This is a genomic window from Fictibacillus sp. 23RED33 (genome assembly GCF_015903925.1).
GTDB lineage: Bacteria > Bacillota > Bacilli > Bacillales > Fictibacillaceae > Fictibacillus > Fictibacillus phosphorivorans.
In genome coordinates, this window is sequence record NZ_JACZDX010000004.1 from 172,464 (window position 1) to 227,978 (window position 55,515).

Consider the following 55,515-nt stretch of genomic DNA (forward strand, 5'->3'; position numbering starts at 1 on the left):
TTATCAGGAAACCTTCCTGGATGACCTTGTTTTTTATGTTCAAACGATTTTCCGCGTGCCATATTTTTCACTCCTCATCTCTTTAGAGAATATTTTGCCCATGAAGAGGTGTGTTTATGAATGAAATAAAGCACGCGAAGATATTACATTTAGCACCAAGTCATAAGAATTTGTTACAAAAACAAGCATATCTTAGTTTTAAGTTGAATATATCTGAATCACAACTAAATATTTCACCTGTGACTAAAGCATAAACACACTAATGACTCGCTTACTTTTATTAAAGCTTGTCATTTTTTGTTTGAGGAGGTGGCTGCTAAAAATATCCTGCTCGTAATCCCTACTTGACAGATAGGTTTTATTGTATTAATTTAATTTAGTTAACTAAAGGGGGGCTTGTAGGTGACTACTGGTTTAGTTTTATCGAATATTGCAATTATGCTTATACTATTGGGTGTTTTGTATTACATGCAAAAAAAGCACGTTTCTTTCTCTAAGCGTGTTTTTACGGGGCTAGGTCTAGGGATTTTGTTCGGACTCGGACTTCAGTACGGATATGGAGCAGACTCTGAGGTTGCTGCTAAATCGACTGACTGGTTCAATCTAGTCGGTGGCGGTTATGTAACGTTCTTAAAAATGATCGTTGTACCACTTGTATTTATTTCAATCCTTTCAGCGTTTACGCGTCTGAACTTAAAAGGAAATATCGGAAAACTTAGTGGATTGATCATAGGAATCTTGATAGGTACGACTGCAATTGCCGCTGTTGTCGGAATTGCAACTTCGACGGTTTTTGATCTTGAAGCTGTGCAGATCGAGCAAGGAGATGCAGAAACGGCTCGTGGTGAGCAGATGGAAGGTACGTTTGCAGAGGTAAAAGATCTGACGCTTCCGCAACAAGTTCTATCATTATTACCAGCTAATCCATTCTTAGATTTCACAGGAGCTCGTCCGACTTCGACCATCGCTGTAGTTATCTTTGCTGCATTCCTGGGCGTTGCTTATTTAGGGGTAAAACGTAAGCAAGAGGAGCATGCAGAGCTTTTTGCTAAGATTGTTGATGCGTTTTATGCGGTTATCATGAGAGTAGTAACGTTGATTCTGCGTCTAACTCCGTATGGGGTTCTCGCGCTCATGACGAAAACAGTTGCACTGAGTGATATGGATGCAATCGCAAAGCTAGGTAAGTTCGTTATTGCTTCATATGTAGCTTTGTTGATCATGTTCGGCATTCACTTATTGCTTATAACGTTTGCAGGATTAAACCCGATTACTTATATGAAAAAATCTTTCCCGGTACTATCCTTTGCTTTCACTTCTCGTACGAGTGCAGGAGCACTTCCGTTAAATATTCGTACGCAAAAGAGCATGGGTGTGCCTGACGGAATCGCAAACTTCTCAGGTTCATTCGGTCTTTCTATCGGACAAAACGGATGTGCTGGAATTTATCCAGCGATGCTAGCCGTTATGATCGCTCCGACAGTTGGAATCGATCCGTTGTCTCCATCGTTCTTGTTGACGCTTGTAGTAGTCGTAGCACTAAGTTCGTTCGGTGTAGCAGGTGTTGGTGGTGGAGCAACGTTCGCGGCCATACTTGTACTTTCCGCAATGGATCTTCCTATCGCTTTAGCAGGTCTATTGATCTCAGTTGAGCCATTAATCGACATGGGCCGTACCGCTGTTAACGTAAGTGGTTCGATGACATCAGGATTATTAACAAGTAAGGTGCAAAATCAGCTTGATACAAATGTTTACAATGACACCGAAAATCAAGTTGAAGTAAGTGCATAAGATATAAAAAAATGAGCGATCTTGTCTATATAGGCAAGGTCGTTTTTTAATTGAAAAATTTACATAGGCAGGTGTACGTTGGTGGAATTTAGGGTAAAAAGTAAAAACTGAACTTTTAAAAAGCTCATGAGTCTTTACCAATGAAAGAAGTCTCTTCCAAAATCGTGAACATTCTATGTCGAAACTGTGATAAAGTTGTGAGCTTTATTTGAAGTAATCGTGACATTTGTTGTGGATAGAGTCACTTTTATTAGGATTCTGGTACTATGAAAGCAAAGGTTTTTGTCATTTAAATTTTTGCCTATGTTTTACATTGTGATTTAATTCACAATGCTCTATAATCACTCTTGGTTCGTTTTTTATTAGGCAAAAGTAAATGCTTGTAAATAGAGAAAGGAAGGTGGACCTGGTGATGCGACGGTTGAAGCCGTTTTTTACATTCGGGTTATTGATGGCCGTATTTATGCTTAGCGGCTGCAGCGATATGATTGTTTTAGATCCAAAAGGACCTGTAGGAGCAGAACAGAGGGATCTGATCATGTATTCCATCTGGTTTATGTTATTTATCCTAATAGTTGTTTACGCACTTACTGCTTTTATTGTTTATAAATATCGTGATCGCAAAAACCATAAAGGCTATGATCCAGATAATGAAGGAAGTCATCTTCTTGAAACGATTTGGTGGATCATTCCTATCATCATCGTTATTGCATTAGCGATTCCAACGGTAAAGAGTATCTATTCTCTTGAAGGACCTCCTGAAGAATCGAAAGATCAAAAGCCGTTGGTGATTCATGCAACATCTGTAAACTGGAAATGGGTATTCTCTTATCCAGAGCAAGATATTGAAACAGTTAACTATCTTCATATTCCTGAAGATCGGCCTGTTTTGTTCAAGCTGACTTCTGCCGATTCAATGGCATCATTCTGGGTACCTCAATTAGGTGGTCAGAAATATGCGATGGCTGGCATGGAGACAGAGCTTTATCTGCAAGCTGACGAGCAAGGGACGTATGAAGGACGTAACTCCAACTTTACAGGAGAAGGATTCACTAATCATACGTTTGATGTGATGGCTATGTCTGATGCAGAGTTTGAAAAATGGGCGAGTGAAACGAAGGCTGATGCTCCTGAACTTTCAAAGGGGCAGTATGACAAGCTGATGCTTCCTGGTCACGTGAAAGAAATGACTTTCTCTTCTACTCACTTAGATTGGGTAGACCATGCTACAAACGCTGAGTACGCGCTAGATGCTCGCGAACGTTTAGGTTATGAAGAGAAGATTCCTCACTCAAGAGCAGCGAAGGAAGAAAAGAAAAAGCGTGAAGAAGAGATGAAGAAGCTAGAAGAATCAGAATCAGAGTCTCATGGGGATTCTCATGCCCATTAACAGAGGAGGCATTTCAATATGAAATGGGATGAATTTTTCGTAACAGGCGACCCGATGATATATGGTGCTGACGTATCCATCGTATTAACGATGGTGGGTATCCTGTTCTATCTTACTAAATATAAAAAGTGGAAATGGTTGTGGGACGAATGGCTTACAACAGTTGACCATAAAAAACTTGGTATCATGTATATCGTTTCCGCTGTATTAATGTTGTTCCGCGGTGGGGTAGATGCCCTCTTAATGCGTACACAGCTTGCAGTTCCAGAGGCTAAGTTCCTCGATTCGCAGCACTATAACGAAATCTTTACAACACACGGTACGATCATGATCATCTTCATGGCGATGCCGTTCTTGATTGGTTTGATTAACGTTGTTGTTCCATTGCAAATTGGAGCACGTGACGTAGCTTATCCTTATTTAAACGCAGTTAGTTTCTGGACGTTCTTTATTGGTGCGATGTTGTTCAACATCTCATTCGTTATTGGTGGATCTCCATCAGCAGGTTGGACGAGTTACATGCCGCTTGCGAGTAACGAGCTCAGTCCAGGACCTGGACAGAACTACTATCTGCTCGGTCTGCAGATCGCAGGTATTGGTACGCTCTTAACGGGGATTAACTTCTTAGTTACGATCCTTAAGATGCGTGCACCGGGAATGACATTGTTCCGTATGCCGATGTTCACTTGGTCATCACTTGTAACAATGGTAATCATTATTTTCGCTTTCCCAATCCTTACTGTAGCACTAGCACTTATGACATTTGACCGTTTATTCGGCAGCCATTTCTTCACTCTGCAAGGAGCGGGAATGGATATGCTTTGGGCGAACCTTTTCTGGCTATGGGGCCACCCAGAGGTATATATCGTAATTCTACCGGCGTTTGGTATGTTCTCAGAGATCATCTCTACGTTCTCTAGAAAAACGCTATTTGGTTACAAAGCCATGATCTGGTCTATGCTTTTAATCGCAGGATACAGTTTCTTGGTATGGGTCCATCACTTCTTTACGATGGGTTCAGGAGCACTTGTTAACTCTGTATTCTCCATCACAACGATGGCGATTGGTATACCGACCGGGGTTAAGATCTTTAACTGGTTGTTTACGATGTACAGAGGTAAGATTCAATTTACGACCCCGATGCTTTGGTCACTCGGATTTATCGTGAACTTCGTAATCGGTGGTGTTACAGGTGTCATGCTAGCTATGGCAGCTGCTGACTATCAGTACCACAACACATACTTCCTAGTATCTCACTTCCACTATGTGTTGATCGCAGGTACAGTATTTGCTTGTTTCGCTGGTTTAATCTACTGGTATCCGAAGATGTTTGGTTATAAACTGAACGAACGTATCGGTAAATGGGTATTCTGGGTATTCACAATCGGATTTAACGTATGTTTCTTCCCACAATACTTCCTTGGTCTAGACGGTATGCCTCGTCGTGTTTACACGTACAGCGAAGAGTCTGGCTGGGGTCCATTGAACATGGTATCTACAATCGGTGGATTCATGATGGGAATTGCGTTCTTAATACTTGTTTACAACATGTACTACAGCTTCCGTTACGCGAAGCGGGAAACAACTGGAGATGCTTGGGATGGCCGTACTTTAGAATGGTCTACTCCAACAGCAATGCCTCCATTCTATAACTTTGCTAAGATTCCTGAAGTAACAGGTCTTGATCACTTCTGGAGACAGAAGCAAGCTGGAAAAGTTGAGAAGTTAAAAGCTGAAGATATTAAACCGATTCATATGCCAAGTAACTCTGGTGTTCCATTCATCATGGCATCCTTCTTCTTTGTTGCCGGCTTCGGAATGGTATTCGACTGGATGTGGATGGCGATCGCCGGAATGATTGGTGTATTTGCAACATTGATCTATCGTTCATTTGAGTATAATGATGGTTATTATGTAAGTGTTGAAGAAGTAATCGAAACAGAAAAGATTTCTAAATAAGGAGGCGTGAAAAAATGGCACATGCAGAAACACACGACCCCAACACGCCTTTAGAGTATCGTTCGGAGACTGGGCGTTTAAATATTCTCGGTTTCTGGATTTTCCTCGGGGCAGAAATTGCGTTGTTCGCAACATTATTTGCAACTTATATGGTTTTAGAACATCGTATCGCTGATGGTCCATCACCAGGTGAATTATTCGAAGTAAAGAGTTTGTTGATCCAAACTTTCTTGCTCTTAACAAGTAGTTTTACCTGTGGACTTGCGGTTCATGAGATGCGTCGTCAAAATGTTAAAGGTTTGATCACGTGGATGGCCATCACTTTAGGTCTTGGTCTTGGATTCCTTTACTTTGAGATTGAAGAGTTCTTACACTTCATTCATGAAGGTGCTAACATCGGTACAAGTGCAGCATGGTCAGGGTTCTTCGTTCTTGTCGGTACTCACGGTGCCCACGTAACGTTCGGTATCTTCTGGGTAACGATGGTCTTGATTCAAGTAGCGAAGCGCGGTCTAACGCCAGCTACATCTGCAAAAGTTTTCATCACCAGTCTATACTGGCATTTCTTAGACGTAGTGTGGATCTTTATCTTCACAGCCGTTTATCTGATGGGGATGGTGATGCATAATGGCTAGTAAAACTGCAGCTAATGAACACCACGGTTTTCCGTGGAAACATTTAATCGGTTTTGTGTTATCCATCGTGCTAACATTATTCGCACTTTGGATTGCGCTTGAAACAGATCTTTCGATGACTTGGATTTTAATTATCATTTTTGGTTTTGCGTTCCTACAAGCTGCTCTTCAGCTCTTGATGTTCATGCACGTAACAGAGAACTCTACGAAGAGTAACCTTACAAGCCGCGTACAGATCGGTAACATCCTCTTTGCAGCATTCGTTGCGATTGTTATCGTAATCGGTTCTGTATGGGTTATGACAGCAGGTCACGCGAAGCATGATAAGCATCAGCACGCACCTGACACTGAGAATCATGAAGATCACGGTTCTCATGGTGGCGGAAGTGAACATGATTCTGGTGATCATGGGAGTCATTAATAAGAATTAGTATGTGAAAGCCTCTTGCTAAGGGATTGATCTTTTAGCAAGGGGTTTTTTGTGTTTATTGGCTCTTGCACGTGTTTGTATTAAGTAAATTGTCGATTTGTGAGCGATTCGAGAAGTTTGTGAGCGATTTAAAAAGTTTGTCATCGACTCATGAATAATCTCAATACGGATCAGGTAGTGTGTAAACTCTCCCTTTCTTTCCACCAGTATGAGGTAAGTTCATTTCATTAAGTAGTCGCTTCCCTGTATGTCTGGATGAAAGACACAGAAACTCACATAACTTTTTATTAGTGATGTTTTTCCCAAACAAAAGTACATAATCAGAAAGTGAAGAAAGGTGAAGGTCTTTACTTTTATTCAAACATTTAGGACAAAGCCAAACAGCTTTTTTTCGCACCACAGGGCAAATAAAAACACTCCGTACAATAAACACCCTTGATAATATCTTTGTCTTCAATACCATACCTTTTTAAAAGATCAGGGTTTTCAGGGACATGATGTCGAACAAGCATATTGGAGAGTTTAGTGACTTCTTTTATCGTCAGCTTCTCGTCCGTATACATCTTATCAATCACTTTAATTTTCTCCTGCAAATAGGGACTATGGGTAATATAATGAAGTACATCTTTATTTGAGGGTGGTGCTTTAATAATGGTTCTCGGATTGCTCATGACTACTAGCGAGCGAACGGGAATGGGAGGAATACGGTTCTTTGTCATCCATTCAATAAGGTGAGATTGTTGGCGCTTCACTTGGAAAATAGGGTTTCGAAAAGCTTCTTCGGATCCATCATCCTTTACTCTGATGACTTGGTTGAGATGGTCAAAAACCAAGGTTCCGGTAATGAATTTCACTTCGAGGTTTAAGAGATAACGAGGGGAGAGAAGCAGGGTGTCGATCTGAAAATAACTTTCGTGCGCTGTAAGCCTCAGGTCGTGCATAACGGAAAAGTCCCGGAAAGGTTTTAAAAAGTAGTCATTTGACTGCTCGCCAAAATGTCCGGCTAACAATACCGCTTAATTCATCTTCCATGGTTAAATATTTGGGATGAAGCTTAATCACTCTTCGTTGCATAACTTCAAGCTTTCTTATCCTTATAGACTTTCCGCGATCTTTAACTAACATATAAGACCTCCTTTTTAAAAACATTCTCTGACCACCCTAACTTTACCTTCTTTATTTCTACAAAAACACACAAAAAACAGCCCCTAAAAAAGGGACTGCTCACATAAAAATTATCTAACCTGCCCGTCACCAGTCATACAATATTTAATCGTTGTTAGTGCTGGTAGACCCATTGGACCACGAGCATGTAATTTTTGCGTGGAAATACCGATCTCAGCACCGAACCCAAGCGCTGACCCATCAGTAAAGCGGGTAGACGCGTTATGGTAAACGGCAGCTGCGTCAACACTGTTTAAGAAAGCAACGGCATTCTCTGCATTTTCTGTCACGATCGCTTCTGAATGCTTTGTGCCATAACGTTCAATATGAGAGACAGCTTCTTCGACAGAACTAACTACTTTAACTGCTACAGCCAAACTTAAATACTCTTCAGCCCAATCCTTTTCATTGGCTGGTATCACATCCGGTAATAACTCTGCAGCTTTTTCATCACCATGCACTTCAATACCGTACTTTTCAAAAAGAGCAGTAACTTGTTCCGCATGCTCATTCAGCCATGCTTCATGAAAAATGAACGTCTCTGCAGCGTTACAAACTGCTGGTCGATCTGTTTTAGCATTCTCCATGATTGCGAGAGCTTTATTAACATCAGCGAACTGATCAATATAAATGTGGCAATTGCCGACACCTGTCTCTAAGACAGGCACTGTAGCATTCTCGACAACTGTTTTAATCAGATTACCGCCACCACGAGGAATTAACACATCGATATGCTCCTTCATCGTAAACAATTGACCCGCCGCTTCGCGATCTGTAGATGCGATAAATTGAACAGCATCATCTGGGATTTTTGTTGCTGTTAATGCTTTATGAATGACGAATACAATCGCTGAGTTTGAATGTATAGCGTTTGAACCGCCTTTTAGTACGATGGCGTTTCCAGACTTTAATGCAAGTCCAGTCGCATCAACTGTTACATTTGGTCGTGCTTCATAAATCATACCAATTACACCTAAAGGTACACGAACTTGCTCTACGTTTAATCCGTTTTCTAGTGTCCAGTCAGACAAGATTTCACCTACAGGATCCTTTAACTTCACAACCTCGCGTAGTCCGTTTGCAAACTCTTTAACGCGATCTTCTGTTAAACGCAAGCGATCCATCAAGGCTTCTGAAAAATTATTTTCCTTCCCGTTAACTAAATCTTTCTCATTCTCTTCTAAGATGTAATCTGTTTCTCTTTCTAACGTATCTGCAATCACAAATAATGCTTCGTTCTTTTCTTTTTCACTAAGCAGTGCGAGCTTTTTTGAAGCTTCCTGTGCTAACTTTGCTTGGTCTTTCACATCGATATTTTTGGTTGTACTTTTAAAAGTACTCATCCAACGCCTCCTTGTATTTTTAAATCTCACATTTTCGTAACGATATATTAGTGAATGGGAACTGCCAAACGAGTGTGGCAGACTAAATCATTGTTATTGATGGCTTCTTCAGGTCCTACATCAGCTAGCTCGTCTCGAGAGATACCTTTAATCTTGATTAACTGTTTAGAAGAATAATTTGAAACACCAAGACCAACTTCATTTCCATCTAAATCTTTAATACGAACCACAGACCCTTTTTTAAAATGACCACTTACGTAGCGAATGCCTGTAGGATAAAGGCTTTTGAGCTCATCAATGCCTTTTTTAGCTTTATTTGAGACTACAATTTCACCTTCTGGACCAGAATGGAAAGCAATCCATTGACGCTTCGTATCCAGGTTGAATTCATTTTTACCAGGGATAAAGTATGTTCCTCTAGCTTTGCCGATGACTGCTTTGTGAATGATATCTGGTGATGTTGCATTCCCAAGGAAAGATGAAATGCCAGATGCCATCGCAATTTTAACTGCATCGATCTTTGAACGCATGCCGCCTGTACCCACTGCACTTCCGGGTTCTCCTGCAGATTCCTCAATTTCTGGTGTGATTTCACTAACTTTTGTTAGGAGTTTTGCATCAGGATTTTTTCGAGGATCATCCGTGTACAGGCCATCGATATCAGAGAGAATGATGAGCTGATCGGCATCCACAAGTCCTGCCACTTTAGCAGAAAGCGTGTCGTTGTCACCGAACTTAAGTCGTTCTACTGTAACTGTGTCATTTTCATTGACGATTGGTATGATTCCGCGATCTAAAAGAACGTTGATTGTATTTCGAGCGTTATGATACCGATCACGATCAGAAAAGTCGCTTCTCGTAATTAAGATCTGTGAAGCGGTATAACCGTGAGAGATAAAGCGTTCAGAGTAAGATTCCATTAATAAACCTTGTCCTATTGATGCAGCCGCTTGTTTTTCGGCTAGGGAAGTCGGACGGTTCAAACAACCTAAACGTCTATACCCTGCGGCAACTGCGCCGGAAGATACGAGCAACACCTCGTGTCCTTCATCTTTCAATTTCACGACCTCATCAACAAGTCGCTCTAATTTATGTCTACTAATATCACCAAGTCTACTCGTTAAAGAACTAGATCCAATTTTAATAACAATTCGTTTGTTTTTTGATTCATTTAATATCATATGTGTTAAAAATCACTCCTGTTTTGTAAGTTATATCAACTCATTTTCCGATCAAAATTTCAACGGTAACGAGTATAACATGGTGAGATTTAAACACAACAGGTATTGATGAGATAGTGTAGAAAACAAGCAAAAAGTGAAGAAAACAGAAGAAAAACGGGATATATAGGTTATAGGAGATGAGGGGGTACTAGACAGTGGTAGGAAAGAGTATATCAGGATATTTGAATGAGAAAAAATACCAATAAATGCAAAAACCCCTCTAAAAAGAGGGGATTAAAATTTAAATTAATATTTAGCTTTTTCCATCTTGCGCTTCGCCAAATATGGACGGCCCCATACGATGTATGCTGCATAATGAGCAAAAACAACGTTTGCGATGAATACGGTGATGAAGAAACTGTGAACGAATAAGCTTAAGCTATCATTAGCCATGAATAACACAACGTAAGTCCATAAAAGGGCGATGAACGGCGTTTGCCATAAGGCTAACTTACGACTATCATTCCATAAGAATAATGGCGTGGCAGTCGCTACGAATAAGTAAACCATAAAAACATCCATTACTAATCAACCCCTTGAAGTATTGTTTGCGCTTACAATTTTGACGAATTAGCGTCTAAATTGTGAACGATTTGTTACAATTAGTATACCACAATATCAGGAAAATGCTACATGGATTTGTACATTTTTTTGAAAATTCAAGTATTAATACTAAAAAAAGAACCCGTAGCCTAGGTAGGACAGCGGGTTCTTAGTCTATGAATTTAAAAGGGATAACGCCAGAATCTTTCATTTTTTACCCAAGCCAACATGGCAGGATCTTTATCAACGCTATCAACAAGCCATTGTGTTTGAGATCGATGCGCTTTGATGCAGTTCATTTTTTCTTCAAAAACATCAGAGATATCAGTCACTACATGTGGAGCTCCTAGGTCGGCCTCAGAGTTTTTTGCAAAAGCGACACATAATAGTTCCGGACGATCCATCTCAGGCATGCTTCCTACCGCACGCACAACAGCTCTTGCTGTCGCCTCATGGTCAGGGTGCACGCTATATCCTGGATAAAATGTGATGATACGCGTTGGTTTTACCTCATCAATGACAGCTAAGAACTGATCAGCTAAAAACTTCTCATCTTCAAATTCTACTGTTTTGTCACGGAACCCGAATTGTCGCAGATCTTGAATGCCTACTGCGGCACATGCATCCTCAAGCTCTTTTTGGCGGATAAGAGGAAGCGATTCACGAGTAGCGAATGGTGGATTTCCCATATTTCTACCCATCTGACCGAGCGTTAAGCAGATATAAGTAACGGGTAAGCCTTTCTTTGTATGTTGTGCAATCGTCCCGGACACCCCGAATGCTTCATCATCTGGGTGGGGAAAGATCACGAGTAAATGATCATCCAATTATATAACCTCCTTATACGTCAAATGGGGAAGAACTGAGTTGAAGAGCTACTGCAAGTCGACCTTCAGCATCGTGACCTGCCATTAGTAATCTTCCCTCTGAGTCGATTTCCCAATGTGTTAACCCTTCTGCATAAATCCAACCTAGCTCAATCTTCAAGCCAACACGGTATGGACCGCTCCCCATGATTTTTCCTGATAATGGTGTGACTTTACCGTTTCGAATATATGCGTTAACGGTTAGAACACTTTCGTTATTATGATTGGCATAGGCGCCATTGGTTGTTTCTAAATGTAGATAAAGTTCTTTTCCAATAAGCTGATCCAGTGTTTCCTGGACTTCGTTGGTTTGTATGAGCTGCATATCTTCACACTCCAGTGCAGAATAGATGTACTTATTATAATTCAAATTCTTAAATAACGTGTATGATATGCCTATCATTTTGTAAACCTCAAAGATTTTTGGAAGGTAGTTGATTTCCGCTCCAGGTGCTTCGCTTTCCGCGGGGCGTATGGTGAGCCCCCTGCGCCCTAAGGGGTCTCACCTGTCTAGTTGCAGTGGCTAGCCCCTCGAGGTCAAAAGTTAAATGGTAATGAAGGCAAAAAGCGCATTCCTAGCCGATTCACCTTTTGCTTGTCGGGGCTGAACGAGCCACTTCCACTTTTCGGTCTGACCGCTCGTCCCGCAGGAGTCTCGCTCTTTGCACTCCAATCACTTTGGCATTGAAGTAAAAAACATAAATCATTAAGTTAGTTTGTTTTAAAGACTTGAACAACGTTAGTGGGTCCACACATGATGTCGAATCAGATTAGTAGTCCCAAAACATTTATAGAACAAAAAAGACCGATCAAAGATGATCAGTCTTCACTAAATAATTATTTGTTTAATTTATCACGGTAAGCACCATGCCATGTTGGTCCTACATATTGGTTGATTTCGAACCCTGCTGCGATGGCTTCTGTAATGAAATCTTTTGCTGTTAAGATAGCTTCTCGGACTGGCTTTCCTTTAGCAAGTTCTGCCGTAATCGCTGCTGAGAATGTGCATCCTGCGCCATGCGTCCACGTTGTTTCAATTCTTTCAGATTCTAAAACTTCAAATTCTTGTCCATCATAAAGAACGTCAACGGCATTTTCGTGTTCTAATTTAGCGCCGCCTTTAACGATTACATACTTTGCGCCATTTGCTTGAATCTTATGAGCAGCTTCCATCATCTGTTCAACAGTTGTGATTGGTTCCATACCAGCAAGTTGTGCAGCTTCAAATAGGTTTGGCGTTACAACCGTCGCTTTAGGTACCAATACATTTTGAAGTGTGCTAGCAAGTTCAGGGTGAAGGGGTTCTGCACCTTTACAAACCATAACAGGGTCCACTACAACGTTTTGAAGATCGTGTTTTTCGATCAGATCCGCAGTTATCTCGATAGCTTCAATTGAAGCAAGCATGCCTGTTTTAAGTGCATCAACACCGATTCCGGAAACAACCGTTTCTAATTGTGCTTTAAAAAGATCGTTAGGAAGCAAGAATACTTCATGAAACCATTCACGATGTGGGTCTTGTGCGACCACAACATTTAGAGCAGTCATTCCGTATACGCCTAGCTCTTGAAATGTTTTTAAATCTGCTTGAATACCTGCTCCACCGCTTGTATCGGATCCTGCAATCGTAAGTGCTTTTTTAGGTGACATCATAAAATCTCCTTTATTCTCGTTTCTCTATATGTAACAGATTATAGCAAAAAATAAGGAGAAAAGAAAAAGTAGCTTACAACGGTAAATTCCACCAAGTAATCGAAGTGATTGACATATTTGTATATACAGGTTAAATTATTTTTGTGAGATGTATATACAAGTTTAGTTTTTATGAAAACGCTTAGACACATTAAAGAAGTGAACAAGTTTTCATTGAATGCTAATTAAGGGTATAGAGGTATATCACTTTTTTTAAAATGAAATGGAAACGGTTTCTAGGAGGGAACAGAATGAGTAAAATACGCGAATCAGCTGAACAAATCGTCGAAGCTCTCGGCGGTAAAGAAAATATATCAGCAGCTACTCACTGCGTGACGCGCCTTCGTCTTGCTCTTAAGGATGAAGGAAAAGTAGACGAGAGAGCTCTGGAGAATATTGATCTCGTTAAAGGTTCTTTCTCAACAAACGGCCAATATCAAGTCGTCATTGGGCAAGGAACAGTAGACAAAGTGTACAACGAGTTCATTGATATTACGGGTACAGGGCGCGCGTCTAAAGAAGACATTAAGGATGAAGCGAGTAAGAAGCTTAATCCACTTCAACGCGCGATAAAAGCGTTAGCAGATATTTTTATCCCGATTCTTCCTGCAATCGTAACGGCAGGTCTATTGATGGGGATTAACAATATTCTGACTGGTCCAGGTATTTTTTATGATAAGAAATCATTCATTGATGTTCACCAGAACTGGGCGGATCTTGCTGGAATGATTAACTTGATCGCCAATACTGCTTTCGTGTTCTTACCAGGTCTGATCGGTTGGTCCGCTGTTAAAAAGTTTGGAGGAAGTCCATTACTTGGTATCGTTCTTGGACTGATGCTTGTCCATCCAGATCTTTTAAACGCATGGGATTATGGAAAGACAAAGGATATCCCAACATGGAATTTATTCGGTCTACCGATTGAAAAAGTAGGTTATCAAGGTCAAGTGTTGCCCGTTCTGATCGCATCATATTTTTTAGCAAAAATAGAGCTATTCTTGAAAAAACGTATTCCTGATGCCTTGCAGTTATTATTGGTAGCACCGATCACATTATTAGTAACAGGATTTTTAGCGTTTATCGTTATCGGACCGATCACGTTTACGATCGGTAATAGCATTACGGACTTTTTCGTATCAATCTTTGATAACTTTGCATGGCTAGGCGGGTTGATCTATGGTGGTTTCTACTCATTGCTTGTTGTTACTGGTATGCATCATACGTTCTTAGCAGTCGACCTGCAGCTTATTTCTAATACAGGTGGTACTTTTCTGTGGCCGATGCTTGCACTATCAAACATTGCACAAGGTTCTGCAGCACTTGCGATGTTTATGGCAACACGTGATGAAAAGCTTAAAGGGCTTGCTGGAACGTCAGCATTATCAGCATATCTGGGAATCACTGAGCCAGCGATGTTTGGAGTAAACTTACGCTTCCGTTATCCGTTCATCTTCGCGATGATTGGTTCTGCAATTGCTGGAATCGTGATTACTGTTGCGGGCGTTCGTGCGTCATCTATTGGCGTTGGAGGTATACCTGGTTTCCTTTCAATCTTACCAGGAAGCTGGGGATCATTCTTTTTCGGTATGGGAATCGCACTTGTCGTACCGTTTGTATTAACGTACCTTTATGCAAAAGTAAAAAAATCTAAGTAAGACAATTAAACAAAAACGACCGGGATAGCAACATTTTATTTCCGGTTGTTTTCATTACTAAAACATATATGGCGGTGAAAGTATGAAGAAGGAACCATGGTGGAAGCGATCTGTTGTGTATCAGATCTACCCAAAGAGCTTTAACGATACGACAGGAAACGGAACAGGAGATATCGACGGAATCATTGAGAAGTTAGATTATCTAAAAAAATTAGGAGTAGACGTATTATGGCTAACTCCGATCTATGACTCTCCTCAACGAGACAACGGCTATGACATTCGAGACTATTATAAAATCTTTGAAGATTATGGGACGATGGAAGACTTTGATCGTCTGCTTCAAGAGGCACATCAAAGAGATTTGAAGATCATTATGGATATCGTAGTGAACCATACAAGTACAGAGCATGAATGGTTTCAACAATCACGCTCATCAAAAGACAATCCTTACCGTGACTTTTATATTTGGAAAGATTCTGTTGAAGGTGGAGAACCATCTAATTGGATTTCAAAATTTGGTGGATCAGCTTGGAAGCTTGATGAGGAAACAGGTCAATACTATCTCCACTTATTCGATGTGACACAAGCGGATTTAAACTGGGAAAACACAGAAGTTCGTCAAAGAGTTTATGAGATGATGAACTATTGGTTTGAAAAAGGCGTGGATGGCTTCCGCTTAGATGTAATCAACCTTATTTCAAAAAACCAAGATTTCCCTAACGATGATGGCTCCATAGCACCAGGAGATGGACGGAGATTCTACACAGATGGCCCGCGCGTGCATGAATACATGCAAGAGATGAACAAGGAAGTGTTCTCAAAATATGATGTCCTCACAGTAGGTGAGATGTCATCCACAACGATAGATAACTGCATCAAGTATACGAATCCTGACCGAAACGAATTAAGCATGACATTCAACTTTCATCATTTAAAGGTCGATTATCCGAATGGTGAGAAATGGAGTATAGCTGATTTTGATTTTCTTAAATTAAAGGAAATTCTTTCGACATGGCAAGTTGAGATGCATAAAGGCGGTGGGTGGAACGCGTTATTCTGGTGCAACCACGATCAGCCACGAATCGTTTCACGTTACGGTGATGATGGTGAATACCGTGTACAATCAGCCAAGATGCTTGCGACTGCGATTCATATGATGCAAGGAACGCCTTATATCTATCAAGGTGAAGAGTTCGGGATGACAAACCCTAAATTCACGAAGATCGATCAGTACCGTGATGTTGAGTCGTTAAACATGTTTAACCTATTAAAAGAAGAAGGCAATAGTGAAGAAGAAGTACTAGAGATTCTTAAACATAAATCACGTGATAATTCTCGTACTCCTGTTCAATGGAATGATAGTGAAAATGCTGGGTTCACGACAGGAGAACCTTGGATACCGGTTGCGTCTAACTATAATGAAATCAATGCCGAAGCAGCTGTAAATGATGAGAACTCTATTTTCTATCATTATCAGAAGCTCAATCATTTAAGGAAAGAACTAGATATAGTAACATACGGGGATTATGAGTTAATCCTAGAGAATCATCCTGATATTTTTGCGTATGTTCGTAACGCAGAGAATGGTGAAAAACTTCTTGTCGTGAATAACTTCTATCGTAAGAGCACAGATTTTGAATTGCCAAAATCCATTGATCTTACAGGTCTATCTGCGGAAGTGTTGATTAGTAACTATGAGGAAACACCTACAGATTTTTCTTCATTTTCATTACGGCCGTATGAATCTATCGTTTTTCACTTGAAAAAATAATGCTACACTAATTATGGTGAATAATGATGAGAAAAAATAAATTTCAAGAAATCTATCAGGAAATATCTGATCAAATTCAAGAGGGTGTCTTAAAAGCCAATACTCAGCTTCCCTCCGAGCACGATCTAGCAGACCAATACGAAACTTCGAGGGAAACTGTAAGAAAGGCACTAAACCTTTTATCACAAAATGGCTTTATACAAAAAATCCGTGGTAGGGGATCAATCGTTCTAGAAACAAATAAGTTTAGCTTTCCTGTTTCGGGATTGGTAAGTTTTCAAGAGTTGTCAGAGTCCATGGGGAAAAACAGTGTAACGACTGTTCATGAATTTGACTTGATAGAGCCTGATGCGTTTCTTCAGCAGCAGCTTCAAACAGAGTCTGAAGAGCTAACATGGAAAGTCATTCGATCACGACAGCTTGATGGAGAGCGCATCATTTTGGACAAGGATTACTTCTTGAAAAAATACGTACCCAAGCTCACGAAAGAAATTGCTGAACAGTCCATTTACGCTTATTTAGAGCATGAGTTGGGACTGAAGATCAGTTTTGCAAAAAAGGAAATTGTCGTCGTAGATTGTACAGAAGAAGATAAGAAATTGTTGGATCTTGGTACTTTCGAGCATATTGTCGTTGTAAAAAACTATGTGTACCTGGAAGATGCGAGTCTGTTTCAATACACAGAATCTCGCCATCGCCTAGATCGCTTCCGATTTGTCGATTTTGCGAGGCGGGGAAGATGAATGATAGCAGGAGAATCACACAAAAAACCGCAGAGAAATTAAAATCCTCTGCGTTTTTTTTGTGACTAAAATCCATTAGGACCATCACCGCTATTCCAATGACTGCCAACTTCACCTTGTCGTACACGAGGATCAACGTCATTGGTATGTTTATCATTTCTTTTCTTTCTTCTATAATCTATGATAAATGCTAATGCTAAAATTCCGATGATGAATAGTAGCAACCACCACAAAGTAATACCCCCTTTTATTAAAGTGATTTTACCTTAGAATTAATTTATATCGCCAACATAAGTAGGTCCGTTGTATTTTGAAAAGCTCTTTTCCTGAATCAACGTAATGATTTCTTGGGGATAATAATTATACTCTAAGAGCCGATCGATCGGCAGCCACTTGATGGCTAATTGAGTAGAATCTGGAGAAAGCGGCTGAAAACGTGATGGAACATTTTCTAAGAAAGCCTCAAAGATATGCTCTACAATATGTATTCGGTCCTCCTCTTTTTGATTCACGACGTGATTTTTGCTAATGAATTCCCGAACCCACAACAATGGACCAACTTCTACTTTTACACCTAGTTCTTCTAAGCATTCTCGAATCACAGCGTCTGATAAAGATTCATTAAAATCCTGTCCACCACCTGGTATAACATATTTTGCTTCATATTCGTTTCCTTTTTTAATCGTTAAAACATGATGATCATGAATGATTAATGCTTTCACTGAACTTCTAATTCTGTTCATATTGTCAGGCCTCCGTAAATATGTCTTCTTTAATTTACCATGTCTGTAATGTTGACAGCTTCTGTAAAGTTCGTTAGTATTATAACAGTTACCAACACGCTTCAACGCGTAAAAGCGTTTAAGTAAATAAGCGTAAGAAGATGAACGGAGAGATTTTCATGAAAAAACAAATGAAACTACCGGTGGCTCTTGGATTATTCACAATGATTTTTGCAGTGATGTTCACGAGTCTCGTGTATATAAAAGTTGAACCACATATACCATTGTTAGCCTGCTTGATCTTATTGGGAGTAGTAGGCGTTGTCTTTGGCGCATCATGGAAGACGGTAGAAAAAGGAATATTGAACGGAATCATAGCCGGATTGCAGCCGATCATGATTCTATTAACAGTAGGACTTGTTATAGCAAGTTGGATGTTAAGTGGAACAGTGCCCACGTTACTGTTTTATGGGATGGATATCATTCAGCCTGAATGGTTTGCAGTAAGTGCGCTCATCATTACTGTTATTGTTTCGTCTTTTACAGGAAGTTCGTTTACAACCGTTGGTACGGTTGGTGTAGCCTTAATGGGTATCAGTCACGTGCTTGGAGTGAACCCAGCATTAGCTGCAGGTGCTATTGTCTCCGGAGCATGTTTCGGAGACAAGATGTCACCACTGTCTGATTCAACAAACTTTGCACCAGGAGTCGTTGGCGTAAATATGTTTGAGCACATTCGACACATGATGTGGACAACGGTTCCGGCATTCATTCTGACTGCTATTGCCTTTTTCATACTTGGTGGAAGTGGAGGCAACGCGAATCTTCAAGAAATCAAAGAAATACAATCTGTACTTTCGAGCGAATTCCCAATCCATCTTTTAACTTTGATATCACCAGTCGTTGTACTGGTTTTGGCATTTCGTAAATTGCCTATCATACCTATTCTTTTAGCTGGGGTAACGGTGTCGATCATCGTTGGATTTTTCTTAGTACCAGACCTGACGCTACAAAAAGTGATCAATGTTATGCAGAATGGTTTACAAACACAGACTGGTAATGAAACAGTAGATACCATCGTAAACAAAGGTGGATTAATGTCTATGATGTGGTCGATCTCGCTAGTACTAATTGCATTAGGTTTAGGTGGAGTGATTCAAGCGTTAGGAATGTTTGATCTATTGTTTGGAGCTGTGAAAAACACGACTCAAAAAGCAAGCAAGTTAATCGCGACTACCCTAGCTTCTTCAGTAGGAATCAATTTACTTGCAGGAGAGATGTACCTTTCCATCCTGTTACCGGGACAGGCATTAAAGGATGCATACATTAAGTCCGGCGTCCCGTTAAAAAACTTATCTAGAACGGTAGAAGATGGAGGAACACTTGTAAATCCACTCGTTCCTTGGAGTGTGAGTGGTGCATTCTTTGCATCAACATTAGGTGTATCAGTTATAGAATACATTCCATATGCATTATTCTTATGGCTGTCTCCAATGTTTACATTATTACTCGCTTATACAGGTTGGAGTATCGGGCAAAAAAAAACTAATCAAATAGATAATGGTCATACAGCAGCATAACAAATAATGAGAAGCATCTTGAGGGATGCTTCTTTTTCATTGACAATAAAGAGGTTTATTATTATCATTATCGATAACAATAATAAAAAAGGATGATTCTGTATTATGCAAAGCAAAGCAGATTTTATCTTACATCCTGTTCGAATGAAAATTATACAGCAGCTTTCTAAAGGTCCTGCTACCGTAATGGAATTAAAAGAATGGGTGTCTGAAGTTCCTCAAGCGACGTTATACAGACATTTAAATCTACTTAGTAAAAATGAGATCATATATGTTGTTGAAGAAAGAAAAGTACGAGGTGCGGTCGAGCGTACGTATGCTCTGGACCAGAATTCAGCATATATATCTGCTGAAGAAGCTGCTAACTTATCAAAAGAAGAACATATGAAAATGTTTATGACGTTTGTATCCAATGTTACGGGCGAAGTGGAAGCTTATTTAAACGGCAATACAAATCTTAAAACAGACATTTTTGGATATAACCAGTTGGATCTTTATTTAAATGATGAAGAGTGGGAAGAACTTAGTCAGGGAATGCAGGAACTAATCGGCAAATATGTGCCAAACAGACCTTCGAAGAATAATAAAAGGGTTAAGCTCGTTCAGATGTTGGTACCTGAGCCTAAAAAGAGTATGTAAGAAGATGAAACGCTGATATATTTAGCAGTATGCATTATACTGTATTCATATCAAAAAATACCAAATGAATACCGTTATTAATAATGATAACATTCCATAAAATTAAAAGTTAGGTGATAGAGCATGAACATGACTAGATTTTACAGAAATTTATTTGAACTGAATGGCCACCCAGTCGTGGCACGTTCATTAAAAAAATTCGCACAATCTAAAGCGAGTAAACCTTTCATTCCTTCATTCGTGAAACTATATAAAATAAACATTAACGAAGCCACTCGTGAGCTAAAAGAGTATCATTCTCTTCATGATGTTTTTATCCGTGATTTAAAATCTGATGCTCGTCCAGTTCCAACAGATGCTCATGCATTTGTAAGTCCTTGTGATGCTGTGTTATCAGTAGTAGATCATCTTACTGAAGAGAGCCGTTTTACTGTAAAGGGACAGGAATATACGGTGGCTGAGTTATTAGGTTCTGAATCAGAAGCAAAGAAATACAGTGGGGGACAAGTATTTGTTTTCTATTTAAGTCCTACGGATTACCATCAAGTCCATGTACCTGTGGATGCTGAAGTTGAGTCCGTATACACATTAGGAAGAGAAGCTGCCCCGGTCAACGAGCTTGGATTACGTCATGGATTACGACCGTTAACACGGAATTACAGATTAGTTACTAGAATGAATGCAGGTGGTCAACCTCTTGCACATGTTATGGTCGGTGCTTTGAATGTAAATACGATTGAACGTACGAATTATGAGCCTGCTGTAAAAAGAGGAGATTCATTTGGGTACTTTTCGTTCGGCTCTACCGTAGTATTGTGTATTCCACAAGGTGCTTTGAAGTTTACAGGGAAAAAAGGAAAAGTTAAAATGGGTGAGCTTCTTGGTGAATGGATTCCGAGAGAAGTTTAATTATCAAACTAAAAAGCTGCTTCAATAGTAGCTCTCAATAGTAGTTGATCTCCGCTCCAGGTTGCTCGCTTTCCATGGGGCGACCGGTGAGCCCCTTGCCTAGTTGCAGTGACTAGCCCCTCGAGGTCAAAAGTTAAACGGTCAAGAAGGCAAAGTGCGCCTTCCTAGCCCATTCACCTTTTGCTTGTCGGGGCTGAACGAGCCACTTCCACTTTTTCGGTCTGACCGCTCGTCCCATAGGAGTCTCGCACCTTGCGCTACAATCAACTCGCATATGAAGAGAAAAACATAAAAACAACCTTTTGCTAAACCTCTACTTGATAACGGAACGGTTTTAGGATGAGTATATTGATTTAGTTAATAAAACATCACATAAGAAAAAAGGATAAAACTACTCGTCATGTCGAGTTAGTTTTATCCTTTTTCTGTTTCAATTTTTCCCCTCACATCACGCTGCGAGTTCTTTTTTGTCTTCTTGAACTTCTTTTTTTAGAATACCCGCGATAAAAGCGGTAACGATTGAACCGATTAGAATCGCTAATACATATAACAACGGATTTCCGTTTACGATTGGGATAACGAACGCGCCTCCATGTGGAGCGGGAAGTCCGATGCCGAATACCATAGATAATGCACCAGCTACAGCGGATCCTATAACGGCGGCCGGGATTACACGACCAGGATCGGCAGCGGCGAATGGTATAGCACCTTCTGTAATAAAAGAAGCTCCCATAATGTAATTTGTTTTCCCTGCTTCTCGCTCTGCTTTTGTATATTTCTTTTTAAACAATGTTGTTGATAGTGCGAGACCAAGTGGTGGCACCATACCACCAGCCATAATGGCTGCATGTGGGGCAAAGTTACCTGCATCGATCATCGCGATACCGAATGTGAAAGCGGCTTTATTGATAGGTCCACCCATATCGACAGCCATCATTCCGCCTAGAATTAAACCTAAGAATACAAGATTTCCGGTTCCCATCCCTTTTAACCACAACGTTAATGCGTCGTTCAATGCTTTCACGGGTTCAATCACAATGAACATCATGATCAGACCGGTGAGAAGGATACCGAATAAAGGATAAAGAAGAACAGGTTTGATTCCTTCTAGTGATTGAGGCAAGCTGCTAAACAACTTTTTTAATCCAAGAACTATATATCCTGCTAAGAAACCAGCGATCAGCCCGCCAAGGAAACCAGCTCCGCCTGTTGCGGCCATAAATCCTCCGACCATACCAGGCGCAAATCCTGGACGATCTGCGATACTCATCGCAATAAAACCTGCTAAAACAGGGATCATTAAAGCAAACGCGTTACCGCCACCTATCGTGCTCAGTGCTTCAGCGATCGGATGATAAGAAGGATCTTTCGGATCAGCTGCGTTAATGCCGAAAATAAACGAGATCGCAATCAGAATTCCTCCACCAACAACGAAGGGAAGCATGTTGGAGACACCGCTCATCAAGTGTTTATAAAAACCAGATCTTCCTGCTGGTGAAGCAGCTTTCTTATTATCAACACCCTTGGTTTCTCCGTTACTTTTATAAACGGGTGCATCTTGATCTAACGCTTGCTGAATGAGCTGTTGAGGCTTTCGAATTCCTTGAGCAACTGGGACTTGAATTACGTGCTTGCCGTTGAAACGCTCCATCTCAACTTGTTTGTCTGCAGCGACAATAATCGCATGAGCTTCATCAATATCTTCTTTCGTAAGTGCGTTTTTAATTCCGCTCGAACCATTTGTTTCTACTTTTAAGTTGACGTCCATTTCCTTCGCTTTTGCTTTTAGCGCATCAGCGGCCATATACGTATGAGCAATTCCTGTAGGACAGGCTGTAACGGCTAGTATTTTTTGTTTTGATGAAGAAGAGGTCGGAGCATCTTCTTTCTCCATCTCTTTTTCTTTAGCATCAATCGCATCTAAGATCTCTTTTTCTGTTGTAGCAGATTGGAGTTTCGATCTGAAATTAGGGTCCATCAAAAAGCTTGAGAGTCTAGAGAGTGTTGCTAAATGGTCATTGTTAGCGCCTTCATATGCAGCAATCATAAAAAACAGATGCGCGTTTTGACCATCCAAAGATTCATAATCGATGCCGTCTGTTGAACGGCCGAAAGCGATAGCAGGCTCGCTTACAGCATTTGTTTTTGCATGAGGTATGGCGATTCCTTCACCAATACCTGTTGTACTTTGGCTTTCTCTGGCTAAGATTGCTTCTTTATATCCTTTTTTATCACTTAGTTTTCCAGCTGTATGCAGTTTCTCAATTAATTCATCGATTACTGCTTCTTTGGATTGAGACTGTAAGTTTAATAAGATTGTATCTTTTGTTAATAAATCCGTGATTTTCATCATCATTCCTCCTCGTTATCGTGTTACTTCTTCTATAACGATCTGTTTGCGTAACGATTCTACCTGTTCTAGCGTGCACAAGTCTTCTGAAAATGCAGTGGCACTTCCTGCAGCGACTCCGTATTGAAACGCGGTTGAGAGGTCACGCTCTTGGATGATCTGAGATAGGAATCCTGCTACAACCGAATCACCTGCACCTACTGAATTTTTAACGGTTCCAACGGGTACGTTTGATATTAGGACAGTATCTTTGTTAAGAAAGATTGCGCCATCTCCAGCCATAGAAACGATGACATTCTGTACACCAGCTTCTAACAGCTTTTTGCCGTAAAAAATAGCATCCTCTTTACTGTTAACGTCTGTTTGAAAAAGTTCTCCCAGTTCATGGTGGTTTGGTTTGATTAAAAAGGGCTGAAACGATAACGTCTTCCGCAGTGCTTCTCCAGCCGTATCAATGACCGCGTGAATGCCTTGGTCCTTACACTTTTTTGCGATCTCTGCATAAAAATCCTCTGAGATCGATGGTGGAATGCTTCCAGCAAGAAGGAGGAAATCACCTTCGCTCATGTGGTCGATCTTTTGAAGTAAATCATGTTGTTTTTCTATAGAGATAGAAGGTCCAAGACCATTAATCTCTGTTTCCTTATGAGACTTGAGCTTCACATTAATTCTCGTAACTTCTGAAACATTTATAAAATCATGAAAAATATGCTCTTCTGTTAAAAAGTCTTTTAAAAAAGCACCAGTAAAGCCACCGGTGTATCCAAGTGCAGTACTCTCTATTCCAAGATGCTTTAGGACGCGTGAAACGTTGATGCCTTTTCCACCGGGGTATACAAAGGTGTCTGATGTGCGGTTTAAATGTCCTTCTTTAAAATCCTCCACTCGAGCTATATAATCGATGGATGGATTGAGTGTGCAAGTATAAATCATGGTGTCACAACCCTTATCTCTGTCTTGTCTTGAAAGTCATAGATGACGTCATCATCAATTTCGTTCGTAATAATAATAGCCTCACTTAAGTCAGCTACTTTTGAGAACGAAGTCTCATGAAACTTCGTATGATCAGCTAATATGAATGCTTTTTGTGAAAGAGAGATCGCTAAACCTTTTACTGCTGCTTCTTCCGGATCTGGTGTAGTGAAGCCTGCCTCCATATGAATGCCGTTCATCCCAAGAAACACCTTGTCAAATCGATAGGAACTCAAACTCTTAATCGCACTGCTGCCAACCAGTGCTTTCGTTTTAGACTTTACGAGTCCACCTATTAAGTACGTCTTAATCTCGTGCTCACTTAACGCATCGAGGTGTGAGATGGCATTCGTTACAACCGTAATCTCTCTATCCTTTAGATGAGGAATCATCTTTAGTGTTGTCGTACCTGCATCGAGATAGATACAATCTCCAGTCTCAACTAAGTCGCAAGCATATTGTGCAATTCTTTGTTTTTCTAAAGAGTTTCTATCTGATTTTTCAAATACGCTCAATTCCTCGCTTTTTTGGTGAGTAAGTGATGCTCCGCCATGTACGCGTTTTAATTTCTTTTCTTTCTGAAGCTGACTGAGATCCCTGCGTATTGTTGATTCAGATGAACTTGTTGCTTCTACGAGTTCTTGTATGGTTACTACTGACTTTTCGCCTAAAACTTCAATAATCTTACGATGTCTTTCAGGTGTAAGCATCCTGACACCTCCAAATGTTCTTTATCTTTGACATCATTTTAACGTAAGCCCTTACATTTTTCAATCATAAACAACCAAAAATAATCAAAATCAGCCACAGTCAAAGTATTCCATTTCTTTTGGTATAATGAGGGTACATAAAAAGCTGAAGGTTGTGAGAAGTGTGAGTAGTATAGAATTACATACAGATTATCCAAAAACGAGGGTGACTTTAGCAGAGGATCTTAGATTATTTGGATTAAAAAAAGGAATGACCGTTATCGTTCACTCTAGTTTGAAGTCACTAGGTTGGGTTGTAGGAGGACCTGTGGCAGTTGTACAAGCGTTAATGGACGTTATAACGGAAGAAGGAACATTGGTTATGCCTACACACACGGCTCATTATTCTGATCCGGCAGGGTGGCTGAATCCACCAGTTCCAAAGGATTGGTGGCCAACAATCATAGAAGAGATGCCTGCGTTTGATTCAGCTGTAACACCGACCTATTTTATGGGAGCGATTGTAGAAGCATTTCGCACGTTTCCGGGTGTCTTAAGAAGCAATCATCCAACAGAATCTTTTGCTGCATGGGGAAAAAATAAAGAAACGATCATAAACGATCATTCAGTGGATTTCGGTTTAGGCGAACAGTCACCTCTTGGAAGAGTTTACGAACTTCAAGGTCATGTTCTTTTATTAGGTGTAGACTATGATTCGAATACCTCCATGCACTTAGCAGAACATCGCGTACCATCACCCAAAACAGAACAAAATGCAGGCCCGTTTTTTAGCGATGGAAAAAGAGTTTGGAAGTCGTTCACTCAGATCTCTTATCGAGAAGAATTGTTTGAAGAGATTGGAGAGGTTTACGAGCAAAATAGTTATCCAGTCAAGAAAGGAAAAGTTGGGATGGCTGATTGTCGACTGATTCCACAGAAAGAACTCGTAGACTTTACGGAGAATTGGCTAAGCCAGTATGACCAAAGTAATAAACCGATTGAGCATGCTTAATGTTGTGAAAAGAAGGGTATGTTTAGTAGCAAATCCAATGAAATGAGGGAATTGCGATGAGGCGTTCCGTTCCAGCCACAATTATTTCATTCATAGTCGGTATCATTCAGCTTATCTTAATTTTACGTTTTATTTTCCAGCTGTTTAATGCAAATGAAGGAGCAGCTTTCGCACAGCTAATATACGGTCTGAGCCAACCGCTTCTATTACCATTTGCAGCGATTTTTCCAAACGTCGAACTAGCCAATGGATTTCTGATCGAATTGTCTACGATTGTTGCAATCATTGTGTATGGCGTAGTGGGCATGCTGCTAAAAAGGCTTTTCTCAGTAAGAAAAGCAGATCACGTTCATCGTGAAACGGTGATTAGAGAAGAACCCGTTATCCGAGACGAGGCAACGACTAGAGAAAAGAGAATCATACGAGAAGAAAAAAGATAGAACTAAAAAAGCGTACACCGGCAAATTAGGTGTACGCTTTTTTATGTCACATTAATTAGAAGAAAAACGAAGATGGGAAGTAGATAATCTTCTTTTTTGTTCGAGGATTGTTGCCCTTAAATTTTTTTCTTCACTTCATTGCAAGTTGATTGGAGTGGAAGGTGCGAGACTCCTGCGGGACAGGTGGGCAGGGGAGACATTTAGTGGCGCAAAGCGGCAAGTGGCTCACCGCCTGCCCCGCGGAAAGCGAGCAACCTGGAGCGGAAATCAACCACATTCAATCCCAACATCGAGTGCGAAAAAATACCTTGAATCACTTATATATTATGCAATCGTAATCACTTCATATGTAGCAGAAAGCTCTACAAAGTGTGCCATTCCTGAAATTTCCCCAGCCGCAAGCTCATTTTCAACGTTATAGTGGTCAACACATGTCTTGCAGGCGAATACTTTAACACCTTTTTCTTCAATTTCCTTAAGATGCAGCGAACATAGAGACTGTTCTGTGAGACAATATACGCCGCGATTCATGAAAAAGATAGCAGCTGGAAGATCAGATTGCTGTTTTAAAACAGTAAAATACGTTTCCATTACATTTTCTCCAAGAGCAGGATCATTGCCAGTACCAAATGAGTCAGTTGTTACAAGAATGATTTTGTTCTGCACGTCAAATCACGCCTCTCTCATATTCTTTTGGCGATAGCCAATATCTTTGTGTGAATTATACCACGCTTTGTTTAAACAAAGTCAGAGTTTGTTATGCTAGAAAGAGGAGGATGATGGTTATGAATGAATCTCTTTTTACCGTTATTGAAAAAGAAGAAGGACGTCGAGCGACATTTGAAGTCCTTGAATATAAGCAGTTGCCTGTAACAAGTGCAGGTTCAAGTTCCTCATATTATGCCAAAGAAACCGGGATATCGTTAAAACAAGTTCGTATCACATTGCGCCAAGGAGCTGTTCAAGCTGAGGCGGGAGCATTGCAGTTTATGAAAGGTGATCTAGGACTGAAAAGTAATGCAGGTGGAGTTGGAGGATTCATGAAGAAGATGGCTTCCAATATTTTAACGGAAGAATCTTTGTTTAAACCATTGTATGAAGGAACGGGAGAAATCTACTTAGAGCCGTCGTATGGTCACTATTTGTTGTTGAACTTAAATGACGAAGAAGTAGTTGCTGATCGCGGAATGTTTTATGCGGCAGAACCATCCGTACAATTAGGTGTAGCCAGACAAAAACTAACTTCTTCTATAAAAGGAGAAGACGGGCTGTTTCAAACGAGATTAAGAGGCTCTGGCTTTTGCGTGCTTCAAAGTCCTGTTCCGCTTCAACAGATTATGAAGGTAGAGCTTCATGATGAAAAGCTCCAAGTGGATGGTAATTTTGCACTTTTAAGAAAAGGGGATATCGATTTTTCTGTTAAACGAGCTTCCTCTTCTATCATCGGTTCGGCGACAAGTGGAGAGGGTTACCTGCACGTTTTTGAAGGAACCGGCGAGGTGTGGATAGCACCGACACTAGGAAGATAAAAGAAAAAGCTGACATGAAAGGTTGAATGCCTCATCCTTTCGTGTCAGCATTTTTTTTGTTGGGATCTAAAGCCTCAACACACATTAAGTCACAAGAAGTACATCTTGAAATGAGATCTAAAAGCTGCACCTACTCTTCAAACTGCCCGTTGTCAGTTGTTTGATTCGTTGTGTTATTAGCGTTCATGCTGTTCTCAGCAACTGTACCGCTGGTCTCGTTTGAATTTACTTGTATGGGTACGGTCGGATTCATCACTTCTCCGCCATTTTTGTTAACGGAAATGGTTAAGATCCCATTCGTATATTGAGCGTTAACATCTTCGTTTCTAAACATAAAAGGCAATTGTACGAACCGCTCCGTTCGTTTCATGGACTTTCTTTGTTGAAAATGCCCTGTTCTTTTATTTTTTGTGGATCGGATTTCTTCTCGTTGTGCCTTTATTTGAAGTCCTTGATTGAGGATTTCAATCTGAAGATCTTCTGGGTTATAGTCTTTTAGATTTGCACGAATCTTGTAGTCGTCCGCTGTTTCTTCTGTATCCACTTCAAAAGACATCTGGTCTGCAAATTTCTCAAACTGAGTGAGTCCTTTGTTGACATATTGGTCAAAAGATTTTAGCCAGTCATCCATAGAACGGTTATTAAAAAAAGGCATCAATGGACCTTTGCCTAACATCCTTATACCCCCCTAAGCATTGCCGGCATTATTTGAATCAAAGATATCAGGATCTAATGTGTTTGTTGCGTTAACCACATTGGTTGTTTGTATAAAATTCCCTGTGTTTCCTCCGCCAGAGCCGTTGTATCCTTTGCCTGTTGATTTGGGATTGATGACGAGGGTATCGCCAAAATTCACAACCCCTTCTGCCGCATTAATATTGATAGGAGCTACAATTAAACAGGGCACTTTTAGCACCTCCCTTTGTCTAAGAAATAACGATTGTGACGTCGTCCTTTACAGATAAGTTATGTAGGTAGAAGCCTAATGGTGAATGGGAAGGTTTAGGCACAAAAGATTGGGCGGATGCATATTATGTGAGAAGTACTTGAAAGTGGGGATGAACGTATATGCCAGCAATTGTGGGATCTGTATCAGTAAACTCCATATCGAGCGGCAGCGTTTTTCATGTAGGAGACGTCCAGACCATATGCCCAGTAAGTTATGCGAAAACGTATGCCGGGGCAGGATCGTTCAATACAGGGGATAATCTTCGTCTAGAGAACGGCTATAATGTTACGTTTACGCAAGACCCTGATGTAAATGATAGTAACGCAGCAGCAAATTTTTAAACAACAAGCAAATTCCTTAGGTAGAAGGCATACATCTAACTAAGGAGCTGATTGTATGAATGAAGAGAGCAACTATTACTTGAGCAAGCTTCAACAGATGATTCTCGATCAGAATGATAAGATAAGAGACTTAGAAGACCAGATAAAAGCATTAAAGAAACAAGTGAGCGATCTAACGTCCCAACCTCAAAATGTAGAATATAAGTTTGATCAGTTAAAGATAGAAAAACTCGAAGGCACTCTGCACATTGGACTTGGGCATTCAGATGATAGCAAAGACTTGATCGAACAGTTCAATATTGGTCAGAATACCCTTCAGATGCCAGGAAAGATGGAACGAAGTACGATTGAAAATCCAAACTACCGTGAGATGATTCAAGTGATGGATGGTTTTTTTGAGAAAGAAGCTCCTGTCTATTTAAAATCACTTGAAAGTAAAATGAATATTCCTTTAGATGAACCTTATCGAATCTTCATATTAGAAGATGTTCAGCGACAAGTTCCAGGAAGAATCAAGCACTATCTGACTAAATATGAGCCTAAGGATGAGCGGGGAAGAAGAGATATCATTCAAAAAACAAAAGAGGACATCTATCGTGGAATCGAAACTTTTATCGTGCATTTGAGAGATTCTAAGTCTACTGGAGGGGATGAAAGTGAAATTTTGCGTAACCAATCATGAGTTGTTTGTGGGAGAGATTAACATCATCGGCGTGGGGCTGTCATCGGTCGTATTAATCGGAGATACAGATTGTATCAGCTTGGGTTCTGCCTTTGACACACCTCCTGAATCATTGGTTTTAGGTACATCACTCGTTCCCCTATAAGAGGTGCACTATGTATCGAACATCTGTCGTAGACTGTGTCATCCTAAATTCACTTGCTAATTCAGGTGTCCTACAAACAGGAGATACTGACAAGATCAATAGTTTTTCTGCAGCTCTTGCTATCCAGAGAGAAAGTACAAAGTTTGGAACTTTCAATGTTCCATACAGCAAATACAAAGTTTTTTCACAGCCGGTATTAGTTCCAGTTTGTCCGGTGTATAAGATTAAACAAACGTATCATGCGAACCCATATATCAGAGTTGGAAAAATAGATATTCTTGGGGTGTCCAGTTCATCGATCCTTCATATCGGATCAGTCCATGATATAAAGCTTCAATCTCGTGTTAAGCATGTTCGTAATTTCTTAACTAATCCTAATCCGGAAAGTGAGGAGGAGGAATCATGAACCTTTTTGTTAGTCAGACGATCGTTATTCAGCAGATAAGAGTGGATGGCATACAAAACTCATCTGTGCTCCAAATAGGAAGCGCCGGGGTTATACAGCCGATATCGCAATTATTTAACACAGGCGGTTTTACAGGTCCTGCCCCTCAGATTCCGGATCCAGATACTCCTTCTGTTCCTTTAGGGCCGCCTTCATAAGAGGTGATTGAATTGGACACTTGGAAACAAATGATGGACTGGAAAAGGATGGCCGAAGAATACTTTGGTGATCAGTTCTTTACACCGAATCAGAATCAAAGGTCGAATGCTAATCAAAATAACGAAAGTCCGCTTTGTAACATCTATGACACACCACAGGAAATATGTTGTGTGTTGGCACTTCCCGGTTTGAATCGCACAGAGGATGTTGAAGTGATGGTCGACCCGTTTAAGCTGACCGTACAAGGCAAGTTATCATTGACGCTAGATTCCTATCACTTAAGTTCAGAGGAATTTCAACTTGGTACTTTTAATCGAGAGATTCATTTACCTGAAAAAGTTCTTCAGGAGCCTGTTCAAGCTTTTTATCGAAAAGGGTTGTTGTTTATTCGGTTATTAAAAGATACACGACCTGGAGCTAATCAACGAAAGGTCAATCTGAACTGGGTGCAGGAGTAGCGAGTGAAAGCTTGACGAACAGCTATGAGCTCGCTTACAATTTAGGAAAACAACGGAAGGAACAGGTGTATACGTCCAATGCGCAATTAATCTGATTTTAGCCATTTACTTAAATAAAAAGTAGAACGCTAGATAGGATTTCTCTGCCCATTTTTAGGACTTCATTACAGGCCTGTTTTTTGTTTGCAAAAAAACACAATACTACGTTTTTTTTGTGATATCTATTTTGGCTTGGGCAGACCTCTCTAGTTAATAGGGGAGGTTTTTTTATGCTTTTATTAGAAGCAAAGCATCTAGAAAAATCGTATGATGGAAAATTAATTTTAAAGCAAACAGAACCGCTACAACTTTTTGCTAACGACCGAGTGGGTTTAGTTGGTTTGAACGGTACTGGAAAGTCAACGTTTCTCAAATTATTGGCAGAAACGGAGGAAAGAGATGCTGGAACCGTCCAGCATTACGGAACCCTAGCGATCGTGAGTCAATTTGAACAAGGAGAGCAAAGTATTACTTCAAAAAGTGAGGCAGCATGGAATCTGCAGGGCAAAAGTTATGACACGATGAGTGGTGGTGAAAGAACGCGTACTCAAATTGCTGCTGCCCTAGAACAAAATCCAGATATCCTCATCTTAGATGAACCTACTTCTCATCTCGATGTTGAAGGAATGGATCAGCTCGCAGGAGTTCTTCAACATTTTAAAGGAGCGCTATTACTCGTCTCTCATGACCGGGTATTTTTAGATATGGTATGTACAAAGATAATTGATTTGGATCAACAAACATTCACAACGTACCCTGGCAACTATTCAGATTATCTGATCCAAAAAGATCAGCAGCTAAAGAGAAAGCATTTTGAATATGAACAATATGTAAAAGAAAAAACAAGGCTAGAGAAAACGGCAAAAGATAAAGCATTGAAAGCCAAGAGTATGAGAGATAAACCATCACGCATGTCTTATAGTGAAGCAAAGCTAGGGAAAGGAAAGCTTCAAGGTGCAAAACGCCAACTTGAAAAAAAATCAAAAGTAATCGAAAAAAGAATTGAAATGCTAGATAAAAAAGAAAAGCCAAAGAAACAGCAAAATGTTGAATTCGATATACAGCGATTCTCTAGAGTTTGTGGTAAGCAAGTGTTAGCCGTTAAAGATCTCACTTTAGGATTTAATGGGAAGCAGCTGATTAAAAATCTTACGTTCTCTGTAAAACCGGGGATGAAGATCGTTTTGACAGGCAAGAACGGAACCGGGAAATCCACCTTGCTTCAAGAAATCTATAACGGAAATGAAGCGATCGTAAAGTCCAATCAGCTCAAAGTAGGCTACTTCCACCAGCATCTAAATATTTTAGATCCACTAAAAAGTATTCTTGAGAACGTGATGGAACATAGTCTTTACGATGAAACATGGGTGAGAACAGTCTTAGCTAGAATGTTGTTTAAACGTGAGGATGTTTTTAAACGAGTAGAAGTGTTAAGTGGCGGCGAAAAGATGAAGACAGCTTTAGCAAAACTTTTCTTGAGTGACTACAATGTATTGTTGTTAGATGAACCTTCTAATTATTTGGATTTGTTTACAAGAGAAGCGTTAGAAGAAGTCTTGGTAGCCTATCCCGGTACGTTCATCTTGGCCACACACGATAGACGTCTAATGGAAAAGACAGCTACACACATTTTAGTGCTAGAGCAACCGAAAGCATCTTGGTTCGAAGGAAATTATGCAGAGTATAATAAACGAAACGAAAATCAGAACGAGGGTAACCAGGAGGATGCCGATAAGTTGCTCAAGCTGCAGTTTGAGATGACGGAACTGATCAGTCAGCTTTCCACATGTTTAGACGTAAGGGAAAAAGTAAATCTCGATCAGAGGTACAAAGAGGTTTTAAGCACGATTAACAAGTTAAGGTCATAAAGAAAAGAGCCGTTCACATGAGCGGCTCTACTTGTTTTTATCTATTTTTACTGGTGGTTCTTCTTGCTCAGTTATTCCAGAATCATAGCCGATCTGATTCAAATCTTTTTTGTCAGCCACCGTACCACCGGCCATTCCTTCATTCATCATCCGGTCAACGTCTAAATATAAATCTTTTTTTCCTTCATTTTCTCTATCTTTTTTAGCCATTTTGATCAGCCTTTCTTTTTTGGACTAGTATTAGATTGTCCTATTTCGAAACTTATTTTCGGCAAACTCGTATAAAATAATAAGTGAAAAATCGAATACAAGAGATTCAAATATAGTAAACCCAATCGAAATGAGGAGATCATATGAAAAAAACACTATTGGCAGTTCTTTTATCATTCAGTGTTCTTACAGGTTGTTCAGCGGTGGAAGACGTAACGAACGGTATTAATTATGTACCAGAAGCAACTGAATACATTAACGACGTTCAACAATTTTCTAAAGAAATTCCTTCATTAGCTGAGAAAGCTGTCTCAGATCAGAATGCACGTGTTGAGTTAGAGAAGGCACTACAAGAAATGAATACGACGATTGAAGAATTTAATGAACTATCCCCACCGTCTGTATTTGAAGATATTCATAATCAGGTGATGGAACAGAATCAAACGTTCCAAGATGGAATAGATAAATATTTAACTGCGGTAGAGAGCGGAGAAATAACCCCTGATTTCTTGGAGAAGAGTGGTTTGCTAGAAGATGTGAAAGTGTACACTGACTTATTGAACGATATTAAGCAATTAGGCGAGTAATCCTTTTTTCTTACTTTTTCTCATTTATTTAAAATTTCATGTTACATTTCGACTAAATTCGGGAATATGACAATGAGATAATTGGTGAGGGTGGGTAAAAGAATGGATGACTATCATATCAAGATTGAAGATTATATGCAGCTATTGAAGAAAAGATACAAAAAAGGAAGGCTTCAGGCGAAACAATATCGAAAACGATTAGAGCTCATTCATCTCTGGCACATTCGAGGCGTGGTTAAAGTGCCAAAGGACTAACTTGAAAAATAACCAGTCTTTGACGATAAATGTATAAACACGACTAGTCTTGGCAGGTGCAACATGATTTTAATAAATAATACGTTCGAAAAAGCTAGGCATACAAAATATGATTACTTCTATCATATTGCGTTTGCCGTTCTTTTCTGTTTATACAGTTTCCTGATGCTTTTTTCCAGCAAACTGCTGGGTTTTTTGTTTTTTATTTATGGCTTACTCTTGTTAGGTCATACAGTTTGGAAGGGGATTCGCACGCTTTATTCCATTCCTTATATCTTGTTCGGACTAACCATACTTTTTTTTAGCAGATTGTTTTGGTTAGAGGCATTTTCCGTATTGCCTGTATTCTTTTATGAAATTTTTCAGATCGGATTTTTCCTTGGTATCGCCATTGGGATATGTTTACTTTATGGGCTAATGATTAAAGAAGCACCTTTAGCTAACAGACTTCAAACCCACGGTGTTCATAGCATATACTTTATTACAGGAAGCCTCTTACTTCCGTATACATGGATCTTTAGCTATGGAGCAGTCATGCAAGGAAATGATCGCAGCCTCATATGGGCATTGCTTATTCTCATTCTATGGGGAACGTTATATTTCGTCCAACTGGTTACTTATCACAATAAAATCATGCAAGTAGCATTGTTTGCAATAAATATAGGTATAGGATGCTGGACGATATACAGATGGACAAACATTTTGACATAAGAAAAAAGAAGCCTTTTTTGAACTGCACCCCTTAGAATGTGTCTAAGGGGTGCAGTTCACTTTTGAGGGCTTCTTTTTTTAGTTTCTTCTTAATTTAGCAAGCAGATGTAAAATTTCAAAGTACAGCCAGATTAACGTAACCATAAGTCCGAAGGCGCCGTACCATTCCATGTATTTAGGCGCCCCACGATCTGCTCCATATTCAATAAAATCAAAATCCAAAACTAAATTAAGTGCAGCAATCACTACGATAAATAGGGAAATTCCAATCCCAATCGGACCTGTGCTGTGTAGATAAGGTACACTCATTCCGAAAAAACCTAAGATAAAGCTTGTAAGATAAACAAGCATGATTCCCATAGTGGCTGAGAAAACAATCAATCGGAAATTGTGAGTCACTTTTATGATCCTAAACATATATGCGAGCAGTAAGGCAAACAAAGTTCCAAAAGTTAAAGCAACAGCTTGTAATGTAATACCATTAAATTGAGCCTCATAGTTTGCGGATATTCCCCCAACTGCTAGACCTTCCAGTGCAGCATATACCGGTGCAAGTAATGGTGCTGTTTTAGGAACGAAAGCAACGATTAACGCTGTTACAAGACCTCCGACCAAACCGATCACGATAAAATGACCGACAGGGTTACCTAAATTGTATTGATACCAAGTAAATATTGCAGATGCCATCAAGATTAGCAGAAGAATAAACGTTTTGTTTACTGTTCCTGATAAAGTCATTTTCTTGCTAAAAGACGTCCCCCTGAACTTATCAAAAGTGGAGCCTTTTAATGCAGGATTCGCACTTCTCATGAAAATTCCTCCTTCTTTCCATACTTAAAAGTACGTGCAAGCAACATCAAAGTTTCATGTGTAAAAATAGTATATCATTCGTTCATTAGCAGCTGAGCACGCTTCTATAATGCAAAGCTACATGAAGCTATTAAAGCCGCAATTTTGGCAGTTGAAGTGTTTTTTAGAAGATACAACTGAAAAAACAGTTGAAATCACAATAGAAACGGAAACATTATAGTAATTATGAAGTCAGGGGTACGCGGTCCCTGGCTTTTTTGTACTGAAATATTTTTTTATAAGTCCTCGGAAAAATTTATAAGTCTCCAAACTTTTTTATACGTCCTCAAAAAAATTTATAAGTCTTGAAATGGGTTTTATAAGTCTTCAGCTTTTAGACATCCCAACACCTTACAATGACTATATATTCCAACGTTTTCTTTTATATGTTAGGGGAAGTATATTCTTAAAGACGCAAGGAGGTGGGATAGTTGCTACAAAAAGGTGATGTTGCACCTGATTTTACGTTACCATCCACATTAAAAAAAGATATTTCATTGTCAGACTATAAAGGAAAGAAAAATGTCCTTGTGGCTTTTTATCCACTAGATTTCACACCTGGTTGAATTAAGGAAATTACCTCTTGGAAAGAGGATTATAAACGCTTTGAAGATGCAAATACAGAAGTGCTCGCGATCAGTGTTGATCACATATACTCACACAATGTCTTTGCGGCAGCTTTAGGAGCCTTGCCTTACCCCCTTTTAGCCGATTGGCATAAAAAAGTAACACAGAAGTTCGGTGTTCTTAACGAAGAGAATGGAACTGCCATTCGATCATGTTTTGTTATCGATCAAGAAGGCATTGTTCAATTCAGCAACCATTCGTTTGATGCGAATGAAAAACTTCAGTATGAAGAAGTATTTAAAGCTTGTGAAACATGTGGAAAAGGAGATTAACTATGGACCAAGAAAGAAAGAATCATAAACCCATTGAAGATCCGACTGCTCATGCAGAACAAGAGATCAACGCTTATTTTTATGACGAGAAAAAACAAACCGATGGCCATCCCACTGATTATATGAATAGTGAGATGCCCGCTGTTAATATTGCTAAACCCGATGATGAAAAATAAGGCTGCTTTTTAGCAGCTTTTATTTTTGGGCTTTATTTAGCATATCTCTTGAAACCGGCAACATACAAGTAATGTTGTGGTACTATATAAGCAGAAGTATGCTGATATAGGAATAGGAAGGAACAGCTGAATGAATATATTTTTAACCGGAGCAACTGGTTTTTTAGGTGGTCGCTTAATTCAAAACTTGGCGCGTGAAGGTCATACACTTTATGTGTTAGCGCGAAACTTACAAAAAGCTGAGCAGCTTCTTCACAAGACAGCTGATTTGAACGGCGTTATTCATATCATACAAGGGGATATCACAGCTCCTCACTTAGGTATGACGAAGGAAGCGGAGCAAGAACTTTCAGATAAAATTGATGTGTTTTATCATATGGCTGCTCTTGTGAAATTTGACTTGGACCTTAAAGATGAACTTTTTCAAATAAATTATACAGGTACACAACATGCACTACATGCTGCAAAAAAAATGGGGGTTGAGCATTTTTATTATGTAAGCACAGCATATACTCTTGGCAAAGACGAATCTGCTAAAGAAGAATTGCACAGTTTGAACAATACATTCAACAATCCTTATGAAGAAAGTAAGTGTAAAGCTGAACATCTATGTATGGAGTTTACAGATCGTTTTAACGTAAGTATCTTAAGACCGGCGATCATTATTGGCGACTCTAAAACAGGAGAAGCAGATTCTAAGTTTACCTTGTATGGTTTACTCCGTAGCCTTGAAGTCTTTAAAAAGAGATTTCAAAGAAAAGGAATGGGTGATCGTGTATTCCACTTACTGTGTGAAGAAGGAAGTACGCAGAATCTTGTTCCTGTTGATTATGTAGCAGATATTTTATCTGGTGTTCTAAAAAAGGGAAGAGAAACAAAGATCTATCATATTACAAATAACAATCCGCCGCTTAGTGCAGATGTTTTTCAGGTTATGAGGGAAAAAGCGGGACTACAGCTGTTTAAGCTTGCTCCTTATGATTACGAGCCTTCTTTAAATGAAGAAGAAAAGCTTCTCAACAGCGTGATTGACGTTTATAAAAACTACTTGAACAGAAACATTACGTTTGATGACAGCAACACTCAACAAATGCTAGAAGAAATAGAAGCTGCACCCCTTCATATGGATATGCCTATGATCAAACGAATCATTGAAGGGTATCAGAATGCTTCTGTTCAAAAATAAAAATATGCATCTATTTACAATTTATGCATATCCTGCTATAGTGTATATGTAAAGTAACTAATTCTTAATGAAACCCAAGGAGGTATGTATCATGAGACAACTTAATGGAATGACTTCAGAGAGTGTAATTTATGTACAGCCTATTGGGACAATGAAGAACCGCTAGTAGTTTATTTGCGTGTAATTTCTTCGCTTAAATTTGTCATTTAACCATGGGCTGTACAACAGTGCCATGGTTTTTTATATGAAGAGGGGTATTTGTGTACCTTTCTTTCGTAAAGAACCTAAGTATAACTTTAGGTTCTTTTTCTATTTTATTTTGTAAAACGCTAAAGGATTGTTGCTTTTAACTCTTTACATCTTTGAAAGTTGATTGGAGTGGAAGATGCGAGACTCCTACGGGACAGGCGGGCTGTCCTAAAAGTGGAAGTGGCTCGTCCAGCCCCGACAAGCAAAAGGTAAATAGACAAGGAAGGTGTTCTTTACCTTCATGGTCTATTTAACTTTTGACCTCGAGGGGCTAGCCACTGCAACTAGACAGGTGAGACACTAAATGTGAATCATTCGAATGTGGCTCACCGCCTGCCCCGTGGAAAGCGAGCAACCTGGAACGGAAATCAACACTTTCAAAAGCGACATAATTTGCGAAAAAAAGACTAAAAAAATGACAACATTTATTCGGAGGGTATTACATTGAATTTAAAATCACTAGGTTGGAATCAAACATTTGAAGAATCGTTTAAAACATATGAAAATCAAGATTTTGTTCCAGGAAGAATTAGTGTAGAACATAAAGGACTATATAGTGTTCTAACGGAGCATGGTGAATTACTAGGTGAGATCACAGGGAAGATTCGCTTTAATGCAACAGGGCGTCATGATTTTCCGGCTGTTGGAGATTGGGTCGCTGTTCAGGCTATTCCGCATGAAGGAAAAGCTTACGTTCACGGTATACTGCCCCGCAAGAGTAAGTTTTCTCGAAAAGCAGCAGGCTTAACAACAGATGAACAGATTGTCGCGACAAACGTAGATACAGTCTTTTTAGTGAATGCTTTAAATCAGGACTTCAACCTTCGTAGACTTGAACGCTATTTGTTAATGGCTTGGGAAAGCGGTGCGACTCCTGTTATCGTTTTAAGCAAGGCGGATCTTTGTGATGATGTTCAAAAGTTCTTAGATGAAGTGGAAACCATTGCGTTTGGTGTTCCTACATTTGCAGTTAGTGCAGAAACTGGTTCGGGTCTTGATGAACTTGCAGCATATATTACAGAGGGTGAAACCGTTGCTCTATTAGGTTCATCCGGTGTTGGGAAATCGACGCTTGCAAACAAACTTTTCGGCTCAGAGGTATTGAAAACAAACGTTATTCGTGAAGAAGATGGAAAAGGAAAACATACGACCACACATCGTGAACTGCTTGTTCTTGAAAGTGGTGGAATCTTAATCGATACTCCGGGAATGAGAGAGCTTCAATTGTGGGAAGGCGACAACAGTTTAAGCCAAAGCTTTCAGGATGTTGAAGGATATGCGGAGCAATGCCGTTTTCGTGATTGTACCCATCAAAATGAACCAGGGTGCAAAGTGCAAGAAGCGATTGAAACAGGTGAGTTAAAAGAAGATCGCTATAACAGTTATGTAAAACTTCAACGTGAATTAGCGTACTTCGCTCGCAAAGAAGATCAGAAGTTAGCGAATGCCGAAAGAGCAAAGTGGAAAAAACTCGCTGGTGACCGTACGCGCGTTCATCGTAAATAATTGAAATAGAAGAGGAATGGTTTTATGGCCACTCCTCTCTTTTTTTGCCTATTGATACTGATCGATTAACTTTCAAGTATTAAAAAGGATTTTCATAGGGAAACATCAAAATAAGAAGATTGAGGAGGGATAAGATGGCACATGTATTTACGATACAAACGCATCAAAGAGATGAGATGTATGAGATTACGAGTACATTGGAGGCTTATCTAGAAGAGCAGCGTGTAAACGATGGTGTGATGTACATATATTGTCCGCATACGACAGCAGGAATAACAATTAACGAGAATGCAGATCCGGATGTTGTTCATGATATGCTTATGCGACTGGATGAGATATATCCGTGGGAACACCCGAAGTATCGCCATGCTGAAGGCAACTCCGCTTCACATCTTAAAGCAAGTACTGTTGGTTCTTCGCAAGTTGTGTTTATTCAAAACGGCAAGCTTCTCTTAGGGACTTGGCAAGGGATTTACTTTTGTGAGTTTGATGGTCCACGGACACGAAAGTATCATGTGAAGATTTTGAACAAATAAATATATCCATAAAAGAAGGTTCACTGATATAACTAAGGAGTTCAGTTAATGTGAAGAAAATTAAAATGAACAGTCCTATTTCAATTACAAAAAGCAATAGAGATAGCGATACAATTTACAGTTAATGTAGCACAAAAAAACGCTTGAAGATTTCTTCAAGCGTTTTTCATCCTGTTTTAATTCTGTCATTCAAGTAAAGCCCTTGTTAGTGAAAAGTCCTATTCATCGGCATCTTGTCTTTTTTTCCTTAGACTATAGATATAGACTATTGGAATAAAGCCGCAAATAAATAAAATTCCACCCATAATTACTCCATCAACTATATCAAAACCATCAGTAAGAGATACAAAAAATCCGACAACAGTTGAAATGAAAACAATCACAACCAATGAAATACTTAGACTCTTTTTGGGGTTAATTTTATTGCTTTCGTGGTCTGCACTAATACTCATTGATAAATAAGCGAAAATAGCTGTGGTTAATATAAATACAAGCCATAGGGGATTTTCTCTCATTCCATCTAACCCTTTTGTAACAAAGTCATATCCTAAAATTCCAAGAATACCAACTGTTTGAACAATATACGCAATGCGGATATTTTTTAAATTCTGCAATACTAAACGTTCATCTGTTATTTTGTTCATTATTAATCACTCTTCCTTTCTATCCAAAATACTTCATCTAATGTTTTATTAACTGCATAGCAAATATCCAGACACAACTTTAATGTTGGATTATATTTTCCTTTTTCTATCAAGCTAATTGTTTGTCGAGTAACACCTATTCTTTCAGCTAACTGTTGTTGCGTTAAATCAACCTGTATACGAGCTATCTTAACTTTGTTTTCCAAATGATATAATCCCTCCTTATAAATAAATTGTAACATATATATTGCATTATTCAATATATATATTACATGTACACAGTGAAAGTCCTTTTTTAATTATTCTGCCTCGTCAGTTTTTGTGAAGAAACAGTAGAAATAGCAAAGTCTTGAATTTAAAGGATATAACAGTAAACCTTTTTTATTTCCTACTAAAGTTCTAGGTATCGAATGAAAAAGAAATATGTTGAATAATAGGGAAAACTTTTAAATTTAACATAAAAATTCTATTTTTCCAAAAATTTAGTTGTCTAATCCCTTTTCTTCATGTACTATTTTTTTAAATAGTGGAAATTATCATAATATTCAAACAAGGGGGATTTTAGGTGGGGATTAAGAGAGGGTTAAAAGTATTAGCGGTTTCCGCATTATCACTAGGACTTTTGGCAGGTTGTAATTCTTCTGGTGGCTCAGAAGGAAGCAATGGAGGGGGAGGAAGCGGAAAAGTAATCAAGATTGCAACGCAAACTCCTTTGTCTGGCGGTAGTGCAACACTTGGGGAATCTATTAAGCTTGGTGCGCAACTGGCGTTGGAAGAAAACAAGAAGAAGTTTGAAGACTTAGGGTACAAGCTCCAGCTTCAGCCGTATGATGATCAAGCAGATCCTAAAAAAGGTGTAGCAAATGCACAGCTGATTGGGTCAGATAAATCGATCCTTGGGGTAGTAGGTCACTTGAATTCAGGCGTATCCATCCCTTCATCTGAAGTTTATGAAAAATATAAAGTCCCGATGGTATCCCCAGCAAATACTGCGACAGAGGTAACGGACCGAGGACTTAAAACAGTGAACCGTATCGTAGCACGTGATGATTTCCAAGGTCCTGCAGGTGCAGACTTTGCGATCAATAAATTAGGAGCAAAAAAGATCTTCGTTATCCAAGACAAAACAGCTTACGGAACAGGGCTTGCCGATGCATTTAAGGAGGCAGCTGAAGAAGCTGGAGCAGAAATTCTTGGTTACGAAGGAATTACCGTTGGTGAGAAAGACTTTAACGGTGTACTCACACAAGTATTATCAAAGAAACCTGATTTAGTTTTCTTTGGTGGATTATACACAGAAGGCGGTCAGTTGATCAGACAAGCTCGTGACAAAGGAATTAAGATTCCATTCATGGGCGGAGATGGTATGGATTCCTCTACTCTAGTTGAGATCGCAGGAGATTCTGTAAAAGACGTTTATTATACTTCTGTAGCAGCTGATGCGAGCAAATCAACAGAAGGCAAAGATTTCTCTTCTAAATACAAAGAGAAGTTCAACAAAAACGTAGAATCGTATTCAGCTTATGGCTATGATTCTATGAGCGTTCTATTAAAAGGATTAGAGGCAGCGATCGAAGGAAGTGACGGAGACCTTCCGGCACGTGAGAAAGTAGCAGAAGAAATTCGTAAGATTCAAGATTTCCAAGGTGTTGTTACGAAGGTTGGTTTCGATGATATCGGAGACAACAAGTTTGCAAAAGTATACATCTACAAGTTCAGTGAAGCTAAATATCCAGGCGTTCAAGAAGGCGAAATCAGTAAGTAAACTTATGTTTACAAGAGAGGGAATGACCCTAACGGCCATGTCCCTCTTCTTTTTTACATACACTCCCCAGACGTGAAAGAGAGGAATATTTATGTTAGCTGAAATTTTACAAAGTCTGCCTCAAGTACTTGTAGATGGTATTGCTCTTGGTGCAATATACGCAGTTATTGCACTTGGTTATACGATGGTTTATGGGATTTTAGAGCTCATCAATTTCGCCCACGGTGAAATTTTTATGACAGGTGCTTTTATCGGAGTTGCGATGCTGATTCTCATGACAGGCATGGGCTGGTTAGCGGCGATGCCTGCCATTCTTGCTTTAATTCTTGTGTTGGTCGTTACGTCGATCCTGACCGGTTTCATGGGTGTTGGGATAGAGCGGATGGCATACAGACCACTCAGGAATTCGCCTAAACTGATCACGTTGATCTCGGCGATCGGTGTATCGTTCCTGCTGCAAGATCTCGTACGTTTTATTACGGAATACAAAAGAGGAAATTATATCTTAACAGGTCCATCTATGTTTAATGAGCAATTTTCCATAAAATTTTCTAGCATATCCTCTTCGTTTAGTGATGCTTTCTTTAAAACATCTACATTGATCTTAATCATTGCAGTAGTGATCATGATGATCGGACTGGACTTTTTCGTTAATAAAACGAAGTGGGGCATGGCGATGAGAGCAGTAGCTCAAGATCGTGAAACAGCTTCACTTATGTCTATCAACGTGAACAAAGTAATCTCGTTGACATTTTTTATCGGATCAGCTCTAGGTGGAGCAACAGGTGTTCTATTTGCTGTGCAATATGGAACGATTGATCCGTACATTGGCTTTATTCTAGGATTAAAAGCATTTACAGCTGCTGTTCTTGGAGGCATCGGAAATATACGCGGTGCTATGGCTGGAGGATTAATGTTAGGGATTTTAGAGATGTTCGCAGCTGCCAATCTGCAGCTCTTAACGGGTGGGATCTTCGGCGCAGAGTATAAAGATGTATTCGCGTTCGCCATTCTAATTGTCGTATTAATTTTCAAACCAGAAGGACTGTTCGGCAAAGCAGTTACTGAGAAAGTGTAGGTGAAGAGCGATGAATAAGCTGACAAGTAAACTAAAAGGCAACAAGCTGGCACAAATTATCCTGCTCGTCCTTTATGTACTGATTACCTCGTTGAGCCTATATCTTGCTCAAGCATCTGTAACAGCTTTTCTCTTGCTGTTGTTCTCATTGTTGCTTCTGTACTATACAGAGTTGCCAGACCGGCTAAAATGGTTGATCGCAGGCGTAGTCCTTATTGGTGTAATACCCTTTGTATCGAGCACCGGACCGGGTTATCAATCGTATATGGAAGTCGCTACGGTTGTCGGTATCTATGTAGCGATGGCATTGGGACTTAATATTGTAGTTGGTTTAGCAGGTTTACTAGACCTCGGGTTCGTGGCCTTCTTTGCTATCGGGGCATATACGTATGGAATCTTTGCAACAGGACAAGCTGCTAACTTTATGCCATTCGGAACGTTCCCGTTATCGGGGGAGAGCTTTTGGATCTTTATTTTAATAGGCTGCTTTGTAGCTGCACTTTTTGGTGTCTTATTAGGTATCCCTGTACTTCGTGTAAAAGGAGACTACTTAGCGATCGTTACGCTTGGTTTCGGTGAGATCATTAGAATTGTGTTTAATAATCTAGATAAACCTGTGAATATCACGAATGGAGCAATGGGATTAGCATCTGTTAAACCTCCAGAGATCTTCGGTTATCAGTTTGTATATCCAAACCAATTCTACTATATCGTTCTTGGTATCTTGTTTCTTGTCATTCTAGCTGTTAGAAGATTCGAGTTCTCAAAAATCGGCCGCTCATGGAAAGCGGTTAGAGAGAACGAGATCGCTGCACAATCAATGGGTATCCACCTTGTGCGTACAAAGCTTTTAGCATTTGCAATCGGGGCTTCTTTTTCAGGAATGATGGGAGTTGTCTTTGCAGCGAAACAAACATTCGTTGATCCGACGAGTTTTACATTACTAGAATCTATCACCATCCTAGTAATGGTTATCTTAGGAGGCATGGGAAGTGTGCCAGGTGTAATCCTTGGTGCAGCAGTCATTACTATTCTAAATCTACAGGTACTGACAGAGGTAACAAATTACTTAAATCAATTGAGTCTTGACGGTGTGATCAGCTTTCCAGAAGCACTTGCTCCAGCAAAAATGCAACGATTTATCTTTGGCGCGATTTTAATCATATTTGCCATCTATCGCCCTCAAGGGTTAATACCATCTAAAAATCCTGTGTTTGATGAAGAGTCTCTTAAAGAGGGGTCTAAAAAGCACAGAAAAGAACAGATTACGGTTGAACCTGACAAAGGGTTTCAGGCATAGGAGGCGGTATAAAGATGTCGATTTTAACAGTTAGTAATCTTACAAAACAGTTTGGTGGACTGGTTGCTGTAAATTCAGTTGATATGACAGTGGAAAGAGGTTCGATAACAGCTGTGATCGGACCGAACGGAGCAGGGAAGACTACCTTTTTTAACCTAATCACAGGGGTATACCAGCCGGATAATGGGAATGTGCAACTCGGACCGACTTCTTTAGTTGGATTGAAGCCACACGAGATTTCCCGGCACGGAATTGCTCGTACGTTCCAAAACATTCGTCTTTTTTCAAACATTACCGTTCTCGAGAATGTAATGGTAGGGTTGCATAAACAGTTGAAAGCGGGAATCGTTGGTACTCTGTTTCAAACAAAAAAGGTAAGAGAAGAAGAACAGCTGGCAAAAGAAGAGGCTTACCATTGGCTTGAATATGTCGGCCTTGCCAAGCATCTGAACGAAGATGCTCAGAATCTATCTTATGGAGCTCAGCGTAGGCTAGAGATTGCGCGTGCACTGGCTACGAAACCTAAACTCTTGCTGCTAGATGAACCTGCAGCAGGGATGAACCCGAGAGAAACGCGTGAGTTAACGGAGTTTATCCATCGTATGAGAGAGGACCTAGACGTAACAATCGTTTTGATCGAACATGATATGAAGCTAGTCATGGAGATATCTGAACAGATCTTTGTATTGGATCATGGTGAAAAGATCGCTGAAGGTAAGCCTGCTGAAATCCGTAATGATGTAAAAGTGATTGAAGCTTATCTTGGAAAAAGTGCCGTAACACCAGCGTAAGGAGGAGAACGATGAGTATTCTGCAATTAAAAGATATTAACACATATTACGGTGGTATTCATGCGCTAAAAGGTATCAGCATTTCTGTAGAAAAAGGGGAAATCGTTACATTAATCGGATCGAACGGTGCAGGGAAATCCACAACATTAAAGACGATCAGCGGACAGGTTCTACCGAAAACAGGTTCTGTTATCTATGAAGGAAAGGATATCTCTAAACAACCTGCGCACATTACTGCTCAAACGGGTATTGCCCACGTTCCTGAAGGAAGAAGGATATTTCCAAGACTTTCGGTAAAAGAGAATTTAGAGATGGGTGCTTTTATCGTAAAAGACAAAAAAGTCATCAAGGAACGAATGGAACAGGTCTTCGACTATTTTCCAAGGTTGAGAGAACGTTTAACCCAAAAAGGAGGTACGATGAGTGGCGGTGAGCAGCAGATGCTCGCCATGGGTCGTGCCCTTATGTCCAAGCCGCGTCTATTGCTGCTTGATGAACCTTCAATGGGATTAGCCCCTGTTATTGTAGAACAAATTTTTGATATTATAAGTGATCTCAATAAAGAAGGAATGACGATTCTTCTCGTTGAACAAAACGCATTTCAGGCTCTGCAGATCGCCAATCGAGGGTATGTGCTTCAGACTGGAGAGATCGTGATGGCTGGTCAAGGGAATGAGCTCATTACAAATGAGTCTGTTCGAGAGGCTTATCTGGCTTAACTAGACGGTTATAGCAAACGATGCTTTGTAAGCAGTTGATTTGCGTTCCAGATGCTCGCTTTCCACGGGGCGTGCGGTGAGCCTCCTGCCGCTTTGAGCTATTAGGAGTCTCCACCTGACCGCTCGTCCCGTAGGAGTCTCCCATCTTGCACTCCAATCAACTAGTCAGTGAAGTGAGAGAAAAGACAGTTAAGAAGAACTTCACAAAAAGACCAGTTCATACCAAAGTACTTAGTGATTTCGATCCGTCACAGGATGCTCGTGTTCCGAGGGCAAGCAGCTTTTCGAAACAATCTATTGTAAATTCAACAGCATAGTTTACAGAACAAATGAAACCGGGTTTGGTAGAAGCTCGGTTTTCTTTTTATGTATATTTCCTCTTTATTATTGGATGAAATTGTTATACCTTTAAAAGGAAGACGAAAGGGGTATGATTCATGATTAAAGTACTCTTTGTATGCTTGGGAAACATATGTCGATCTCCTATGGCGGAGGCAATTTTTCGAGATCTTGTAAAACGAGAAGGCTTATCTGAAATCATTTCGATTGATTCTGCTGGAACAGGAAACTGGCATGCAGGTGAACCGCCGCATGAGGGAACAAGAAACATCTTGAAAGAACACCAAATATCCTATGAAGGCCAAAAAGCACGGCAAGTTAAGACAAAAGATTTAACAGACTACGATTATATCATCGGGATGGACGCTGAGAATATCGGTAACATGCATAGGATGGCGGGGCAAACCCAAACAGGTATGATCTCAAGACTAATGGACTTTGTACCTGAAGTTGAAAAAGAGGATGTACCAGATCCATACTTTACAGGTAACTTTCAAGAAGTATATGATCTTGTGACAATCGGCTGTGAGAGGCTTCTAATCGAAATAAAAAATAGAGAATCGTTATAATCAGGAGGATATCGGATGGGTGAAATTCGTCAATTATCATCAGAACAAGAAGTGCGTAATGCTTTTCCGGTTATGAATCAGCTTCGTACACATCTTTCAGAAGACCTTTTCTATGAATTATTTTTGCAGATGGAGAAAGAAGGTTATACGTTATTCGCCAATGTTCATGAAGGAAAAATTGTTGCTGTGGCTGGTTTTGCAATGCTGACAAACCTTTACGACGGCAAGCATATTTATTTGTACGATCTAATCACTGATTCAAACGAAAGATCAAAAGGATATGGTGAGGAACTTCTTGCATTTTTGGAGTCCTTTGCACTTCAAAATAACTGTAATTGTGTTGCACTGAGTTCAAATGTGGACCGTAAAGACGCTCACCGTTTTTATACAGAAAAGATGAATTATGAGATGCCGAGCTATGTGTTTAAAAAGAGATTTTAAGGTAGCTGAGCATCGATTATAAATATTGACGTAAGAGCATTAATCAGCGCTATAATCTCGACTAAACGAACGGGAAACCTTATGCAACCTAAATGCATTGCATAACTATTGTAGCAAAGTAAAAAGCTGGCCAAGGAAGATCATGTTATGATCGACCTTAGCCAGCTTTTCTCTTGTAAATGGGGTTATGTTTTAGTAAATCTTATTAAGCACGGCTACGCATACTGCGCATGATCCAGCTTACGATAAGTACTACTACAACTGCACCGATAATAGCTGGAACGATTGCAAAACCTGCTACCATTGGTCCCCAATCACCTAACAATAATCCACCTAACCATGCACCAACAAAACCTGCGATGATGTTACCGATGATTCCGCCTGGTACGTCACGCCCTGTTAAAAGACCTGCTAACCAACCGATGATTCCTCCAATTATAAGTGCCCATAATAAACTCATGTAAAATTCCTCCTTTTTTTTTGTAGGTTGTAATATGGAATTATTCTTAAGTTACCCATTATAAAAAATTATAAACTTATCCTGAAAAAAGTTTTTATCACCCTAAGTAAGGGGAAAGATAAAGGGAAATGTATAAAAATAAGTAAGGGGTGAGAGAAACTTTGACGTTATGGCATATACTCAAACATATGAAAGCCAAAGCATTTGGAATCGAATTCATGCATGGTTTTCAAAGAGGAGATGTTACAGGACTTGCAGCACAGCTTGCTTATTATTTTCTGCTTTCCCTGTTCCCTTTTCTTATCTTCTTATTAACGCTCGGTGCCTTTTTTATAGAACCGAAAGAAGCGCTCGATCTGTTAGAGCATTTTGTACCAACAGAGGCGATGGATTCTGTTCGGGAGAATTTACTTGCTGTATTAGAAGGCAGAAGCGGTGGCCTCTTATCTATTGGAATTCTAGCTACGATATGGTCAGCTTCTAATGCGATTAATGCAGTAATTAAGACGTTAAATGAAGCATACGGAGTTAAAGAATGCCGTAGTTTCATTAAAACAAGGTTGTTGGCTATTTTCTTAACGTTTGGTGTTATTTTTGCTTTTGTAGTTGCACTTGTTTTTCCTGTATTCGGAAAGATGCTTGGGAACGCAGCGTTTTCTTATTTAGGGTTGAGTGATGAGTTCCTGCAAATCTGGGGAGTGTTACGGTGGTTGATTAGTTTTCTTATCATCTCGACAGTTGTATCTGTTCTCTATTATTTAGCTCCATGCAAAAAACTGAAATATAGTGAGATCTGGTACGGTTCACTTGTTGCTACATTCTTTTGGCAGATCGTTTCGTTCGGTTTCGCATTTTATGTGGATCATTTTGGCAATTATACAGCTACCTATGGAAGTATTGGAGCGATTATTGTTCTTATGCTTTGGTTTTATCTTACAGGTATCGTACTTTTATCAGGTGGAGTCCTTAATGCCACATTCCATAAGTTTAAGATTGATTTTGCCAAGAAAAGGGGCTTGTTAAAGGCTGAATCCTAGGGAAAACTATACATACCTTGTCGTTAAGGAGGTATTATTGATATGGGAAAAAGCAATAAACAGACCCACAACAATAAGAACAACAAAAATGATAGTCAGCACAAGACGAGTAAGTCTTCTAACAAAAAGAATGACTTTCATTAATCGAACAAGAACAAGTATGAAGCTGTCCTCTTAGCAGGGCGGCTTTTTCGTTTTAGCAGTAATGTTAATGAAAAAGTACATAAGAAGTACATGTTTTGAATGAACTATGCGAAATGTGTAGAGGTAATGGGAGAAAGTTTGTGTCTTTTACCTGTATCTCCTTAAGAGCTTTGCGTGTTACACTAAAAAGGCACTTATGGGAATTTCTTTAAAAAAGGCAGGAGAAAAGGCAGTATGAAAAAAGTAAGATTCATCTTTAGCATTTTAGGTACACTTCTTTTTATCGTGTACATGGCAGTTTTGATTAAAGCCACTCTTTTCTCATTTAATGAGTACGTTTATGGAAGATCAGCTAATCTTGTTTTGTTTGACAGTATAAGGCTGATGTGGAGAAGCGATGATGATTGGCTCATTCTGAAGAACATAATAGGAAATGTTATTTTGTTTGTACCATTTGGTTTGTTGCTGCCTTTAATTTACCGAGTGTTTAACTCATGGCGTTTTATTTTCATTTTTGGTTTTGGTACAAGTTTTATTATAGAAGTTCTACAATATGAGTATTTTAAACGAATCTTTGATATTGATGATATATTTCTTAACGGTATCGGTGCGATGCTAGGACTGTTTTTATATAAGTTCTTAGCGGTGCTCTTTCGTTGGATTGAACGATTGCTAAAATAAATCGTCTCTAAAGCAAGAATTTTATAAGATAAAAGAAACCGGACAGCGATTAAAGCTGTCCGGTTTTTGTATACTTACTTTGTTTCTTTTCCTAGTACACGGTTAACACGCTTTGTCAGCATCTTCATACCGTCCCCACCAGCTTGGTAATGACGAAGCTTTCCTTCTGCATCAAAAACATAATAAGCAGGTACGTATTCATTTTCAAACGCGTCTGTAAGAGCGTGGTCGTTATCAACGAAGATGGGCTGTGTAATATCGTGTTCTGCTGCTACTTCTTTAATTTGATCGATATCCAAATCTTTTTCTGAACGAGGCATATGAACCGCTATAACGTTCAGTTCATCTTTATAGTCATCGCGGAATTGATTAATGTTAGGCATTGCATCCTTACATAATCCGCAGCTTACAGACCAAAAATGAATAAGTGTTGGTTTATTTCCAATCAAGTCACTTTTAGAAACTTCTCCATTAATCCATTGTGTAGCACCAGTAAGTTCTGGCATATCCGAACGTAATCTCATCATAAAAAATCTACTCCTTGTTTTGAAGATGGTTAAGTTATCTAATTTCTAGTTTAAAGATTGAACAACTAAAGTCAAAATTCCTGCTTTACTAATATGGTGTAAAAAGAAAAATATTATTTTAAGCAGTTTTAGACTTAAGCGCGATCTCATGTTTATTTTTACTAAAAAGAATCGGTAAGCAGAGTATAAATAACATACCACAGATGGCAAATACAAAAGCACCGCCATCGAACAAGCTTATGAAGCTTCCACCGATCATAGGACCAGACATGCTGCCTATGCTAAAGCTGATGCCTGCTAAGATATTACCTGCTGGCAGGTGATATTTAGGAAGTAGATCACTCATATACGCGATTCCTAGAGAGAACATCGATCCGACAAACATTCCAGATAAAAAGAACAAACTGATAAGAAGCCAAAAGTTATTCATGCTCCAATATGTTGCCAAAAACGAGAAGAAGCCGGAGACGAAAGAAAAGATGAGAATTGGTTTTCGCCCCAATTTATCACTGAGAATTCCAAGTGGCAGTTGGAAAACAAGGCTGCCTAACACGAAGGCTGGTAGCAGAAGCGCTACCCAATCTAAGCTTATCCCGTTGCGAAGTGCAAATACGGGAAAAGAGCCGTGAAGAGTCGCTTCTAAAAAGCCGTAACCAAAAGGCGGCAACAAAGATACCCATGCTAATTTCAGTACATCTTTATAGCGATCGATGGCAGTAATGCCAGAAGTACGAGCAGATTCTGTTTCAGGTCTTTCATTGCGTATCGATGTCATTAGAAGAAAAGAAAGAAAACAAAGACCTGCAGCAAGCCAAAAAGGAAGGTTTTCGTTCACTTCTAACATCTTCGTCATAAGAGGTCCGATTCCAAATCCTGCTCCGAACGCGATCCCATATATAGAGATATTTCTGCCTCTCTTGTTTTCAGGGCTACTTGTCGTGATCCAAGTTTGCGTAGAGAAATGCAGCATATGATCTCCAATACCGATCAACAGTCTTAATACAAACCAAAACCAAAATACTTTCCAGACGGGAAACATTGCAAAACAGAGTACGACTGCTAACAGACCAGCTAATATGAGTGGTTTATACCCAAACCTTCTAAGAGGCTTCTCAATAAATGGAGAAGCGATCAAAATCCCTATATAAAGAGCTGTTGCATGAAAACCATTTAAGGAAGCGGATGTACCGTCCTGTTCAAAAATAACTGCAATTAAAGGAAGCAGCATGCCTTGTGCGAAACCTGAAATAAAAACAATGCTGACTAAAACTGAGAATTTATACGTAGAAAGCTGCATGAGCATCTCCTTTTCAAAACAAACTAAAACCATTGTACAATGGAAATCATAAAAAGTTGAGTGGAAGTTTAGGAAGAGGAGTGAGTAATCTTGGAATTTAAAATGACTGAAAATGGATTTGAAACGGATGTTGAATATGGAACACTCGAAATAAGCGGGAACGCGGAGTATGGTTATCGGCCGTTTCAACTGCTCGTTTCATCTATCGCCGTATGCAGTGGTGGAGTTCTACGTAAAGTATTAGAGCGGATGAGAATGCCTTATGAAGATATTACTGTTCAAGCTAAAGAGACTAGAGTGGAAAAAGAGGCTAACAGAGTATCTGAAATTCACCTTCACTTTATAATAAAAGGTAAGAATTTGTCTGAGGAAAAGGTTGAAAAAGCATTATATGTAACTCGAAAAAATTGCTCCATGGTCCAGTCCGTTAAAGATAGTATAAAAATCACCGAAAGTTTCACCATTCAAGCTTGAATAATACCCTGGTTCTTTAGAGAATCAGGTTTTTTTATTTTCCAACAATACCCGTACGAAACAAAGTAAGGAACGTGGATAAATTTTGTGGGTTAGAAAAAAATAGGGGAAAGGAGGATGTTATGAAAAAGAGAATTTTTATTATGTTATTTGTCATGCTTTTTGTGTTATCCAATACAGCGCTAGCAGCTGAAAAAACAAAACAACAGCCAGAACAAAAACAAAAACAAGCAGAAAAAATAGAAAAGGCTGCTCCAAAGGCAGATATAAAAGTACCGAGTTCTGTTCTTAGCATATCAAAAGAGAACACGTATCCTAACTCTGCACAAGATCTTCCGTACTTAGAACCGAGTAAGCTCGCAAAAGCAATGCTTAAAACGTCTGATGTTCCAATCACAAATCCAGATCTCATTCGATTATTGAATGAGTCGACGATCAATGGATCAAAAGTAGCTTTTTGGTACCGTGCAAAAATTTACTTAGGTCAATGGCCGCTGTCTTATCAATCAACAGAGACGACCGTGAACTGGGAACATCAACAGATTAACACGAACCGTTTAGACAATAGGGGTGCAAAAGCCGTTGCGAAATTGTCTTATAATCAAACAGCTCATAAAAAAGTGAGTGGTGGCCTGACAGCTTCTATTCCTAATAGTGAAGCCGTTCAAAAGATGATGCTCATCACAGCAGCAGAAAAATCGAAGCTGCCGTTATCGTTCCAAACTGCTGTTGGTGCGGGTACAAAGAAATCAAACGTATACCATGTGTCACCGAAACAGGTAGGATATTTAAATAGTTATGTCCCAGCCGTAAATGAAAGAGGAAGAGTAACTTACGGAGAAGTGTATATCGTTCTAAAAGGCGGTAAGAGAGAGATCGTCATTCAAAACGTTACACAGCAAGGGATTGGTGCTTGGATTCCGGTTCAAGACCACGTATCATTCAGTTTTCATACAAGCAATATGTAAAAAAGGACAGCTCCTTAATCAGCTGTCCTTTCTTTTTGCTTCACCTTTGTTGTACTTTGAAAGTAGTTGATTTCCGCTACATGTGCTCGCTTTCCACGGGGCGAAAGGTGAGCCTCCTGCCGCTTTGCGCCATTAGGAGTCTCCACCTTACCGCTCGTCCCGTAGGAGTCTCGCACCTTTCACTTCAATCAACTGTCAATGAAGAGGACGGTTTAAAAGTACCATCTCTCACCATTTAAAAAATTAACAATGGTCCACCCATTGTTCGCTCCAGTCTTGAATGGCATTGATGATTGTTTTTAAAGAATTACCTTTATCCGTCAGTGAATACTCAATTCGCACAGGCGTCTCTGGGTAAACGTTACGTTTCACAATTCCCACAGACTCTAATTCCTTCATCCGTTCTGTAAGCATACGATCGCTCATTTCGGGAATCTGGGACTTGATGTCTTTAAACCGTTTAGGGCCATCCATCAAAACGCGAATGATGAGTCCTGTCCATTTTTTGCCGATAATATCCATGGCTACTTCGTACTTCGGACACATCGTGCTATAATCCATTATCATTCACCTCAATCTATATGAAAAAACGATGCTTTTTCTACAGTCTATATTTGCCTCCTATTATACGGTTTAAACTTACTTTTGTAAAGTTTATAACTTTTTAACGCTTTAAAGCTTTGAGGTATTATTTTTAAAATCAACTTCTTGATAGTAAGAATGCTTTACAAGCACGTTCGGTCCTAAACATTGCACAGCTGGGCAATGACAGCTTAGTTCTTTAGCAAGTTCTGATTGGTTCCATGCTTCATAAGCATCAAGCAAGCTCGTGTCTTTAATGTTCCCGAGAGCAGGAGCATCCCCAAAGTCTGTAACAATAATATTGCCATCAAACAGGTTGATGTTTAACCTCGATCTTCCATCAGGGTCATTACGCACTGTAACATTTTCTTCTGTTTGAAGTCTTCTGATCAATCTCAGATCCTCTTCGTTTTCAGAGCAAGCATAAAAGGGTAGGGTCCCAAATAGCATCCAAGTATTCTTATCACGAATATCAAGTAGATGATGAATACTTTCACGCATTTCTTCTAAAGAGATGGTTTCCAATGTGCTAGCAAAGTCACTCGGATACATAGGGTGAATCTCGTGGCGCTGACAGCCCATCTCAAGAACGTGTTTATGTATCTCTTCTAAGTAGGGCAACGTCTTCTTATTTAACATCGTTTCAGCAGATACCATCACACCAGCTTTTGTTAAAGCTTGTGCGTTTTCAACTAAGCGGGTGAAATACGCTTGGCGTTGTTCAACAGATGGTTTCTTTTCCATCATCGCAAAACCAGTATCAGAAAATTCCTCCACCGTTCCCCAGTTATGGGAAATGTGAAGCACATCCAAATACGGAATAATTTTTTCGTAGCGTGCTAAATCTAAAGTTAAATTTGAGTTGATCTGAGTGCGTGCACCACGTTCTCTTGCGTATTTTAAAAGTGGCACAACGTAATTATTTACTGATTTTAAGGAAAGCATCGGCTCACCGCCAGTAATACTGAATGCTCTTAATTGAGGGATCTCATCGAGTCTTTTGATGACAAGGTCAAGTGGAAGAGGCTCAGGGTCTTTTGTTTGCAGCGTGTATCCGACAGCGCAGTGTGCACAACGCATGTTGCACAATGTGGTTGTCGTTATTTCTATATTGGATAGCTGAAGTTTATTATGTTCACTCATATCTAAATAAGCTTCCCACGGATCATTCTTTGGGGTAATCGCTTTTAATTCGGTTTTTAACACCATCATACATCTCCTTTGCGACCATAAATGGACAGTATCTATCTTAACCGAAGCCTCATTAAAGAAAAAGGATAATATTCTGTTGGCAAAATCGGTTGACCTTGTTAAAGTAGAAGGGATGGAAAGGAGAGATCAACATGGGTAACTCTATTCAGGATAAATCCTCTCAAAAAGAATATATTAAAAATCGTATTGA

General features: G+C 39.6%; 68 protein-coding genes (2 of these 68 running past the window's edge). 42 read left to right on the forward strand and 26 right to left on the reverse strand.

Annotated elements, in window-relative coordinates; all coding sequences use genetic code 11:
• A protein-coding gene (locus tag IHV09_RS15365; protein ID WP_186320646.1) for a hypothetical protein crosses the window boundary here: on the reverse strand, positions 1-62 show its 5' portion. The gene continues 100 nt to the left of window position 1, outside the view; only the first 62 of its 162 coding nucleotides appear in the window; its start codon is at positions 60-62; its stop codon lies off the left edge, out of view.
• A gap of 376 nt (positions 63-438) precedes the next feature.
• Here IHV09_RS15365 and IHV09_RS15370 point away from each other — a divergent pair, with 376 nt between their 5' ends.
• From IHV09_RS15370 to qoxD, 5 genes are all read left to right on the forward strand, one after another.
• Entirely contained in the window at positions 439-1,791 is a 1,353-nt protein-coding gene (locus IHV09_RS15370; protein WP_197264948.1) for an L-cystine transporter, read from the forward strand.
• Between the two features lie 409 nt (positions 1,792-2,200).
• Positions 2,201-3,181: a cytochrome aa3 quinol oxidase subunit II gene (gene qoxA, locus IHV09_RS15375; protein ID WP_370568713.1), complete on the forward strand. Its 981-nt coding sequence runs from the start codon at positions 2,201-2,203 to the stop codon at positions 3,179-3,181.
• 18 nt (positions 3,182-3,199) lie between these two features.
• Positions 3,200-5,140 (forward strand): cytochrome aa3 quinol oxidase subunit I, encoded by a 1,941-nt coding sequence (qoxB, locus tag IHV09_RS15380; RefSeq protein ID WP_197132592.1) that lies wholly within the window; start codon positions 3,200-3,202, stop codon positions 5,138-5,140.
• A gap of 14 nt (positions 5,141-5,154) precedes the next feature.
• Positions 5,155-5,775 carry a cytochrome aa3 quinol oxidase subunit III gene (gene qoxC / locus IHV09_RS15385; protein WP_144704062.1) on the forward strand — a complete coding sequence of 207 codons (621 nt, stop codon included), beginning with the start codon at positions 5,155-5,157 and terminating at the stop codon, positions 5,773-5,775.
• Complete coding sequence (qoxD, locus tag IHV09_RS15390; RefSeq protein WP_197264900.1) at positions 5,768-6,196, forward strand: cytochrome aa3 quinol oxidase subunit IV; 429 nt, start codon at positions 5,768-5,770, stop codon at positions 6,194-6,196. The genes qoxC and qoxD overlap by 8 nt, the downstream gene beginning before the upstream one ends.
• A 374-nt stretch (positions 6,197-6,570) precedes the next feature.
• Here qoxD and IHV09_RS15395 read toward each other — a convergent pair whose 3' ends face one another.
• The 8 genes from IHV09_RS15395 to pdxK form a co-directional block, all read right to left on the reverse strand.
• Positions 6,571-7,215 (reverse strand): nuclease-related domain-containing protein, encoded by a 645-nt coding sequence (locus IHV09_RS15395; RefSeq protein ID WP_197264901.1) that lies wholly within the window; start codon positions 7,213-7,215, stop codon positions 6,571-6,573.
• Positions 7,181-7,330, reverse strand: a complete 150-nt coding sequence (locus tag IHV09_RS15400) for a hypothetical protein (protein WP_197264902.1) — start codon at positions 7,328-7,330, stop codon at positions 7,181-7,183. The genes IHV09_RS15395 and IHV09_RS15400 overlap by 35 nt, the downstream gene beginning before the upstream one ends.
• A 110-nt stretch (positions 7,331-7,440) precedes the next feature.
• Positions 7,441-8,712 (reverse strand): glutamate-5-semialdehyde dehydrogenase, encoded by a 1,272-nt coding sequence (locus IHV09_RS15405; protein WP_197264903.1) that lies wholly within the window; start codon positions 8,710-8,712, stop codon positions 7,441-7,443.
• 47 nt (positions 8,713-8,759) lie between these two features.
• Positions 8,760-9,893 carry a glutamate 5-kinase gene (gene proB, locus IHV09_RS15410; protein WP_197264904.1) on the reverse strand — a complete coding sequence of 378 codons (1,134 nt, stop codon included), beginning with the start codon at positions 9,891-9,893 and terminating at the stop codon, positions 8,760-8,762.
• A gap of 288 nt (positions 9,894-10,181) precedes the next feature.
• On the reverse strand, positions 10,182-10,457 hold the full coding sequence (locus IHV09_RS15415) for a spore morphogenesis/germination protein YwcE (RefSeq protein WP_066243203.1): 276 nt from the start codon (positions 10,455-10,457) through the stop codon (positions 10,182-10,184).
• Between the two features lie 203 nt (positions 10,458-10,660).
• Entirely contained in the window at positions 10,661-11,305 is a 645-nt protein-coding gene (gene bshB2, locus IHV09_RS15420) for a bacillithiol biosynthesis deacetylase BshB2 (RefSeq protein ID WP_197191852.1), read from the reverse strand.
• 13 nt (positions 11,306-11,318) lie between these two features.
• Entirely contained in the window at positions 11,319-11,669 is a 351-nt protein-coding gene (locus IHV09_RS15425) for a YojF family protein (RefSeq protein WP_197132610.1), read from the reverse strand.
• Positions 11,670-12,181: 512 nt separating this feature from the next.
• Positions 12,182-12,994, reverse strand: a complete 813-nt coding sequence (gene pdxK, locus IHV09_RS15430) for a pyridoxine/pyridoxal/pyridoxamine kinase (protein ID WP_197132718.1) — start codon at positions 12,992-12,994, stop codon at positions 12,182-12,184.
• 293 nt (positions 12,995-13,287) lie between these two features.
• Here pdxK and treP point away from each other — a divergent pair, with 293 nt between their 5' ends.
• The 3 genes from treP to treR all read left to right on the forward strand — a co-directional run bounded on the left by treP (position 13,288) and on the right by treR (position 17,205).
• A complete protein-coding gene (treP, locus tag IHV09_RS15435) occupies positions 13,288-14,691 on the forward strand; it encodes a PTS system trehalose-specific EIIBC component (protein WP_197264905.1) in 1,404 nt (467 codons plus the stop codon).
• 82 nt (positions 14,692-14,773) lie between these two features.
• Positions 14,774-16,462 carry an alpha,alpha-phosphotrehalase gene (gene treC, locus IHV09_RS15440; RefSeq protein WP_197264906.1) on the forward strand — a complete coding sequence of 563 codons (1,689 nt, stop codon included), beginning with the start codon at positions 14,774-14,776 and terminating at the stop codon, positions 16,460-16,462.
• Positions 16,463-16,488: 26 nt separating this feature from the next.
• Positions 16,489-17,205 carry a trehalose operon repressor gene (gene treR / locus IHV09_RS15445; RefSeq protein WP_197132625.1) on the forward strand — a complete coding sequence of 239 codons (717 nt, stop codon included), beginning with the start codon at positions 16,489-16,491 and terminating at the stop codon, positions 17,203-17,205.
• Between the two features lie 65 nt (positions 17,206-17,270).
• Here the strand turns inward: treR and IHV09_RS15450 are convergent, their stop codons facing one another.
• The gene (locus IHV09_RS15450; RefSeq protein WP_197264907.1) at positions 17,271-17,438 is read right to left on the reverse strand and encodes a hypothetical protein; all 168 of its coding nucleotides are present in this window, start codon (positions 17,436-17,438) and stop codon (positions 17,271-17,273) included.
• Between the two features lie 39 nt (positions 17,439-17,477).
• Positions 17,478-17,948, reverse strand: a complete 471-nt coding sequence (locus IHV09_RS15455; RefSeq protein ID WP_197264908.1) for an NUDIX domain-containing protein — start codon at positions 17,946-17,948, stop codon at positions 17,478-17,480.
• Positions 17,949-18,106: 158 nt separating this feature from the next.
• Here IHV09_RS15455 and nhaC point away from each other — a divergent pair, with 158 nt between their 5' ends.
• From nhaC to IHV09_RS15470, 3 genes are all read left to right on the forward strand, one after another.
• Positions 18,107-19,507, forward strand: coding sequence for a Na+/H+ antiporter NhaC (gene nhaC / locus IHV09_RS15460; protein WP_197264909.1), 1,401 nt, complete (start codon positions 18,107-18,109; stop codon positions 19,505-19,507).
• 105 nt (positions 19,508-19,612) lie between these two features.
• The gene (locus IHV09_RS15465; RefSeq protein WP_197264910.1) at positions 19,613-20,146 is read left to right on the forward strand and encodes a helix-turn-helix domain-containing protein; all 534 of its coding nucleotides are present in this window, start codon (positions 19,613-19,615) and stop codon (positions 20,144-20,146) included.
• Positions 20,147-20,269: 123 nt separating this feature from the next.
• Complete coding sequence (locus tag IHV09_RS15470; protein WP_197191844.1) at positions 20,270-21,055, forward strand: phosphatidylserine decarboxylase; 786 nt, start codon at positions 20,270-20,272, stop codon at positions 21,053-21,055.
• 448 nt (positions 21,056-21,503) lie between these two features.
• Here the strand turns inward: IHV09_RS15470 and IHV09_RS15475 are convergent, their stop codons facing one another.
• From IHV09_RS15475 to IHV09_RS15485, 3 genes are read right to left on the reverse strand one after another with little or no spacing between them, the layout of a single operon-like run.
• Complete coding sequence (locus tag IHV09_RS15475; RefSeq protein WP_197264911.1) at positions 21,504-23,405, reverse strand: PTS fructose transporter subunit IIABC; 1,902 nt, start codon at positions 23,403-23,405, stop codon at positions 21,504-21,506.
• Between the two features lie 15 nt (positions 23,406-23,420).
• A complete protein-coding gene (gene pfkB, locus IHV09_RS15480; protein WP_197264912.1) occupies positions 23,421-24,338 on the reverse strand; it encodes a 1-phosphofructokinase in 918 nt (305 codons plus the stop codon).
• Complete coding sequence (locus IHV09_RS15485; RefSeq protein WP_197264913.1) at positions 24,335-25,087, reverse strand: DeoR/GlpR family DNA-binding transcription regulator; 753 nt, start codon at positions 25,085-25,087, stop codon at positions 24,335-24,337. Before IHV09_RS15485 ends, pfkB begins: the two co-directional genes overlap by 4 nt.
• 163 nt (positions 25,088-25,250) lie before the next feature.
• Between IHV09_RS15485 and IHV09_RS15490 the strand changes: the two genes are divergently transcribed.
• Both IHV09_RS15490 and IHV09_RS15495 read left to right on the forward strand, forming a co-directional pair.
• Positions 25,251-26,078: an aminoglycoside N(3)-acetyltransferase gene (locus IHV09_RS15490; protein WP_370568988.1), complete on the forward strand. Its 828-nt coding sequence runs from the start codon at positions 25,251-25,253 to the stop codon at positions 26,076-26,078.
• A gap of 56 nt (positions 26,079-26,134) precedes the next feature.
• Complete coding sequence (locus IHV09_RS15495; RefSeq protein WP_197132642.1) at positions 26,135-26,518, forward strand: YggT family protein; 384 nt, start codon at positions 26,135-26,137, stop codon at positions 26,516-26,518.
• Between the two features lie 324 nt (positions 26,519-26,842).
• On the opposite strand, the gene IHV09_RS15500 is transcribed toward IHV09_RS15495, so the two are convergent.
• Positions 26,843-27,184 (reverse strand): DsrE family protein, encoded by a 342-nt coding sequence (locus IHV09_RS15500; RefSeq protein ID WP_197132644.1) that lies wholly within the window; start codon positions 27,182-27,184, stop codon positions 26,843-26,845.
• Between the two features lie 119 nt (positions 27,185-27,303).
• Between IHV09_RS15500 and IHV09_RS15505 the strand changes: the two genes are divergently transcribed.
• Positions 27,304-28,047, forward strand: a complete 744-nt coding sequence (locus tag IHV09_RS15505; protein WP_197191839.1) for an AIM24 family protein — start codon at positions 27,304-27,306, stop codon at positions 28,045-28,047.
• Positions 28,048-28,177: 130 nt separating this feature from the next.
• Here the strand turns inward: IHV09_RS15505 and IHV09_RS15510 are convergent, their stop codons facing one another.
• Entirely contained in the window at positions 28,178-28,723 is a 546-nt protein-coding gene (locus IHV09_RS15510; protein ID WP_197191838.1) for an Hsp20/alpha crystallin family protein, read from the reverse strand.
• A gap of 12 nt (positions 28,724-28,735) precedes the next feature.
• On the reverse strand, positions 28,736-28,954 hold the full coding sequence (locus tag IHV09_RS15515; protein ID WP_066391061.1) for a spore germination protein: 219 nt from the start codon (positions 28,952-28,954) through the stop codon (positions 28,736-28,738).
• A gap of 161 nt (positions 28,955-29,115) precedes the next feature.
• Here IHV09_RS15515 and IHV09_RS15520 point away from each other — a divergent pair, with 161 nt between their 5' ends.
• The 7 genes from IHV09_RS15520 to abc-f all read left to right on the forward strand — a co-directional run bounded on the left by IHV09_RS15520 (position 29,116) and on the right by abc-f (position 33,133).
• Positions 29,116-29,337 (forward strand): spore germination protein, encoded by a 222-nt coding sequence (locus IHV09_RS15520; RefSeq protein ID WP_066391062.1) that lies wholly within the window; start codon positions 29,116-29,118, stop codon positions 29,335-29,337.
• Between the two features lie 55 nt (positions 29,338-29,392).
• A complete protein-coding gene (gene gerPC / locus IHV09_RS15525) occupies positions 29,393-30,019 on the forward strand; it encodes a spore germination protein GerPC (protein WP_197264915.1) in 627 nt (208 codons plus the stop codon).
• The gene (locus IHV09_RS15530; RefSeq protein ID WP_370568727.1) at positions 29,994-30,164 is read left to right on the forward strand and encodes a spore gernimation protein GerPD; all 171 of its coding nucleotides are present in this window, start codon (positions 29,994-29,996) and stop codon (positions 30,162-30,164) included. The genes gerPC and IHV09_RS15530 overlap by 26 nt, the downstream gene beginning before the upstream one ends.
• Positions 30,165-30,174: 10 nt before the next feature.
• Complete coding sequence (locus IHV09_RS15535) at positions 30,175-30,570, forward strand: spore germination protein GerPE (protein ID WP_197132658.1); 396 nt, start codon at positions 30,175-30,177, stop codon at positions 30,568-30,570.
• On the forward strand, positions 30,567-30,767 hold the full coding sequence (locus IHV09_RS15540; protein WP_197132661.1) for a spore germination protein GerPB: 201 nt from the start codon (positions 30,567-30,569) through the stop codon (positions 30,765-30,767). The genes IHV09_RS15535 and IHV09_RS15540 overlap by 4 nt, the downstream gene beginning before the upstream one ends.
• A gap of 12 nt (positions 30,768-30,779) precedes the next feature.
• Entirely contained in the window at positions 30,780-31,226 is a 447-nt protein-coding gene (locus tag IHV09_RS15545; protein ID WP_197132664.1) for an Hsp20/alpha crystallin family protein, read from the forward strand.
• 269 nt (positions 31,227-31,495) lie between these two features.
• Complete coding sequence (abc-f, locus tag IHV09_RS15550) at positions 31,496-33,133, forward strand: ribosomal protection-like ABC-F family protein (protein WP_197264916.1); 1,638 nt, start codon at positions 31,496-31,498, stop codon at positions 33,131-33,133.
• A gap of 27 nt (positions 33,134-33,160) precedes the next feature.
• Here abc-f and IHV09_RS15555 read toward each other — a convergent pair whose 3' ends face one another.
• The gene (locus tag IHV09_RS15555) at positions 33,161-33,343 is read right to left on the reverse strand and encodes a hypothetical protein (RefSeq protein WP_197264917.1); all 183 of its coding nucleotides are present in this window, start codon (positions 33,341-33,343) and stop codon (positions 33,161-33,163) included.
• Positions 33,344-33,486: 143 nt separating this feature from the next.
• Here IHV09_RS15555 and IHV09_RS15560 point away from each other — a divergent pair, with 143 nt between their 5' ends.
• The 3 genes from IHV09_RS15560 to IHV09_RS15570 all read left to right on the forward strand — a co-directional run bounded on the left by IHV09_RS15560 (position 33,487) and on the right by IHV09_RS15570 (position 34,896).
• The gene (locus IHV09_RS15560) at positions 33,487-33,930 is read left to right on the forward strand and encodes a DUF6376 family protein (protein ID WP_197264918.1); all 444 of its coding nucleotides are present in this window, start codon (positions 33,487-33,489) and stop codon (positions 33,928-33,930) included.
• A gap of 102 nt (positions 33,931-34,032) precedes the next feature.
• The gene (locus tag IHV09_RS15565) at positions 34,033-34,185 is read left to right on the forward strand and encodes a hypothetical protein (protein WP_191754565.1); all 153 of its coding nucleotides are present in this window, start codon (positions 34,033-34,035) and stop codon (positions 34,183-34,185) included.
• A gap of 63 nt (positions 34,186-34,248) precedes the next feature.
• The gene (locus IHV09_RS15570) at positions 34,249-34,896 is read left to right on the forward strand and encodes a hypothetical protein (RefSeq protein ID WP_197264919.1); all 648 of its coding nucleotides are present in this window, start codon (positions 34,249-34,251) and stop codon (positions 34,894-34,896) included.
• Positions 34,897-34,974: 78 nt separating this feature from the next.
• Here the strand turns inward: IHV09_RS15570 and IHV09_RS15575 are convergent, their stop codons facing one another.
• Complete coding sequence (locus tag IHV09_RS15575; protein ID WP_197264920.1) at positions 34,975-35,706, reverse strand: Bax inhibitor-1/YccA family protein; 732 nt, start codon at positions 35,704-35,706, stop codon at positions 34,975-34,977.
• A 470-nt stretch (positions 35,707-36,176) separates the two neighbouring features.
• On the opposite strand from IHV09_RS15575, the gene IHV09_RS15585 reads away from it, so the two are divergent.
• The 5 genes from IHV09_RS15585 to IHV09_RS15605 all read left to right on the forward strand — a co-directional run bounded on the left by IHV09_RS15585 (position 36,177) and on the right by IHV09_RS15605 (position 40,297).
• A complete protein-coding gene (locus IHV09_RS15585) occupies positions 36,177-36,644 on the forward strand; it encodes a redoxin domain-containing protein (protein WP_255520102.1) in 468 nt (155 codons plus the stop codon).
• 2 nt (positions 36,645-36,646) lie between these two features.
• Complete coding sequence (locus tag IHV09_RS15590; protein ID WP_197264921.1) at positions 36,647-36,820, forward strand: hypothetical protein; 174 nt, start codon at positions 36,647-36,649, stop codon at positions 36,818-36,820.
• A gap of 130 nt (positions 36,821-36,950) precedes the next feature.
• Positions 36,951-38,006, forward strand: a complete 1,056-nt coding sequence (locus tag IHV09_RS15595; protein ID WP_197133955.1) for an SDR family oxidoreductase — start codon at positions 36,951-36,953, stop codon at positions 38,004-38,006.
• Positions 38,007-38,699: 693 nt separating this feature from the next.
• On the forward strand, positions 38,700-39,761 hold the full coding sequence (gene rsgA, locus IHV09_RS15600; protein ID WP_197264922.1) for a ribosome small subunit-dependent GTPase A: 1,062 nt from the start codon (positions 38,700-38,702) through the stop codon (positions 39,759-39,761).
• Positions 39,762-39,895: 134 nt separating this feature from the next.
• Positions 39,896-40,297 carry a secondary thiamine-phosphate synthase enzyme YjbQ gene (locus IHV09_RS15605; RefSeq protein ID WP_197195959.1) on the forward strand — a complete coding sequence of 134 codons (402 nt, stop codon included), beginning with the start codon at positions 39,896-39,898 and terminating at the stop codon, positions 40,295-40,297.
• Between the two features lie 218 nt (positions 40,298-40,515).
• Here the strand turns inward: IHV09_RS15605 and IHV09_RS15610 are convergent, their stop codons facing one another.
• Entirely contained in the window at positions 40,516-40,941 is a 426-nt protein-coding gene (locus tag IHV09_RS15610; RefSeq protein ID WP_197133964.1) for a hypothetical protein, read from the reverse strand.
• Between the two features lie 2 nt (positions 40,942-40,943).
• The gene (locus IHV09_RS15615; RefSeq protein ID WP_197133967.1) at positions 40,944-41,147 is read right to left on the reverse strand and encodes a helix-turn-helix transcriptional regulator; all 204 of its coding nucleotides are present in this window, start codon (positions 41,145-41,147) and stop codon (positions 40,944-40,946) included.
• 359 nt (positions 41,148-41,506) lie between these two features.
• Between IHV09_RS15615 and IHV09_RS15620 the strand changes: the two genes are divergently transcribed.
• From IHV09_RS15620 to IHV09_RS15655, 8 genes are all read left to right on the forward strand, one after another.
• The gene (locus tag IHV09_RS15620; protein ID WP_197133970.1) at positions 41,507-42,706 is read left to right on the forward strand and encodes a branched-chain amino acid ABC transporter substrate-binding protein; all 1,200 of its coding nucleotides are present in this window, start codon (positions 41,507-41,509) and stop codon (positions 42,704-42,706) included.
• 91 nt (positions 42,707-42,797) lie between these two features.
• The gene (locus IHV09_RS15625; protein ID WP_197192103.1) at positions 42,798-43,784 is read left to right on the forward strand and encodes a branched-chain amino acid ABC transporter permease; all 987 of its coding nucleotides are present in this window, start codon (positions 42,798-42,800) and stop codon (positions 43,782-43,784) included.
• A 10-nt stretch (positions 43,785-43,794) separates the two neighbouring features.
• Entirely contained in the window at positions 43,795-45,084 is a 1,290-nt protein-coding gene (locus IHV09_RS15630) for a branched-chain amino acid ABC transporter permease (protein WP_197192104.1), read from the forward strand.
• A gap of 14 nt (positions 45,085-45,098) precedes the next feature.
• Positions 45,099-45,875 carry an ABC transporter ATP-binding protein gene (locus IHV09_RS15635; protein WP_197264923.1) on the forward strand — a complete coding sequence of 259 codons (777 nt, stop codon included), beginning with the start codon at positions 45,099-45,101 and terminating at the stop codon, positions 45,873-45,875.
• 11 nt (positions 45,876-45,886) lie between these two features.
• The gene (locus IHV09_RS15640; RefSeq protein ID WP_197192105.1) at positions 45,887-46,594 is read left to right on the forward strand and encodes an ABC transporter ATP-binding protein; all 708 of its coding nucleotides are present in this window, start codon (positions 45,887-45,889) and stop codon (positions 46,592-46,594) included.
• Between the two features lie 146 nt (positions 46,595-46,740).
• Positions 46,741-46,911, forward strand: coding sequence for a hypothetical protein (locus IHV09_RS15645; protein ID WP_197264924.1), 171 nt, complete (start codon positions 46,741-46,743; stop codon positions 46,909-46,911).
• A gap of 120 nt (positions 46,912-47,031) precedes the next feature.
• Positions 47,032-47,502 carry a low molecular weight protein-tyrosine-phosphatase gene (locus tag IHV09_RS15650; RefSeq protein ID WP_197264925.1) on the forward strand — a complete coding sequence of 157 codons (471 nt, stop codon included), beginning with the start codon at positions 47,032-47,034 and terminating at the stop codon, positions 47,500-47,502.
• 15 nt (positions 47,503-47,517) lie between these two features.
• Positions 47,518-47,943 carry a GNAT family N-acetyltransferase gene (locus IHV09_RS15655; protein ID WP_197133990.1) on the forward strand — a complete coding sequence of 142 codons (426 nt, stop codon included), beginning with the start codon at positions 47,518-47,520 and terminating at the stop codon, positions 47,941-47,943.
• A gap of 205 nt (positions 47,944-48,148) precedes the next feature.
• Here IHV09_RS15655 and IHV09_RS15660 read toward each other — a convergent pair whose 3' ends face one another.
• Positions 48,149-48,403: a GlsB/YeaQ/YmgE family stress response membrane protein gene (locus IHV09_RS15660; RefSeq protein ID WP_066391095.1), complete on the reverse strand. Its 255-nt coding sequence runs from the start codon at positions 48,401-48,403 to the stop codon at positions 48,149-48,151.
• Between the two features lie 161 nt (positions 48,404-48,564).
• Here IHV09_RS15660 and IHV09_RS15665 point away from each other — a divergent pair, with 161 nt between their 5' ends.
• A complete protein-coding gene (locus IHV09_RS15665) occupies positions 48,565-49,440 on the forward strand; it encodes a YihY/virulence factor BrkB family protein (RefSeq protein ID WP_231618342.1) in 876 nt (291 codons plus the stop codon).
• 378 nt (positions 49,441-49,818) lie between these two features.
• Complete coding sequence (locus tag IHV09_RS15670; RefSeq protein WP_197192108.1) at positions 49,819-50,265, forward strand: VanZ family protein; 447 nt, start codon at positions 49,819-49,821, stop codon at positions 50,263-50,265.
• Between the two features lie 74 nt (positions 50,266-50,339).
• Here IHV09_RS15670 and IHV09_RS15675 read toward each other — a convergent pair whose 3' ends face one another.
• Positions 50,340-50,789 carry a redoxin domain-containing protein gene (locus tag IHV09_RS15675; RefSeq protein WP_197134137.1) on the reverse strand — a complete coding sequence of 150 codons (450 nt, stop codon included), beginning with the start codon at positions 50,787-50,789 and terminating at the stop codon, positions 50,340-50,342.
• Positions 50,790-50,910: 121 nt separating this feature from the next.
• Complete coding sequence (locus tag IHV09_RS15680; RefSeq protein WP_197133996.1) at positions 50,911-52,122, reverse strand: MFS transporter; 1,212 nt, start codon at positions 52,120-52,122, stop codon at positions 50,911-50,913.
• Positions 52,123-52,179: 57 nt separating this feature from the next.
• Between IHV09_RS15680 and IHV09_RS15685 the strand changes: the two genes are divergently transcribed.
• On the forward strand, positions 52,180-52,563 hold the full coding sequence (locus tag IHV09_RS15685; RefSeq protein WP_197264926.1) for an OsmC family protein: 384 nt from the start codon (positions 52,180-52,182) through the stop codon (positions 52,561-52,563).
• A 122-nt stretch (positions 52,564-52,685) separates the two neighbouring features.
• Positions 52,686-53,531, forward strand: a complete 846-nt coding sequence (locus IHV09_RS15690) for a YfkD famly protein (protein ID WP_197195950.1) — start codon at positions 52,686-52,688, stop codon at positions 53,529-53,531.
• Between the two features lie 243 nt (positions 53,532-53,774).
• Here IHV09_RS15690 and IHV09_RS15695 read toward each other — a convergent pair whose 3' ends face one another.
• Positions 53,775-54,092 carry a winged helix-turn-helix transcriptional regulator gene (locus tag IHV09_RS15695; RefSeq protein WP_066243338.1) on the reverse strand — a complete coding sequence of 106 codons (318 nt, stop codon included), beginning with the start codon at positions 54,090-54,092 and terminating at the stop codon, positions 53,775-53,777.
• Between the two features lie 111 nt (positions 54,093-54,203).
• Positions 54,204-55,322 carry a radical SAM/CxCxxxxC motif protein YfkAB gene (yfkAB, locus tag IHV09_RS15700; RefSeq protein WP_197192132.1) on the reverse strand — a complete coding sequence of 373 codons (1,119 nt, stop codon included), beginning with the start codon at positions 55,320-55,322 and terminating at the stop codon, positions 54,204-54,206.
• Positions 55,323-55,456: 134 nt separating this feature from the next.
• On the opposite strand from yfkAB, the gene IHV09_RS15705 reads away from it, so the two are divergent.
• On the forward strand, positions 55,457-55,515 hold the beginning of the coding sequence (locus IHV09_RS15705; RefSeq protein ID WP_066243343.1) for an SE1561 family protein. Its footprint extends 133 nt past the window's final position; only the first 59 of its 192 coding nucleotides appear in the window; the start codon lies at positions 55,457-55,459; the stop codon falls past the right edge of the window.

What these genes read in the sequence shown, in the direction of transcription:
- IHV09_RS15370 (WP_197264948.1), top strand. Translation starts at nt 439, where the DNA reads ATGCTTATACTATTGGGTGTTTTGTATTACATGCAAAAAAAGCACGTT.
- qoxB (WP_197132592.1), top strand. Translation starts at nt 3,200, where the DNA reads ATGAAATGGGATGAATTTTTCGTAACAGGCGACCCGATGATATATGGT.
- qoxC (WP_144704062.1), top strand. Translation starts at nt 5,155, where the DNA reads ATGGCACATGCAGAAACACACGACCCCAACACGCCTTTAGAGTATCGT.
- qoxD (WP_197264900.1), top strand. Translation starts at nt 5,768, where the DNA reads ATGGCTAGTAAAACTGCAGCTAATGAACACCACGGTTTTCCGTGGAAA.
- IHV09_RS15400 (WP_197264902.1), bottom strand. Translation starts at nt 7,330, where the DNA reads ATGTTAGTTAAAGATCGCGGAAAGTCTATAAGGATAAGAAAGCTTGAA.
- IHV09_RS15405 (WP_197264903.1), bottom strand. Translation starts at nt 8,712, where the DNA reads ATGAGTACTTTTAAAAGTACAACCAAAAATATCGATGTGAAAGACCAA.
- proB (WP_197264904.1), bottom strand. Translation starts at nt 9,893, where the DNA reads ATGATATTAAATGAATCAAAAAACAAACGAATTGTTATTAAAATTGGA.
- IHV09_RS15415 (WP_066243203.1), bottom strand. Translation starts at nt 10,457, where the DNA reads ATGGATGTTTTTATGGTTTACTTATTCGTAGCGACTGCCACGCCATTA.
- IHV09_RS15425 (WP_197132610.1), bottom strand. Translation starts at nt 11,669, where the DNA reads ATGCAGCTCATACAAACCAACGAAGTCCAGGAAACACTGGATCAGCTT.
- pdxK (WP_197132718.1), bottom strand. Translation starts at nt 12,994, where the DNA reads ATGTCACCTAAAAAAGCACTTACGATTGCAGGATCCGATACAAGCGGT.
- treP (WP_197264905.1), top strand. Translation starts at nt 13,288, where the DNA reads ATGAGTAAAATACGCGAATCAGCTGAACAAATCGTCGAAGCTCTCGGC.
- treC (WP_197264906.1), top strand. Translation starts at nt 14,774, where the DNA reads ATGAAGAAGGAACCATGGTGGAAGCGATCTGTTGTGTATCAGATCTAC.
- treR (WP_197132625.1), top strand. Translation starts at nt 16,489, where the DNA reads ATGAGAAAAAATAAATTTCAAGAAATCTATCAGGAAATATCTGATCAA.
- IHV09_RS15455 (WP_197264908.1), bottom strand. Translation starts at nt 17,948, where the DNA reads ATGAACAGAATTAGAAGTTCAGTGAAAGCATTAATCATTCATGATCAT.
- nhaC (WP_197264909.1), top strand. Translation starts at nt 18,107, where the DNA reads ATGAAAAAACAAATGAAACTACCGGTGGCTCTTGGATTATTCACAATG.
- IHV09_RS15465 (WP_197264910.1), top strand. Translation starts at nt 19,613, where the DNA reads ATGCAAAGCAAAGCAGATTTTATCTTACATCCTGTTCGAATGAAAATT.
- IHV09_RS15470 (WP_197191844.1), top strand. Translation starts at nt 20,270, where the DNA reads ATGAACATGACTAGATTTTACAGAAATTTATTTGAACTGAATGGCCAC.
- IHV09_RS15475 (WP_197264911.1), bottom strand. Translation starts at nt 23,405, where the DNA reads ATGAAAATCACGGATTTATTAACAAAAGATACAATCTTATTAAACTTA.
- pfkB (WP_197264912.1), bottom strand. Translation starts at nt 24,338, where the DNA reads ATGATTTATACTTGCACACTCAATCCATCCATCGATTATATAGCTCGA.
- IHV09_RS15485 (WP_197264913.1), bottom strand. Translation starts at nt 25,087, where the DNA reads ATGCTTACACCTGAAAGACATCGTAAGATTATTGAAGTTTTAGGCGAA.
- IHV09_RS15495 (WP_197132642.1), top strand. Translation starts at nt 26,135, where the DNA reads ATGAGGCGTTCCGTTCCAGCCACAATTATTTCATTCATAGTCGGTATC.
- IHV09_RS15505 (WP_197191839.1), top strand. Translation starts at nt 27,304, where the DNA reads ATGAATGAATCTCTTTTTACCGTTATTGAAAAAGAAGAAGGACGTCGA.
- IHV09_RS15510 (WP_197191838.1), bottom strand. Translation starts at nt 28,723, where the DNA reads ATGTTAGGCAAAGGTCCATTGATGCCTTTTTTTAATAACCGTTCTATG.
- IHV09_RS15520 (WP_066391062.1), top strand. Translation starts at nt 29,116, where the DNA reads ATGCCAGCAATTGTGGGATCTGTATCAGTAAACTCCATATCGAGCGGC.
- gerPC (WP_197264915.1), top strand. Translation starts at nt 29,393, where the DNA reads ATGAATGAAGAGAGCAACTATTACTTGAGCAAGCTTCAACAGATGATT.
- IHV09_RS15535 (WP_197132658.1), top strand. Translation starts at nt 30,175, where the DNA reads ATGTATCGAACATCTGTCGTAGACTGTGTCATCCTAAATTCACTTGCT.
- IHV09_RS15540 (WP_197132661.1), top strand. Translation starts at nt 30,567, where the DNA reads ATGAACCTTTTTGTTAGTCAGACGATCGTTATTCAGCAGATAAGAGTG.
- abc-f (WP_197264916.1), top strand. Translation starts at nt 31,496, where the DNA reads ATGCTTTTATTAGAAGCAAAGCATCTAGAAAAATCGTATGATGGAAAA.
- IHV09_RS15555 (WP_197264917.1), bottom strand. Translation starts at nt 33,343, where the DNA reads ATGGCTAAAAAAGATAGAGAAAATGAAGGAAAAAAAGATTTATATTTA.
- IHV09_RS15560 (WP_197264918.1), top strand. Translation starts at nt 33,487, where the DNA reads ATGAAAAAAACACTATTGGCAGTTCTTTTATCATTCAGTGTTCTTACA.
- IHV09_RS15565 (WP_191754565.1), top strand. Translation starts at nt 34,033, where the DNA reads ATGGATGACTATCATATCAAGATTGAAGATTATATGCAGCTATTGAAG.
- IHV09_RS15570 (WP_197264919.1), top strand. Translation starts at nt 34,249, where the DNA reads ATGATTTTAATAAATAATACGTTCGAAAAAGCTAGGCATACAAAATAT.
- IHV09_RS15575 (WP_197264920.1), bottom strand. Translation starts at nt 35,706, where the DNA reads ATGAGAAGTGCGAATCCTGCATTAAAAGGCTCCACTTTTGATAAGTTC.
- IHV09_RS15590 (WP_197264921.1), top strand. Translation starts at nt 36,647, where the DNA reads ATGGACCAAGAAAGAAAGAATCATAAACCCATTGAAGATCCGACTGCT.
- IHV09_RS15595 (WP_197133955.1), top strand. Translation starts at nt 36,951, where the DNA reads ATGAATATATTTTTAACCGGAGCAACTGGTTTTTTAGGTGGTCGCTTA.
- IHV09_RS15605 (WP_197195959.1), top strand. Translation starts at nt 39,896, where the DNA reads ATGGCACATGTATTTACGATACAAACGCATCAAAGAGATGAGATGTAT.
- IHV09_RS15610 (WP_197133964.1), bottom strand. Translation starts at nt 40,941, where the DNA reads ATGAACAAAATAACAGATGAACGTTTAGTATTGCAGAATTTAAAAAAT.
- IHV09_RS15625 (WP_197192103.1), top strand. Translation starts at nt 42,798, where the DNA reads ATGTTAGCTGAAATTTTACAAAGTCTGCCTCAAGTACTTGTAGATGGT.
- IHV09_RS15630 (WP_197192104.1), top strand. Translation starts at nt 43,795, where the DNA reads ATGAATAAGCTGACAAGTAAACTAAAAGGCAACAAGCTGGCACAAATT.
- IHV09_RS15635 (WP_197264923.1), top strand. Translation starts at nt 45,099, where the DNA reads ATGTCGATTTTAACAGTTAGTAATCTTACAAAACAGTTTGGTGGACTG.
- IHV09_RS15640 (WP_197192105.1), top strand. Translation starts at nt 45,887, where the DNA reads ATGAGTATTCTGCAATTAAAAGATATTAACACATATTACGGTGGTATT.
- IHV09_RS15650 (WP_197264925.1), top strand. Translation starts at nt 47,032, where the DNA reads ATGATTAAAGTACTCTTTGTATGCTTGGGAAACATATGTCGATCTCCT.
- IHV09_RS15655 (WP_197133990.1), top strand. Translation starts at nt 47,518, where the DNA reads ATGGGTGAAATTCGTCAATTATCATCAGAACAAGAAGTGCGTAATGCT.
- IHV09_RS15660 (WP_066391095.1), bottom strand. Translation starts at nt 48,403, where the DNA reads ATGAGTTTATTATGGGCACTTATAATTGGAGGAATCATCGGTTGGTTA.
- IHV09_RS15670 (WP_197192108.1), top strand. Translation starts at nt 49,819, where the DNA reads ATGAAAAAAGTAAGATTCATCTTTAGCATTTTAGGTACACTTCTTTTT.
- IHV09_RS15675 (WP_197134137.1), bottom strand. Translation starts at nt 50,789, where the DNA reads ATGAGATTACGTTCGGATATGCCAGAACTTACTGGTGCTACACAATGG.
- IHV09_RS15680 (WP_197133996.1), bottom strand. Translation starts at nt 52,122, where the DNA reads ATGGTTTTAGTTTGTTTTGAAAAGGAGATGCTCATGCAGCTTTCTACG.
- IHV09_RS15690 (WP_197195950.1), top strand. Translation starts at nt 52,686, where the DNA reads ATGAAAAAGAGAATTTTTATTATGTTATTTGTCATGCTTTTTGTGTTA.
- IHV09_RS15695 (WP_066243338.1), bottom strand. Translation starts at nt 54,092, where the DNA reads ATGGATTATAGCACGATGTGTCCGAAGTACGAAGTAGCCATGGATATT.
- yfkAB (WP_197192132.1), bottom strand. Translation starts at nt 55,322, where the DNA reads ATGGTGTTAAAAACCGAATTAAAAGCGATTACCCCAAAGAATGATCCG.